The following is a 57,671-nucleotide window of genomic DNA, read 5'->3' as shown; positions in this document are numbered from 1 at the left end:
ATCCCTGTGATACAGGGGCGACGGCTTTTCCTTCAGGAGGCGATCCTTGCCCGCCTGGGCCAACCGGTTTCGCACCCGGGGGTCGTCCAGCGTCAGGCCCTTCTTCTTTTCTTCCTCCGTCAATTCCCTCGGAACGATGTCCAAAAGATAGGTGGGAATGCCCACGTTGGCCAGGTGTCCGGCGATGGCGGCTCCCATCACTCCGGCACCCAGCACGGCGGCCCGTTTGATCTTCGCCACAGTCGATCCTCCTCTCCCTATTTCGCCCTCCCGCGGAAAACGTTTGTGAATGAATGGTCATTCATTTATGGCGGAGAAAAAAACACCTTCCGCGGATAGGCGCTTTCCCTGACATCCCGTGTCATGCTTCCTGCGGGCAAAGGGCCCGAGTCTTCGAAAAAAAGTGCTTTCAAAGACTATTATTTATCCGATGCACCGCCGCCGTCAAGGGGGAACAAAAACTTTGTCGCCGACGGCTCGCATCGGATGAGCCCTGGAAAGGCGCGGGTGCGTTGGTCCGCACCCGCGCCGCCCGCTCACTTGAAGAAGTTGGCGTTGATCTCGATGTATTCCTGCTCCTCTTCGGGAACCATGTCTTCCTGGTAAATCGCTTCCACCGGGCAGACCGGTTCGCAGGCACCGCAATCGATGCAGGTGTTCGGATCGATGTAATACTGGACATCGTCGCCGTGAATCGCATCCACGGGACATACTTCAACGCATTCCGCAGCCTTTTCATCCCTGCAAGCGGAAGTGATCACATAGGCCATTGAAGAAACCCCCTTGTCGTATTTCACTTTGTTTCGGCGATCAATCCCCGATGCCAACCGGCCCCCTGGCGCTCAACCGCTCTAGCCTCCTCTCACGGGGACGATGTCTCCTCCTGCCGCTGCACCTTTCCCGGAGAAGCCAGCAAAAACAGGGATAGAAACAGCAGGAAAGCCCCGACCCACTCCCAGGGGCTGAGACGCTCTCCCAGGAGGAACACCGCCAGGAGGGTTGCCGTCAGCGGTTCCAGCAGGGCCGCGATGGAAGCTTGGGTGGCCGTTGTCCGATTCAGCCCGGCAATGTAAAACATGTAGGCGACGCCCGTGGGAACCATCCCCAAGTAGAGGATCATCCCCCACGCTTCCCAGGAAGGACCGGGAAAGCGGAGAAAAGGAAGCAGAAACACCGCTCCGAGGGTGAAGGCGACGGCGACGATGCGGATCGGCGGCAGCTCGCCGGTCAAACGCTTTCCGACCAGGATGTACCCGCCGTAGCAAAGGGCGGCGGCAAGCGCCAGCGCATTTCCCGTCCACCACCGCGGATTCACCAGGCCGGCCAGGCCGTCGACGCCGATTATCAGGATCGTCCCAAACACTCCAAACGCCAAGGCCCCCGCCACCCGAAAGGTGAGCCGCTCACCGAACGCCCAGCGGGCCACCAACGCGACGAACAGCGGGGCGGTGCAGACGGCGAGAAGAGTCGCGGTGGCCACCATGGTTCGATCCACCGCCGAAAAATAACCCAGTTGGTATCCCGCCACCGCCAGTCCAAACAGCAGAAACCAGCCGGCGTGGGTGCGCAGCGGCGGCGACGGGGTCCCGAGGCGGACTCCCTCCCGCCACGCGGCAAACAGGAGCAGGGGCGAGCTGACCAGAAGCCGCCAGGCGGCGACGGCCAGCGGATCGAGGCCGTGATCGGCCGTCAATCCCTTCCCCACCAGCCCCGCCGTTCCCCACAGCACGGAGGCCAGACAAACCCATTTGATTCCTCCACGCAACGCGATCCCCTCCCGTTGGGTATATCGGGCGGGAATCGACAGCTTCGGCAAACGTCTGTTTGACCGGCCGGGGTCGCTCCCGCCCTATACGGACAGCGGGAGGTTTCCGGGCGGAGGCAGGACCCCTTTCAGGGCCATCGGCTCACCTCCTTTCGGGTCATGATCGCCGGTGACCGAAAAATCCCTTCCCGAAACAGAAGGAAACGAAGGCGGGCGGAAACGATTCTGACCTTCGTAGCGAACCTTATTTTTCAGAAAAAGGTCAAGGGCCACAGGACCTGCCTTCCGCCGCCTTCACGACCATTTTACCATAAATGGCAGCCCATCCCCAGGGGGCGTCGCCGGAGGGATCCCCGGAAAGGGGGCGTCATCTTCCCTTCGAAAAACCCGTCCTCAAGCCTTTGCCCCTGACGCACCGGCCGCCTCCCGGGGACCGGCAATTCCGGGATTACATAAAAAGGAAACCGGCGGGCCGCCTCTTACTTCGGCGGTTCTTCCATCACCCGCCGAAGTCCCTCGGCGTAGGGCGGCCGGATCACCCCCCGTTCCGTGATGATCGCCGTCACATACTCGGCGGGGGTGATGTCGAAGGCCGGGTTATAGACCGCCACCCCTTCGGGAGCCGTCCGCTTTCCGAACCCCTGCGTCACCTCTTCGGCGGGGCGCTCCTCGATGGGAATGTCCGCGCCCGTCGGGGTCTCCATATCGATCGAAGAGGTGGGCGCCGCCACATAAAAGGGGATTCCGTGGGCCCGGGCCAGCACCGCCACGCCGTAGGTGCCGATCTTGTTGGCCACATCTCCGTTGGCCGCCACCCGGTCCGTGCCCACGATCACCGCCTGCACCCATCCCCGCCGCATGACGTCGGCGGCCATGTTGTCGCAGATCAAGGTGACGTCGATCCCCGCCTGCTTCAGCTCATAGGCGGTCAACCGGGCACCCTGCAGGACGGGGCGCGTCTCGTCGGCAAACACCTTGAGTCGCCAACCCCGTTCCTTGGCGAGATAAAGCGGTGCGAGGGCCGTCCCGTAGGCCGCCGTCGCCAATCCGCCCGCGTTGCAATGGGTGAGGACGCCCATGCCGTCCTGGAGGAGGGAAAGGGCGTGTTCCCCGATCCTCCGGCAAACCTCGGCATCCTCCCGCCGGATCGCCTCCGCCTCCCGAAGCAGGGCCTCCTTGATCTCCGAAAGGGGCTTTCCCCTCAGGCTTTCCGCCCGGCGAACCATCCGGCGCAGGGCCCAGTGCAGGTTGACCGCCGTCGGCCGGGACGTGCCGAGCCGATCGCATGTCCGGTTCAACGTTTCCCAGAAATCCTCCTCGTCTTCCCCGGGAACATCCCGGACCCCCAGATACAGGCCGTAGGCGGCGGCGATCCCGATGGCGGGAGCACCCCTGACGGCCAGTTCCCGGATGGCCTCCCGAACCTCCTCAGGCCGGGTCAATTCCAGGTAGACGGTTTCCGTCGGCAGGCGGCGCTGGTCCAGCAGCAACAAACGGTCCTCCTTCCAGTCCACCGCCGGCGGATGGGGCAGATCCATCCCTGTCTTCATCCTCATTCCGCCCCCCCTTCCCGGCGAACCAGCTCCGTGATATCGCCGATGCATCGCATTTCCCCGCGGCGGAGCACCAGCTGCGCCCCGATGCGGAGCGCCTGCCTTTCCGCGACCGCCCGCACCTCCGGCGGCTCGATCGTTTCCAGATCGGCCACGGGAGCAAGACCGATCACCCGGCGCATCATTTTGCATCCGGCGAAACCGGCGGAATCCTGCAGCAGGCGCAAAATATATGCATCCCGATAACCCGGGGCGGACCACATCTCATCCTTTACGTGTTCGTCCCACAGCCGGCAGAAGCGCTCCAGAAACCCGTTCCACACGTCCTCCGCCGTCCGGAGCAGCCATTGGCGGTAAGCTGCCCGCTCTTCGGAGTCGGCGGTTTGCCCCTCATGGGAAGCGTAGGAGAGGAACAGGTTGGCCAGAAAGGCGCCGACATCGAAACCCATCGGTCCGTAGTAGGCAAATTCCGGATCGATCACCTTGGTGTCTTGCTCCGTCACCATGACGGATCCCGTATGCAGATCCCCGTGAATCAGGGCCTGGCCGCAGGTCATGAAGCTTTCCTTCAGCTTGGCGACCTCCCGCCGGAGATCCCCGTCTTTCCAGACCGCCTCCACATCCTCCCGGATGAGGGGGTTGAAGGAGTTGGTGTCGGCGTCGTAATAGGGATGGGAGAAGACCAGATCCTCGGTGATCTTGCACATCTCCGGATTGATGAAACGGCGCACCCGGGCCTTTTTCTCCTCCGGAGACAGGTACAGGTCGGAGGTGAAGAACAGGGTTCGCGCCAAAAATTCAGCCATATGCTCCGCAAGGCGGGGGTACCGCTTGCGGGCGATCAACCCCTTGCGCAGGATGATGTGATCGGAACAATCCTCCATCACCGTCAGCGCCAGATCCTCATCGCTGTGGTAAACCCGGGGCACCAGGCCCGGCGCCAGCTTTCCCTGGACCTTGAGCGCTTCCGATTCGATGCGCGCCCGATCCAGCGTCAGCGGCCACGACTCCCCCACCACACGGGCGTAGGGAAGCGCCTGTTTCAAGATGAGGCTGCGTCCGGTGGACGCGTCCACCACGCGAAACACCAGATTCAGATTGCCGTCGCCGATCTCCCGGCTGAACAGCTGGGCGTCGGAAGGAAAGAAACCGGGAAGTTTGCTGCGGACGTACTGCACCGCTTCCTCTTCCGTCAGCGGATGGTATGCGGAAGGCATGGGACGCCCCCTTTCCTTTTGAATCGTCTGTCTCCTTGGTCCATTTCGACAAAAAAGGATCTTTCCCTCCTTGCAGGGCGGACGCCCGGATGCAAAAAAGCGGCCCCCGCCGGAGGAAATCCCTCCGGGGAGGCCGTCATTCGAAGAAATCAGGGATCAGGCGACGCGCCGGCGGAGAGCCAGAATCCCCGCTCCCGCCAGGAGAAGCAGTCCGCCGATCAGCATGGTTTGGGGATGGGAAGTGGCCGTCTTGGGCAGTTTTCCGCCGCCCTGTCCGCCCTTGTTGTTCGGAATCTCTCCGGATTTGCCTTCCTCTTTGGAGGCATCGCCGTCATCCGGTTTGGTTTGGTCATCCGGCTTGTTTTGATCGTCCGGTTTGTTTTGATCTTGATCACCCGGCTTGTTTCCGCCCGGCTGCTCATCGTCACCGCCATCTTGGGGCGGTTCGGCGGGTTGATCGCCGCCGGGCTTGTCCGGGCAATCCACCTGGATCGCTCCGGTCCACAGGGCCTTATGCTTGCCTTTCTTGGAGAGCTTGAACCAATAGTACCCGGACTTCTCCGGTTCGTGGGTGAATTGGGCCGCCTTTTCGGTGTCCAGCTCCAGCTTCCCGCTCTTCACCAATTGGGCATCCTTCAATTTTCCGGTTTCGGATCAGTATACTTCCACCTGGATTTTCCCTGCTATCTCCTTCCAGATTTTAGGGAGTTTCACCTTGACAAAAATCTCTTCGCAATCGCCGCCGTACCACTTCTTGAACGGCTTTTCAGGCCACTTGTCCGGCTTGCAGAAGAAATCCCACTTGTCGTGATGCTTCCCCGTCGCAAAGGTGGTCTGAGGGAACAGCATTCCCAGGGCCAAAACCGCCGCAAACAACAGGATGCCAAAGCGCTTCAAGAGTACCCCTCGCCTTCCGGAATTTGTTGGGATGGAGATGAATACTGTAAATCTAATGTACTATGGTAGTAACCGATGTTCAATAGGATTTGATTCTTTTTTTAGAGAAAAGTCGTCACAAGCGAAGAGGCGCGGCCTCCCATCCGCGCAAGCAGAAGGAATCCGCGCCTTCCCGGCCAAGACAAAACCCGGCGGATCCGGGTTCGATCATGCACCTTCGACGGCAAACTGAAACGATGTCCACCTGTAATACGTTTCACCCGCGTTTACCAGCACCGACGGAAACCCGGCGTGATGCAAGGACGCGGGAGAAGCCTGCGTTTCAAAACAAACCCCCAGGTATTTCCTCGATTTTCCTTCCGCCAGTTCCAAACCCTCCTCCAGGTTGTTGGAAGTATACATCACCATGCCCGGCTGGTTGGTCCGGATGGTCAAAATCCTGCCGCTCGATTCGTCTTTCACGGTCACTTTCCCTTCTTCGCCGTCAAAGAAGAAATAATGATCGTATCCGTCCCCCACGATCCGATTTTGTCCGGATCCCGCCGCGATTCCATCCCCCAGCTTCCTTCCGCCCGTAAAATCGAACAATGTCCCCCGGGTGTCCAGGATGTTGCCGGTGGGGATCAGTTCATGGTCCAGCTCGGCAAACCGGGAACAATTCGCCTGAACCAGATGATTGTGAACCGTCCCTTTCAGGTTGCCGGTCAGATTGAAATAGGAGTGGTTGGTCAGGGCAAGGGGGGTTTTCCGGTCGGAAACCGCTCTGTATTCAATCATCAGCCGATTGTCGTTGTTCAATTTATACATCACATGCACCCGGACATTTCCGGGATATCCGCATTCTCCATCCCTGCTCAGATAGCGGAGTTCAAGCCCGACTTCCCCGGGGGATTCAAAAGGCTTCGCCTCCCAGAGCACGCGGTGAAATCCCCCCGACCCGCCGTGCAAATGGTGGTCGCCCTCGTTTTTTTCCAGCAGGTACCGTTTGCCGTCCAGTTCAAAGCTGGCCCCTTTGATCCGGCCGGCCACGCGCCCGATCAACGCCCCCAAGAAATGGGGATTTTTTTCATAATCCCGGTGGTCTTTATATCCCAGAACCACATTTTCCCGCTTTCCCTTTCGGTCGGGGACGAGGATTTTCGTGATGACTCCCCCGTAGTTCAGGATCTCCACCGACATGTGCCGGTCGTTGATGAGTCTGAAGAGTTTCCAGTCGTCTCCGACCTTTTCCCACTCGATGTTCATGTGATCAGCCCCACTCATTTGATCCACAGTTTTTCCAGCTCTTCAAGGGTCTTTCCTTTGGTTTCGGGAACCATCTTGAGCACGAAGATGGCGGAAAGAACGCTCATTACCCCGTAGAACCCGTAGGTGAATGCCCCGCTGAATTCGATCATGGACGGGTAAGTCGAGGAAATGAAGAAGTTGGCGGCCCATTGTGCAGCCACCGCAATGGCCATGGCTTGTCCGCGAATTTTGTTGGGAAAGATTTCGGACAGCAATACCCAGGTAATGGGACCCCAGGACATCATGAACGAGGCGGTGTAGAACACGATGAAAAACAATGTCCACAAGCCGAAAATGTTATAGTGGGCGAGTGTCGCCACCCCAAACATTCCAACCGCCATTCCGACCGAACCGGAAATGAGCAGGGGTTTTCTTCCCCATCGGTCCACGGTTTGGATGGCCACAATGGTAAACACGACATTGACAAGCCCCATGACGACGGTTTGGAGCATCGAAGCATTTTTCCCCGCGCCCAGGCTTTCAAAAATGCGCGGAGCATAGTACAAAGCGACATTGATCCCGACAAACTGCTGGAACACGGAAAGCAAAATCCCGACGATCACAACCGTTTTTCCGTAGGAAAACAAATGGCCGGTCGCTTCTTTTTGGCGCAAAGAAAGCTGGATATCCTCCAGAATTTCTTTTGCTTTTTCCCTGGAACCGTTGATTTTCTCCAAGATGTTGAATGCCCGTTGATCATCTTTCCTGGAAACCAGAAAGCGGGGGGTTTCGGGAACCAGGAACAGCAACAGGAAGAACAACAGCGCAGGGATGGCTCCCGAAGCGAGCATGTACCGCCATCCCCGGTCCACAATCCACTCAAAGGACCGGCCGTTGGCAATACTCCAGTTAACGATGTATACCACCAGCTGGCCGAAAATGATGGCAAACTGGTACCAGGACACCAGTCTTCCGCGAATATGCGCGGGAGCGATCTCCCCGATATAGGTTGGAGCGGTCGCAGAGGCCAGCCCGATCCCGATTCCCCCCAGAATCCGGTACAAATTGAGCATAATCAATACGCCAAACGTCGGTTCCCCCACGTTGAAAAAAAGAAATTCCGGATAGGCAGATCCCAGGGCTGACAGGACAAACAAGACGGCAGCCAGCAACAGGGTATTCTTCCTGCCGATCCGGTTGGAAAAGAAACCGGAAATGATCCCGCCGACAATGCAGCCGATCAGGGCGGAAGAGACGGTCAACCCGTGGGCGAAGGAACCCAGCCCCAGGCTGTCGATCAAATAGACTTCAATCGCCTGCTCCGCCCCTGAAATGACTGCGGTGTCATAACCGAAAAGCAACCCTCCCAAAGTGACAACCAACGTGATGGCCGCAACATACAGAACGTGTCTGTATTGGCGCATCGTTTTCAAGAGCAAGATCGAGACAAAATAAGGATCTTGCTCTTTTCCCCCTCTCCACTCCAAAGTTCAAGCGGTTACATTTCTATCTAATAGTAGTCCTTTCTAATTTCTGTATTTCATCAGTTCTTTGTTCAGCGAAGCCGTGGCCGGATAAATCTCTTTGTACAACTGGAACAGGTCTCTGTATTTCTTTACGTTTTCCTCGATGGGATCATAAACCTTGTCCACTTTCAGGAACCGGTCGCTGCATTCCTGGAGGGAGTCAAACCAGCCGCATCCGTAGGCGGCCAGCATGGCGGCCCCCATCCCCGGCCCCTGTTCGCTGGAAAGTTTTACAATCCTGGCGTTAAATATGTCCGCCTGCATTTGCAGCCAGGTTTCATTTTTGGCTCCGCCGCCAATCGAAACGATGGCATCGATCCTCTTGCCATTTTCACGGAAAATCTCCACGGACTCATTTAACGAAAAGGTGATTCCCTCCAGAACCGCCCGGACAAAATGCTTCAACTGATGGGAACTGTCCATGCCGACAAAACTGCCGCGAATGTTCGCATCCGCATGCGGCGTCCTTTCACCGACGATATAGGGGGTGAAAAGCAGCCCGTCGGAACCGATCGGCACCCGGTCCACCCCCGCCAACAATTGGTCAAATCCGGCCTCTTTGGCGAAGACGTCTTTAAACCACGACAGACTGTACCCGGCGGCGAGGGTCACTCCCATGGTGTAATAGGCGTCAGGGGCGCTGTGGTTGAAGTAATGCACTTTTCCGCCGAAGTCCTTGTTCCCGTCGGATTCATAAGACAGGAACACGCCGGAAGTGCCGATGCTGACCATCGATTTTCCGTCCTGCAAAACCCCTGCCCCGATAGCTCCGCAGGCATTGTCAGCCCCCCCGGCGAAAACGCGCGTCGAGGTGGACAGGCCTGTGACTTTGGAAATTTCCGGGGTGATCGTTCCGACCTCTTCATGGGATCCCAAAAGCGGCGGGCAGAGCCCGTCATCGATGTCCAGCAGGCGGCAAATTTCCTTGCTCCACTCTTTCTTGTTGATATCCAGGAGCAAGGTGCCCGCCGCATCGGAATACTCCATGTGCAATTTTCCGGTCAGCCGATAGCGCACATAATCTTTCGGCAGCACAAAGGTTTTCGCCTTGCGGTAAATTTCGGGTTCGTTCTTTTTTACCCAGAGAATCTTGGGCAACGTAAATCCTTCCAGGGCCGGATTCTTGGTGATTTGCAGCAAACGCTCTTTCCCGACCTTCTCATAAATTTCCCGACATTCACGGGTCGTGCGGGTGTCGTTCCAAAGAATGGCATTGCGCAATACCCGGTTGTTTTCATCCAGCAAAACCAGCCCGTGCATTTGTCCGGAAAAGCTGAGCCCTTCAATGTCCTTCGGATCGCAATCGCCGTATTTCAGGAGATCAGACAGTCCAGCGACTGTCTGATCTACCCAGTCTTCGGGATTTTGCTCACTGTAGCCCGCTTTTTCCTGTATCAGGGGATAGGTCTTGGATACTTCCCTGACCACTTGTCCACGCTGATTGACCAGCAAGATTTTGACCGCGCTGGTCCCCAGATCCACCCCGATGACGTATTTCATGACAAACTCCCCATTCGTCCTTTTTTCACACCTCATTTAAGCGCATTCAGCAAATACCGGTTGATGGTCGCCTTGATCTCTTCGGTCCTCCCCGATTCGTTCCTGATTTCCGTCAAGTCGAGCACATACTGTTCCAGTTTGTGGAAATCGGCTTTTCCTTCCACGATCTCCTTGCCAATTCCTTCGGTAAAGCTGCGGTACCGCTTTTCCAAAACCTGATCCAGCACCCCGTCTTTCAGCAGCCGATGCGCCACCTTCAAACCGACGGCAAAGGTATCCATTCCCGCAATGTGCGCGATGAACAAATCTTCCGGTTCAAAGGATCCCCGGCGCACCTTGGCGTCAAAGTTGAGACCGCCTCGTCCCAGACCACCGTTTTTCAGCACTTCCACCATGGCCAACGTTACGGCGTACAAATCCGTCGGAAATTCATCCGTGTCCCAGCCCAACAGCGGATGACCCTGGTTGGCATCAATCGATCCCAGCATGCCGTGGATCCGCGCATAATGCAGTTCGTGCTCAAACGTATGGCCGGCAAGGGTGGCATGGTTCGCCTCGATATTAAATTTGAAATGGTCCACCAGATCGTAATTTTGCAGGAAAGCGTATCCGCTGGCCACGTCAAAATCATACTGATGGGTGGTCGGTTCTTTCGGCTTGGGTTCGATCAAGAACTGACCGTCAAAACCGATTTCTTTCGCATAATCCACCGCCATGTGCAGGAAACGCGCCAGGTTGTCCAGTTCCAACTTCATGTCCGTGTTGAGCAGGGTTTCATATCCTTCCCGTCCGCCCCAGAACACGTAGTTCTCCGCCCCGAGTTCCTTGGCGACTTCCAGCCCTTTTTTCACCTTGGCCGCGGCATAGGCGAACACATCGGCGTTGTTGGAAGTGGCGGCACCGTGGACGAACCGCGGATGGGTGAAATTGTTGACCGTGTTCCACAACAGCTTGACATTGCTGTCTTTCATGTAGTCCTTGATCATGGCGACGATGACGTCCAGATTCTTGTTTGTTTCCCGCAAAGTGCTGCCTTCGGGAGCGATATCGACATCATGGAAACAGAAATATTCCACGCCCAGCTTTTCAAAGAACTCGAAGGCGGCCTCCACCCGGGCCTTTGCCAGATCCATGCCGGTGTATTTGTCCCAGGGGCGAATGGCGGTTCCAACCCCGAACGGATCGGACAATTCATTGGTAAACGTATGCCAGTAGGCAACGCTGAAGCGGAGGATTTCTTTCATCGTCTTGTCGCCGACTTTTTCCTCGGGGTTGTAGTATTTGAAAGCCAACGGGTTGGTCGAATCGGGACCTTCATATTTGACCTTGTCAACGTTTGGGAAATAACTCATGGCGATTTCTCCTTTCCTTTCGATTTCCCTTTGTTTGTTCACCTTCTAAACTAATTTTATGTCGCCCATGGAAGCGGTGTCAATCGAAAGAACCTCACTTCTTTTTAAAAGTCACGCATTGTTCATCATTTGGGAACCGGATCATTTTCACTGCCACCCCCTGCGCCACAACCCCGGAACCGAAGAGAAACCTTCGACGGACCGCCGGTTTTCGGCGGACAATCCCTTATCCCCATATTTGTTTTGTTATTAAACCAATGATATCGTTTGGTGCCGCGCGGCGTCAATGAACTGTCCCCATTTTCCCAATAGTCGGGTTTCAGGAGGCGGAGCCTCATGCGGTTTTTTCATTGCAAAACCCGTCAAGGGCCGGAACTTCCCGCAAAATCAAAGAAGCCTCCGTTCTCCCGGGAACGGAGGCGAAAATTCAGTTCTTCGGATTCAGACGGCGACTTCACTTTTCGGAAATTCAGGTTGGACAACCTCTATGGGACCGTCGCCTCTTCGTAGCACCTTGGGAAATGCTTGTGTCGGTTTCAGTACATCCATCAGGTACTGAATGGCCACCATCGGATCAACGGTATACCCGCAGGTATAACAGTCGAGTGCGGCAAAGCCTTTTTCCGGATAGGTGTGAATCGAAAGATGGCTCTCGGACAGGAGAACCAGCACGGTGGCTCCTTGCGGCTCAAACTTTTTGGACTGCACCGACAGCACCGTCGCTCCGCACTTTTCGGCAGCCGTCACCAGGTGCCGTTCCAGCTGGGTAACGTCGTTGAGCAGATGATAATCGACGCCCCACGCATCCATCGCCACATGTCTTCCGAAAGTGGAATACTCCATCCTTCCGGCCCCCTTCCTAGCAAAAATTTGCGTTGAGCCAATTTAAGCTAGGATCTGCTCATTCACCACGGGGGAAGGTTAGTCCTCGGAGGTCCCAACCCTTTAAGTGAATCTTGGATCCTACTGACTCAGATTGACGCATATAACCGTATCACATTTTATAGGGGAGTTCAAGAGGAATTTCTAACTTACATCCCCATGATATTGTAACCGCCGTCCACATGGATCACTTCGCCGGTGATTCCGCGGGACAGGGGACTGATCAGGAACAGGGCGGTGTCCGCCACTTCGGCGGGATCCGTCGTTTTGCGGAGAGGCGAACGCTCCTCGACGATGTGCAGCATGGAATTGAAGTTCTTCACGCCCTTGGCCGCCAAGGTGCGGATCGGGCCGGCCGAGATGGCGTTCACCCGGATTCCCGACGGCCCCAGGTCGTAAGCCAGATAGCGGACGCTGGCCTCCAGGGCCGCCTTGGCCACACCCATCACGTTGTAGTTGGGGATGACCCGCTCCGATCCCATGTAGGTCATCGTGAGGATGCTGCCGCCTTCGGTCATCAGGGATTTGGCCGCCCGGGCGCAGGCCACCAGGGAGTAGGAGCTGATGTCCTGGGCGAGGGCATAACCGTCCCGGGACGTTTCCACGAAGGGCACTTCCAAATCCTCGGCCTTGGCGAAGGCGATGCAGTGCACCAGCCCGTCGATGCGACCCCAGACTTCGCCGATCCTGTCGAAGGCGGAGCGCACCTGTTCGTCCGAGGTGACGTCGCACTCAAACATGGGGGAGCCGGGCATCTCCGCCTCCACCAATTCCCTCACCCGCCGTTCCAACCGCTCTCCCTGGTAGGTGAAGGCCAGCTCCGCGCCGTGGTTGTGCAGGCTCTGGGCGATGGCCCAGGCGATGCTCCGCTTGTTGGCCACCCCCATGATCACTACGCGCTTGCCCTCCAACAATTTGGTCATTGTTCACGATTCTCCCTTCTCATTGTATGTATTCGCTCGTCTGAAGGATCACGAGATACCGGCGGATTTCCGATTTAGTACCTGCTAATAAATCCATATTCCAGCGTAGCGGAAAAGCCTGGGGATGTCAATTGAGCGCTCCGGAATCGGGTTTGCCATCTTCTTCTTTTCTCTTCACGCCCAGCGAAAACGCGAATTCCCGCCTTTGGGAGATGATCCTGCCTTGGAGGTGCAGAGGATTCCGGTGGTCACCGACAGGCTTTCCGCGCCCTCGACCGGCCGGCACAGGGGAAGACGCAGCTCGATGCCCCGCTCTGTACGGCCCTCAAATTCCAATTTGGAAGCAATGAAGTCCCTTTCGGCCACATCGACCGCTTCGCCGCTAAATAGCTTCAACCGTTCAACCGGCATCCAGCGAAGCTTCTCCTCCCCGCCACCTTCCACTTTATAAAACAGGCGCAGGATGTAAACTTCCTCCCCCGTGCAGGCTCCATTTCTGCAACCTCCGCTGAAAGGCTCAAACCCGTCCACCGAGAAATTCCATCGATTCCTGCTTTGGGCGCATGGGGCCCCCCGGAAACGTTTCCCCCCCCCCCCCCACGTAATCCTTCGGACCCATTGTCGTTTTCCTTTTTCCGTCTCGATCCAATCCCCCTCGCGCATCGGTTCCCGCGCTTTGCCCCCACTCCGCCTTCCAACCTTTTGGGAAGACTTTCCGCCCCCATCTCTTTGGAGAAGGATTGCCCGCTTTCACGGGAGGACAATACCGCACCGATGCCTATGACCAGTATTGCCATCCGCTTTCTCATCCGTACGCTCCCGCCTCCAAAAGAAATGATCTTCATTCCGCCCCCGGTGCCCGGAACTGGGCCCGGACCAGGTTGAAATACGCCCCGCGCCGCGCCATCAGTTCCTCGTGGGTCCCCTGTTCGATCACCTTCCCGCGTTCCAGGACGACGATCTTGTCGGCATCCCGGATCGTGGACAGCCGGTGGGCGATCACGATGGCGGTCCGACCGGAAAGCAGGGTTTTCATCGCCCGCTGGATTCTCAGTTCCGTCTCCGTGTCGATGCCGGCGGTGGCCTCGTCCAGGATCAGGATCCGGGGATCCGCCAACAGGGTGCGGGCAAAGGAGAGCAGCTGCCGCTGGCCGACGGACAGCACGCTGCCCCGCTCTTCCACCTCCGTCTCATACCCCTTGGGCAGATCCCGGATGAAGGCGTCGGCTCCCACCGCCTCGGCCGCCGCCCGCACTTCCTCGTCGGTGGCCTCCGGCCGCCCGAAGCGGATATTCTCCATGATGGTTCCGGAAAAGATGAAGGTATCCTGCAGGACGATGCTGACCCGGCGGCGGAGGCTGTCCAGGCGGAGATCCCGCAGATCGCGGCCGTCGAGGGTGATGCGTCCCCCGTCGGGGTCGTAGAAACGGCAGATCAGATTGACGATCGACGTTTTGCCCGATCCCGTGTGCCCCACCAGGGCGACGGTCTGCCCGGGCAGGATCTCCAGATCGATCCCGTCCAGCGCTTTCCTCTTGCCGTCGTAGGAAAAGACCACCTTCTCCAGCCGGATATGCCCCCGGACCTCCTTAAGGTCGGCGGCATCTTTTTTCTCCGGAACGGAGGGCTCATGGTCCAGGAATTCGAAGATCCGCTCCGTGGAGGCCATCGCCATCAGGAGCTGGTTGTACACCTGCCCCAGCCGGGAAATGGGTTCCCAAAAGTTGCCCAGATAATAGGCGAAGGCGACAAACACGCCGATGGTGATCGCCTCCTGTTGGATGAGATACGCCCCGAAACCGATCAAGATGGCGGTGCCCGCCGCCCCGGTCATCTCCACGAAGGGACGAAAGGTGGCGCTCTTGCGGGTTGCATCCCTCCAGGCTTTGTAGTTGTCCCGGTTCAGCCGGCGGAAATACTCCATGTTTTCCTTTTCCTGGGTGAAGGACTGGGTGACCCGCATCCCCTGAATGCTTTCGTTCAGATGGGAATTGAGCACCGACTGCCGGATGCGCACCCGCTGCCAGGAACGGCGGATCAAGCGCCGCAGCTTGATCGATATCAGGAACATCAGGGGGAGAACCACCAGGACCGCCGCCGTCAGGCCGGGGCTGAGCACCGTCATCACGATCACGATCCCGCACAACAGGGCGACGTCCATGATCACGTTGACGATCCCGTTGGTGAGCAACTCCTGCAGGGAGTTGATGTCGTTGGTGATGCGCACCAGGATCGACCCCGCCGACCGCTCGTCGAAAAACCGGAGGGAAAGGCGCTGGATGTGGTTGAAAAGCTCCCTCCTAAGGTCGAAGATGACCGATTGCCCCAATTGGTTCATCCAGCGGATCCGCAGGGAGTTGGCAATCCAGTTGAGCAGGTACATGCCGGAGATGATCCCCACGAAGGCGGCCAGGAGCGGTCCGTCCCTTTTCATCAGGGCCTGGTCGATGGCCAGACTGATGGTGTAGGGGGCGAAGAGACGGACCGCCGTCGACAGGGCCATCACCAGGAGCGCCAGGGGCAGCAGCGTCCCGGCGTAAGGCTTCACATACGACAGCAGCCGGACCATCAGCGCCCAGTTGAAGGGTTTCTCGATCACCGTTTCCGGAGCGTACCGAAAGCGCTCCCGCACAGGCGTTTCCACGGCCACTTCCCCTCCTCACAGCGGCACGGCGTGCCGGTCCCGGAATTGGATGTCGTAGATGCGGCGGTAGATGCCCCCGCGCTCCAACAGCTCCCGGTGGGTGCCCCGCTCCGCCACCCGCCCCCGGTCCAGCACGAGAATCTCGTCGGCGTGCTGGACGGAGGAGATGCGGTGGGCGATGATGAAGGTCGTCCTTCCCCGCATGGCCTCCTTCAGGGCTTCCTGGAGGCGGGACTCCGTCACCATGTCCACGGCGCTGGTGGCGTCATCCAGAATCAGGATCGAAGGCTCCGTCACCAGCGCCCGGGCGATGGCGATCCGCTGCTTCTGTCCGCCGGACAGGCCGAGTCCCCTCTCGCCCAGCACCGTGTCATAACCGTCCGGAAAGCCGGAGATAAAGTCGTGGGCCTGGGCCCGCTTGGCCGCCCGGATCACCTGCTCCATGGAGACGTCGGGACGACCGTAGGCGATGTTGTCGCGAATCGTGGAGGAAAACAGGAAGGTATCCTGAAACACCACGCCGATGTGGCGCCTCAGAAACTGAAGATCGTATTCCGAGACCGGCCGGCCGTCCACGAGGACCTCCCCCTCCGTGGGATCGTAAAAGCGGGCAATCAGCCGGATGAGCGTCGTCTTTCCCGCTCCCGTCGCCCCGATGAGCCCGATCACCTTCCCCGGCGGCGCGTCGAAGGAAACCTCCCGGAGGGCCCATTCCCCGTCCGGGGAATACCGGTGGGAAACCTTCACAAACCGGACATGGCCCCGGATGCGCTCCGCAACCACCGCCTGCGGAGGGCTTTGGATCTCCTCGGGCGCATCCAGGATTTCCAAAATCCGCTCACCGGCCGCCTTGGACTGGGAATACGTGTTGATGATGAACCCCAAATGCATCAGCGGGCCGATGATATACCAGACCAGGCTGAAAAAGGCGACCAGCTCCCCCAACAGCAGCTCCCCCCGGATCACCAGCCATCCCCCGTAGGCGAGCAGCACCACCACGCTGATGTTTCCGATCAGCTCCATCAGGGGAAAATAGGCGCTCCAGATGCGGGCCGCCTCCAGGTTGGCCTCCATGTACCGGCGGTTTCGATCCTCAAACCTGGAAATCTCCAGGTCCTCCCGGGCCAGGGCCTTCACCGTGTGCATGCCGCTGATGTTTTCCTGCACCTTGGTGGTGAGATGCGCAAAGGACCTGCGCACCCCCAGAAAGGCGGGATGCACTTTCCGGTCGAACCGAAAGACGGTGACGGAAAGAAAGGGCATCGCCAGAAGGGTGACCGCCGCGAGCCGCGGATGGAGGTACACCATCGCCCCCAGACCGAAGCCCAGCAGGAGAAGAAAGTTGAGGAACTGGGCGCAACCGAAGGAAAGGAAGAAGCGAAACGCCTCCACATCGGCCGTCAGCCGGGACATGAGATCGCCGGTCTTGGCGTTGTCGTAAAACCGGAAGGGAAGGGACTCCAGCTTCCGATAGAGGGCGTTCCTGAGCTCGTAAACCGTCCGGATGCCGAACAGGTCCCCGGCATATTGCTGCACAAAGGCGGCCAGGGCCTTGACCAGCATCAACAACACAAAGCCCAGGGCGATCCAGGGAACCCACTCGTAACGCCCCGCGCCGATCACCTCGTCGATGGTGACCTTCAGGGCGAAGGGATAGATCATCGTCAGCCCGGTCACCAAAAGAAGAGCGGAAAGGGAAACGAAAAAATACCCTCTGAAGGGCCAGTAAAACCGTTTCAACCGCTTGAAGGTTTCCAAGGGCATGCATCTCCTTTGGTTCACGGTCGTTTGGGCTGATTCCCCCTCTTTTCGGCCGGCTTCCAAACGATCACATGGATGCCCACTCCTTTGGCCCGCCAATGTTTTCAGGTCCAGAAATATTCGGCAGCCGAAGGAAAAAGACCTTCCGGGGATTCCCTTTTTCTCGAAAAACCGTCAGGGCTGCAAACGGCCAGATCGTGTTGCCCCGCTCAAAAAAAAGCGGAGACGGCCCCTTCGGCCTATGCCCCGGAACCGGACGGCGGGCCTTCGCGCGGCTCCTCCTGCATGAACCCCCGCACTTTTTTCAAGACGCGCCTTCAAAGCCGCCGGACACCCGCGGCCGAAGGGCCGGGAGAAGGTTTGCCCCGCGGAAAGACGGTCGCGATGTGTAACCCGCCCTTTGCGCCAATAATACAAGGAGAAAGGGGCGTCCGGGGAGAATGGAGCACAAGACCTGCACCCAAAAAGGCGGCACCTGCCAGCCCCGGAAAGGAGCCGAGGGTCGCCGGATGAGGAGATGAAGTCATGAAAACCCTTGACGAGTATTTGGCCTGGATCGAGAATCCGTCGCACCGGGAGAGAATGGAAGAGATTTTCAACTGGATAAGGGACAAATATCCGAATCTCCAACCGACAATCAAATGGAATCAACCGATGTTCACGGATCACGGTACCTTTATCATCGGATTCAGCATTTCAAAAAAACATGCGGCGGTCGCCCCCGAACAGGAGGCCATCGCCCATGCGAAGGGCGACATCGAGAAGGCCGGCTACGACTGCACGGAAAACATCATCCGCCTCCCCTGGGATCGGCCCGTCCCCTATGCCCTGCTGGAAAAACTGATCGATTTTAACCTTCGGGACAAGGCGGACTGCACAACCTTTTGGCGGAAATAGGACGCAGGGGTTTTCCCCGGCGGAAACGCACCCCTTTCCGGAAGCCGCCCCTTCGGGGCTTACGGCAAACGCCCATCCTCCTTTTCCCACGGGAAAACGAACCCGGAATCGATCTCTCGGTGCATGCCGCTCCGGGAGGATTGGTGCAATTCGTGCATGATGTCGAGCACATGGAGCGCGAGCTCCCCGCTGGCCCGATGGGGGCGGTTTTCCCGGATCGCCCGGACCATGTCGGCCAGACCGACCCCCCGACTGTTCTCCCGGTACGGACCCTCCTCCGGAATTTCCCGCCAGTTTCGGTCGTTCTTTCTGCGGAGGCGGACGACGCCGTCGAACCGATTGGGATCGGGCACCACCAGGGTTCCCTCCTCCCCGTAAATCTCGATGTGGGGCAGGGTGGAGCTCCACACGTCGAAGCTGGTGATGATCGTGCCCACCGCCCCGCCGGCAAAATCGAGCACCCCCGTCACGTGGGTGGGAACGTGAACGGGAAATCTCCGCGGCTTGTCTCCCGGGCCGACCACCTCCCGCTCGGGAAAGGAGATGGAAGCCGACCCCGTGACCCGGCGGACGGGACCCAGGAAAACCACCAGGGCGGTCAGATAGTACGGCCCCATGTCGAACATCGGACCTCCCCCCGGCTCATAGAAAAAGCCGGGATCGGGATGCCAGCGCTCCGGGCCGCGGCTCATCATGAAGGCCGAGGCCGCCACCGGCCGGCCGATCGCTCCCTCCCGAAGCAGCCTCCGGCACGTGGAAAGCCCCGCCCCGAAAAAGGTGTCCGGGGCACAGCCGACGCGCAGGTTCCTCCGCTTCGCCAGGGAAAGGATGCGGCGCCCGTCCTCCGGATCCACCGCCAATGGCTTTTCCGAATAGACGTGTTTGCCCGCCTCCAGCGCCGCCAGACTGACGGCGGCGTGGGCCCGGGGAGGCGTCAAATTCAGAACCAGATCCACGTCCGGACTGCCGAGCAATTCCTCCACGTCACAGGCGACGGGGATTCCGTAACGGGCGGCCTTTTCCCGGGCCCGCTCCGCCTCCAGATCCGCACAGGCCACCACCTCCACCCCGGCGGTCCGGAGGAGGTTTTCCAGATAGATCCCGCTGATGTTGCCGCATCCCACGATGCCGATCCTCATCCGCGCCGCTCCTTTCCCCTCCGGGAAGCCCACTTCATTCCCCGGACCACCATGGTCTTCACTTCCTCGATGCGAAGAACGTCCGGGGTGTGACCGAGGGAGCAGTAAAAAACCCGGCCCTCCCCGTGGGATTTGACCCAGGCCACAGGCATCGCCGCTCCGTTGTGGGCCGTCGTCTCCGCCAGCACCCGGATGGCCGGATCGACGTGCATGTAGTACAGTTCGGAAACCACGTCGAAATCCGAGAGCCCTTCAGTGATTGGATGGCTGCGGTCCGCGATGCGCACCCGATAGGCGACGGAATCCCCTCCCGGGTGAGCGACGAACTGCCCCCCCACCATATACTGAAATTCGGTCGCCTCCCGGAAGGCATCCCCCATGCCTCCGTGGAGGCCGGCGAGACCGGTCCCCCGTTCCACCGCCTCCGTCAGGTTTTTCAGCGCTTCGTCCCCGATGCGACCCATGGTCCAGTTGGGAATGACGAGATCCGTATCCCGAAGTTTTTCTCGATCCAGCAGGCAGTCCAGGGTGTCCGCCACTTCCACCTCCATGCCCTCGTCGGTGAGCCATCTTTCCAGCATCCGGGCCACTTCCTCCGGTCGGTGCCCCGGCCATCCTCCCTGAAAGATCAGCGCCCTTTCCTTCTCCATCCCCGTTCCTCCCTTCATCGCCGCTGAAGAGGGGACTGCAAGCATCCGAGATGCCCATTTCATCGGTCCCGCGCCCCTCAATTTCCCTGAAATCCTCGGGACCCGGATCGGTCGAATATACAAAAATTTTTAATAATTTTATACGAATTGTATCATTTTTCCTTTGTTCAGTCAATACACAAATCGGGTCCATCCGTTCCAACACCATGAAAAACCCCCGAAAACCGGGGATCGGCAAATCCGTCACAGCCTTTGCCCTGACCGGGCCCTCCTGAAAAAGCATCGCCGGACCCGGGCGCGCGGACCCTGCCGCTTCGGCCGGAGCGTGCGGCCGCCGCCTCCCCCGGCCCCGGTGCGGCGGAAGCGACTGCCTTCATTTGGAAGAGGAGGCCCCCCTCATAAGACGGTGCAATCCGTACTCCGTGATTCCCAGCAAAACTCCGGCCAGCAAGGCCCCGTCCGGAGTCACCTCGGATCCGGGAAACAGATGGGCCGCCCCCCAGAGGGTGAAAACCATGAATCCTCCTCCCAGCAGAACGGCCAGAGGATCCCCCGTCCAAGGGAGCACCCAGCGGTCCGCGAAATGGCCCACGACGGCCAAAAACAGCGCCACCAGCGCCGGAAGCCACCGGGGTTCGTAGTGAAATTCGGCGGAGAGAAAGTCCACGGTGTACAGGATGGCGCTGTAGAGAATAAATTTCAGCAACCCGTTCACGAATTCTCCTACCTTCCCCACAGGATGTTATTTGAAAGTATTTCCAAAAATGGTTTCATCCAGTATTCTTTGCGCCTCTTTCGGGGAAGACTAGAAAAAAATCCGGCCGCCGAGGAGGGGACATCCTTGTTCCTCGATCCCAAAGAGCGTCTGCTGGTGATTCGGGCTCTGCAAAAGGTGATAGAAACCCAGCCCCCCTATGCCCGATTTGACGAATACAAACAGCTCTTGGATCGGCTGAAGGGTGAAGAGCCGGAACAGAACGCGGAAGAATCCCCTTACGATATCGACGAGGTGTAGGCTCAAAACCGAAGACCGAAAAAAACTCCTTTTCCCCATAAAATGGGAAAAAGGAGTTTGGTTTTATGCCCCGCATCGTCGTTTGCCTGTCCCAACGCCGCCTTTGTCTGTTTGAGGAAAACCGCCTGAGCCGCTCCTTTCCCGCCGGCATCGTCGGATCGCCTTCCGGACCCCCGCCGTGCCCTCATCGGCAGGGATTCCTATCCCCGCTCCCTGCCCGGCGGCCCTTGAGCGCCTGCGGGCCCCCGCAGATGGGGCTCAGTCGCTCCGGATACGGGATCCAGGAGGGGCCGGGCAAAAGACGGGTGGAGATCGGGAGGTGCTCATCCGGGCAGGACCCGTGTCCCTTTCGGGCGGGAGGCGACTTCCCGGAAGGCGCGAAACATCCAACCGGTTTCAAAAGGCCCGGGGACTTCCCGGGCCTTTTCCGTCACGGTTCGCGACGCACACAAAAAAGGGCGGCCGCCCTCTCCGTCCGGTTCGATTTTCCCAGTCCGGGCATCCCCCCTGAAACCCGGCCTCCCCTCACCATCCCGCCTCCGGGTGGCGTTTCAGCCTCACTTTTCGAAGGAGGAGCGACGGGCTGTCGTCATCCGCTTCGGCCAGGGGCCGGGACGTGATCAGGATGGAGAAGGGTTCGTAGGCCCGGCCGTCCTGCAGGAGCAGCCCGGCATGATCCTTCGGAAAGGCCACGGCCTGCTCCGTCCCGTCCTCCAGGCGGAAGCAGAAAATGTATGTCCTCTTCTCCCGGTCATACAGCCAAACATATCGATATCCCCTGCAGGAGCGCTTTACCGTCTCCGCCCATTCGGGAATCGACAGCACGAGCACGTTCTCGTTTTCCAACTCCGCCCATGCCCCGTCTTCGGGGATGGCCGCCTCCCGCACGCGGGGAATGTAGCGTTCCGTCATGTTCTCTCCCCTTCCTCGTTCACTCCCTCAGCCATGCGGATCAGGAGAGGAGCGATCGCTGTCAGGTCCCATCCGTCGGATTCGATGGCATCCAGCAGCCGGGAAGGACCGACGATCAATGTGGGAACCGGATTCATCGTGTGGGTTTTTACCCGAAAATCCTCGCTGTTGCCGTGGTCGCTCACCAGAACCACCACGTCTTCCTCCCGCTTCTGACGGATCAGTTCGCCGAGAAAGCGGTCGTAAGTATTCACCACCCAGGTCATCAGTTCGGTATCCAGCCTGTGACCCGCCAGATCGCTGAGAAAAAACTCGTGGACGGCCAAATCGTAATCCCAAGCCGTCGCCAGGGCGTGATGGGCCGCTTCCTCCGGGGAAATCTCCCGGATGTCCGGCCGCCTTTCCGCCAGCGTCCTCCGGGTGAGATCGTGATACACGGCGCGCCCCGCGCGCAAATCCTCCATCATGCGCAGCGGTTCGCGGGCGCTCTGGATGGCTGCGGTCGAAACGGACACCCAGCCCCGGCGCGTCGTCGGAAGGTTGAAATATTCCTCCGAATAGGCGTTGAGAAACGTGGCCCTTCTTCCCCGGCCCTCAAACTGCAGGTACACATTGTCCCGCTGCACCCATTCCCGCAGCCTGCGAAAGGGAAGTCCGCTCAGATGCCTTCCCATCGCCGCGGGCGCGTTCCGGCCGGTGAAGATGGTCGCCTGTCCCGTGGCGCTCTGGGGGAGGCCGGCGACTCCCAGCGTGGCATCCGTCGCAAGCAGCAGGGTCGATTCCGCCGGGCGCCCGACGGCGCGCCGCGTGAGGGATCTTCCCCCCAACAGGCGGTCCAGGTGGGGGGTCGGCAAAGCGAACCAAGGATTGTCAGACGCCTCGTCGCCCAGGCCGACGCCATCGATAAACAACATGATGACCGACATTCCGTTTCCCTCTTCCCCTCGTCGGTTATCTATCTATTTTACCACTGTCTGCGCCGGTGTTGAGGAATATCGCTCAATATACTATCATAACATTCAGCGACATCAACGCGGGGGATTCGCGATGCGCCTTTTCAGCGAAATGAATCGGGAAGAACTCCGGCGGGAGATCGAGCGGCTCGAAGAGGAAATGCGTCGGGCCCGGCGGAACGGTTTCGTAAGCGAACTGGAGATCCTCCGCCAACGGATCAACCTGGCCAAATCGTATCTGACCGATCCCAATCAGATCCGACCCGGCGCAAAATACGAGGTCGAAGGCTCCGACAAGCCCTTTTTCGTGGAATATCTCAGGGGGGTCATGGCCTGGGGGCATTGGGAGGGAGATGCGGAACCCGTCGCCCTTCCGATCGGCATCTTGAAACCCTTGGGGCCGGAGGATTGAGGGGAAAAAAGCGATGACCGCGGACAAGCAGGCGATTCGAATGAGCGTGTGGAAGGCGATGGAAGAGGCCCGGGTCGGCCGTTTTCCTCTTCCTTTGGTCGGCCGGATTCCCAATTTTCAGGGAGCTGAACGGGCGGCCCACCGGGTGGCCGGACTGGAAATCTACCGAAAGGCGAAGACGGTGAAAGTAAATCCGGACGCGTCCCAACTCCCCCTTCGCGCCCAGGTGCTGAAGGACGGAAAAACTCTCCTGGTTCCCACGCCCCGGCTGAAGGCCGGGTTCGTCCAGGTGCGTCCGGAATGGGTCCCTCCCGGCGAGGAGCGACGGGCGGCCAGCCTCTCCCATCTCCGGGAATACGGGCGGGAGCTGCCCCTGTCGGACCTCCCGCCCGTCGACCTGATCGTCGTCGGCTCCGTCGCCGTGCACCGGGACGGTCGGCGGCTGGGAAAGGGAGAAGGATACGCCGACCGGGAATATGCCATTCTCAGGGAATTGGGCAATCCCCCCGTTCCCGTGATCACCACCGTCCATTCCCTCCAGGTGGTGCAGGAGGAAATCCCCTTCGAACCCTTCGATCTCACCGTCGATTGGATTGTGACCGAACGGGACGCGATCGCCACCCGGTCCCCTTATCCCAAACCGACCGGGATCGACTGGGAGCGGGTCACCGACGAAGAGCTGAGGGCGATGCCTGTCCTCGAAGAGATCCGGACCTTGATCCGTTCAGACAGGCCGGACTCCGGCTGAATGAGGTCCCCGGAAACCGCATTGGGGTATATTATAAAGTAGGATGATAGGATCGGAATGCCTGCGGAAATCGGCTGGCGCACCCTGCGCAAGGAAGGAGGATTTCCATGGCAGACTGGAGTCTGTCCGATGCCTATACAGATCAGAAGGCGGATACCATCGGGCTGGAGATTGGGCCGACCCTGTATGAATACCTGATGAAAGAATCCGATTTCGCCGCGACGATCCAAAACCTGCGGAAATCGGTTCTCAAGGAACGGGGCGTCTACCTTCCCGCCGTCCGGATCAAAACCGGTTCTCCCAAAGAACCCAACCGTTACGTCATCCGCATCCGGGGAAGGCGCGTGGCCGACGGCCTTCTGTACCCGCCGCTCCGCTTTTCCGAACGGCACGTTTCCGATCGGCCCGCCATCCATCCGATGAAACGGATTGAAGGATACTGGACCGACAAGGAAGGGGAAACGGCCCGGGATATCATCACCGCCCACCTGCGCCACGTTCTCCACTCCCGGGTGGATGAACTGTTCACCTACGAGTTGGCGGTCCGCTGGCTGAAACAGGCTCGGTCCCACGTCCCCGAACTGGTCGATGAATTGAAGGAACGGGGAATGACGCCGGGCCTTCTCTGGTCGGTGGTCAAAATCCTGCTCCGGGACCGGATTCCCATCCACCCCTTCGAGGAACTTCTGGAAAACATCCTGGACTATTACATTTCCCACCCTCCCCAAGGGTATGCCCCGCCGGGATGGACCCATCCCCACCCCGAGTCCATCGCCAAATTTATCGCCGAAAAACGGAAGCGGCGCATCCCGGCGAAAAAGGATACCGGCAACGTGATCGGTTTCGTCAAATGAACCCTCCCCTGGAAGAGGGTTCTTTTTTTGATGCGCAAGGTCTTTTTTGATTTGTGAAAAGGATTATCTTGTCATTTTTTTGAACATAATAAGCCCTAGGAGGTGCGAGGCAATGTATTATGTGATCCGCGATTCCGACAAATATCCCCCGACCATCCTCCATGAGGACAATTACTTCCAGTGGTACAATCCCATGAAAAAGGATCATCGGGTGGAGTTCCGCGGCACGATGAACCAGTGTTACGACTACCTCATGTCCCGTTATCCGGGCATGCGGATGTGACGACCCGGAACTTCCCCGCAAGGGTGTCCATCCGGACATAAAAGGAACGGGCCGGCCCAGCACTTTCCGGCCCTTTGATCATTCAGCTGCCGGAACGAGAACATAAGGCCGATCTTCCTCCTCTTGCCCGGCGCGACAGGCTCGCACTTCCCTCCACGCTTCCTTTTTTATAAAAGATTCCAAAAAACATTAAAAATATAAATTTTTCCTTCCGCCTGCAGAAAAAACGAGGGCCGCAGCCCTCGCAGGAAGTTTCAAGCTTTTTTCTGCCGGACGGGGGGAAGCAAGCGGCTCCAGTCCACCGTCCGTTTCGCCTCCCAGGTGGAGGGGTCGTTTTCGTCAAACTGCTCCAGATATTGGATCACTTCCCGGGTGATCGGAGTCGGGGTGGAAGCCCCGGCGGTCACGCCCACCCTTTTTTTCCCCTTCAGCCACTCCGGATCGATCTCCGTCACGTCGGCCACCCGGTAGGCATCGACGCCGGCAATCTCCCTGGCCACCTGGGCCAGCCGATTGGAATTGTTGCTGCGGGGATCGCCGACCACGATCACCAGATCCGTTCCCCGGGCCTGATTCGCCACGGCTTCCTGCCGCAGCTGGGTCGCCAGACAGATTTCATTGTAGATCTCCGCCTGGGGATATTTCTCCTTCACCTTTTTCATCAGATGCTCGGTATCCCACTTGCTCATGGTGGTCTGGTTGGTGACCAGAATCTTGTCGGCCTTCAGATCGAGGGCCTCCACATCCTCCTCCTTCTCCACCAGATGGACGCGGCCCGGAGCCACCCCCATGGCGCCCTCCGGCTCGGGATGGCCGCTCTTGCCGATGTAGACCACCTCATACCCCTGGGACACTTTTTCCCGGATCAGATCGTGGGTCCGGGTCACATCGGGACAGGTGGCATCGACCACCGTCAGCCCTTTTTCCCGGGCGCGGCGCCGCACTTCCGGCGACACTCCGTGGGCGGTGAAAATCACCGTCCCCTTGTCCACTTTCTCCAGCAGCTCAAGGCGGTTATCCCCGTCCAGCGTGATGATGCCTTCCCTTTTGAAGGCTTCCACCACGTGGGAATTGTGCACGATCATTCCCAGGATGTAGATGGGCCGCGGCAAATTGGGATCCTTCGCCACCTGTTGCGCGAGCACCATCGCATCGACAACGCCGTAACAATAACCCCGGGGGGTGATTTTGACCACTTCCATTCCCTTTTCCCCTCCCAGCCCCGACCTCTCCCGTTTCGGGGCGGATTCTTCCTTATTATATCACCGGACGGACAAAGGACAATAAGCGCCCTTCATCCCGGAAAAGGGGACCTCCGGCATTTGGAAAAGGATCAGAAAAATGTCGAATTTTGTACGTCGAGAGGGCGACGCAAAAATCATTTTTTATTTGACCGAATGATCGATAACCATTGATAAAATCAGAATAATATTATATGATTCTTTAAAGAGATAAACTCGTCGCATACCGCTGAAAAAGGAAAAAAAAGGAATTTGGGCGGAAGGTACGGAGGGAGTTCTTTGTAAGGAGGGGTCCTTTCGTTGAGAGGGAAAAGTCTTTCAATTTTGACAGCCGTCCTCTCCCTGACGGTTGCAAGTCCATCCGTCTACGCGGGTTCACAGGAGCCACCCATCGGTCCCGCTCCGGGACCTCCGAAGGCGCCGGTCGAAAGGGCAAAGCCGCCCCAATCCGAGCCGCCGGAGAAGCGGGTCCTTGAACCGCCCTTCGATCTCTCGCGGGAAGCCCCGGCCGCCAAGCCTCCGAAACCGTCCGAAGCAAAACCCGGCGAGAAATCCGACGAAAAAGGCCGGAAAGCCTTGAAAAAGCGGCAGGACAAAGCCCGTCCAAGCCCCAAGGCTTCCCCTTCCGAGCCGAACCTGCCTTGGCCGATGGGGAAACCGCTTCAGCCGAAGGACGCCGAACCGAAGCGCGGATCTTCCTCTGAAACGCCGGCGGAAAACTCCGACCTTCGGCAGAAGCGGGAACCGAAGGACCTTCCCGGCTTTCCGGCACTGGAACCCCAAACCGTTCCGCGAATCGCGATGGCAAATCCCTCCAAAGAGGCGACCAATGATTCGAAACAGCCGCCGGCAAATCAGCCGCAGGGAAGGGAACCCTCCGGAAACGCGGAGGCTGACCGGGTGACGGCAAGGGCCGGAAAGGCTTCGCCGGAGCAGTCGCTGTCCGATTCCGGAAGAAAAGCGGCCGATCCCGGAGAAACGGCGAACCCGTCCAAGGAAGTGGCTGCGGTCTCTTCCCAAACCGATCGCCAACTTCCCCGGACGGAAGAAACCCCCATGCCGAAAACCGCCAGCCACGGCCCCCTTTTGATGATCGTCGGCCTGCTTACGGCGGCCTTCGGCTGGGCGGGGCGAAAAGCGGCCTCCGACAAGGGTTGACATCCCGTGAAGCGGCATATCTTCTCCTTCGTGATCCTGACGGGACTGGCGCTGTTCTCCTTGGGACTGTGGGAAGTCTGGCAGCTGTGGAACATGGACCGGGAAATCGCCCCCGCCTCCGCCTCGGCCCCCACTTCCAAGGAGTCGGCGCCGCCTGCGGACGCGGATCCTCCCGAATGGGTGGTATACGGCCGGCGTCCGAAGCGGGGAGAGGTGTTCGGTAAGCTGGTCATCCCCCGGATCGGTGCGGAATTCCCCCTGGTGGAAGGGACGGGGGAATCCCAGCTCCGCAAGGGAATCGGCCACGCGGAAACCAGCGTCCTGCCGGGGGAACCGGACACGTCGGTGATCGGCGGACACCGGGAGACCCGGCTTCGGCAAATCGGTGAACTGGAAAAAGGGGACTCCATTCACGTGGAAACGGAGGAGGGACGGCTCGCCTTCCGGGTGACCCGTTCATGGATTGCCGACAAATCGTACACCGTGCGATCCAACGGGAAAGGGCAGGCCAAACTGTTGCTCGTCACCTGTTATCCCTTTCACTATGTCGGCAATGCCCCCAAGCGATATCTCGTCGAAGCAAAATTGACCAGGATTGATCCCAATCCTTGATGATCCACGGGACAGAGGCCCTCTGTCCTTTTCCGTTATGGAAAAAATCGACGGAGTGCGGAGATCGTCCCCGAACAGCCCTTAAGCCGGGATGTCGGTGGGAGACCGCGACCTTTCGCCGCGGCAAGGCGCTTCGCGGGCCGCCTCCCCCGTCGATTCATCCTTCACGGGACTTCAGCCGAAAGGGGGAAATGGCGTGTACTGGCGAAGGGTGCGGATGATCGTGATCACGGCGATCCTCCTCTTCCTCGCAGCCAAGGGAGCCTACGACATTCTCCGTCCGCCCCCGGCCCCTGCCGCAACGGGCACTGCCACGGACAAAAACGAGCCCGTCAATCCGGAAAGCCGCAAGGGAGCGGAAAACTACGCCGTCTATTTCACCCATTTCTGGTTGACGGGCAACCTGGAAGAGGCGAAGAAATTTGCCGCGGTGGGCTTTGATCCGCCGCCCTTCGGAAAACCCCGAAAGGTGGAAAGCATCATCGCCTGGGATATGAAGCCGCTGGGAAAGGAAAAGGTGGCCGTCACCGTCCGCGCCCTCCTGGATGAGGGACAGATCGTGTACCTGTCGGTTCCGGTCGCCGTCCGCCAGAACCGGTTCGGCGTGGTCGGCCTTCCGACCTTCGTCCCCGAACCGGTGCCGGCGGAGGCTCCGAAGGAAAAATCCCTCCCCCAGGTGACGGATTCGTCCACCACCCGGGAAGCCCGTTCCCTGGTCGAATCTTTCTTCCGGCAATACACCAAGGGAACTCCTCAGGACCTGGCCTTGCTCTACAGCGACAGCCGGCCGCGCCGGGTGCTTTCCCCCTCGCTCAAGGCCGAGTACGGGGGATTGGAAAGGATCGAAGTCAGCCAGCCGAAGAAGGATGAGCTGCACATCGTCGCCCGGGTCCGGCTGACGATCGATGGAGAGGCGGTTCCTCAAAGCTTTGAGTTCCGCGCAGAGAAAAGCGGAAACCGCTGGTTGATCAAAAAGACCATTCCGGAAATCCCGCGGGAGTAAAAGGAGGACAGCAGAATGGATCGGTTGTTTCTCGCGATCGCGCTCTTGCAGGCCCCCCAGGAGAACAAACTGTGGAATTTCGTCAACAACTTTGAGAACTGGATTCGCCCCAACCTGGAGCAAGCCTACTTTCTCATCGTTCCGATCATTTTCTTCACCATGCTGGTGGTCAAGAGCGCGCGTCCCAAATTGCCCGCCTTCATCGCGGGGGCTGCCATCGCCGGAGTCTTCATCCTGAAGGAAAACGCCCTCCGCAACACGATCGAATTTTTCGCCGGGTTTTTCTGAGGCGGTGGAACCGTGCAACGGATGGACGAAGAGTGGGTGCCTTCCTACCACGAGGGGTGGAACCGATCGATCCGCGTCTGGGTGTCGCTGATCTGGATTCCCTTCTTCGGAAAATATCTGAAGGGGTTTTGGCTGGATTTCCAGACGGCCATCCTCTTCTTCCTGTTTGAAGGGATCGCTTACGTTCTGGATCAGTACCTGGACCTCAGCCTCCTGCCCCTGAACCAGTACGTCACAGTGCCCGTCGGACTGGTCTTCCTGATCAACAAATTCATCAAACCCCGGGCCCGATCGCTCGTTCACGGGTTCATCTCCCTCATCGAATTCATCCGGACGGAAAAGAGGGTCTCCGGCAATCTGGAACCCGTCGATGCCGGTCGGGAACGGATCCGCATCCTGAGTCGACGCGTTCCGGTCCGGAACAAGCGAAAGAAAAGCGGCGGTTGAGTCGACCGCCGTTTTTCTCAAGGAGGGTCTGAAGGTGAAACGGAAACGGCTTGAGGTGCCCGCTCTCTTTCGCTCCGGCAATCTGATGGTCACCAAAGACGGACGAGGCCAGGCCTTCTACCGGGTGCCGCAGGTGAACTACGAGTTTCTCTCCTCCGCGGAAAAACGGGGACTTCGCGATCATCTGGCCAACTTCCTCAATGAATTTCCCCACACCCTGACCTGGTGGCAGGTGCCCGTTCCCCATTCCCCCCAGGACATACTGGAAAAGGAACGGCCGCAGGTGCCCGCCGACCGGCTCAAAGCGTGGGAGGAAAACATCCGGGCCACGGCGGAGGCGATCCGGGAAATGGTTCCCTACCGCCATCCCCTCTTTCTCGCCGTCGACCTGGAACCGGTCACCGGAAATTTGGGGGAGGAAATCGCCCGCAACGTCTATGAAATCATCCGGGATCCCATGGCCCTCATCGACGACATCATCGGCGGCGAACCCTATCGCCTTCCCTGGAGCGAGTGGAAGCGCTTCGAACAGGCGGAGGAGGAGATCTTCCAACGCATCCGGCAGGAATTTCACGCCGGCGTCGAGCGCTGCAGCGAAAGCGAAGTGCTGTGGCTGATCGAACGCTGCGGCTGCCGGGGCGTAAGCCCTCCCTTCCAGGAGGAACCGATGGAGCTGGTCGTGCAGGACGGCTACATTTACACCTCCCGGGCCGATCTGGAACGGGGACTCCACGATGTCGTCCTGGACTTCGGAAAACAGCTGGGGATGGTCAAGTGGACCAAGGAGTTCCCCGACGGCCAGAAGAGCGGCTGGTTCTCCCACCTCACCCTTTCCTGGCTGCCCTGGGGACTCCGTTTTCCCGGCGGGGCGGAAATCTTTCAGCACGTGCGGGAGCTGGACTTTCCCGTGGAACTGATGGTGCGGACCGTACCGATCCCGCACGAGCAGGCCCTGTCCCAGCTGCAAAACGTCTTCCAGTACATCACCGGCCAGATCCAACACGTCAAAGAATCCACCCGGGAGGGGGATTCCGATTCAACGGATTTGTCCGATTTCGAACGCGACCTGGAACGGAAAGACATCAACCAGGAGCTCCGGCAAAAGGTGAAGGAGGAGCAGATCCCCCTGTTCCGGGCGCAGATGATTTTCACCGTGTGGGGAGAAAGTCCGAAGATGGTCCGGGAGCGGCGCCGGAAGCTGATTCAGGCGATGAAGGAGATCGATCTCCGGCTGGAGGTGCCGATCGTCAAGCAGAAGACCCTATACTGCCACACCCTTCCGGGATCAACGGAGATCGACTCCTTTTACTTCGTTCGTCCCACCGCCGAATTCATCGCCTCCTTCATGCCCATCGGCTGCAGCGAGGTGGGGGATCCCTCCGGAACCTTCATCGGAATCACCGTTCCTTCGGGCAGCCGGCACGGGGAGCGCGCCGTCGGATGTTCGCCCGCCTATCTGGATGAGTCCCGGGCCCGCAACCAGCTTTCCCTCACCTCCTCCATGCTGATCATGGGAACGCTGGGCCGGGGCAAGTCGATGCTGGCCAACTGGCTCATTTACAACCGCCTGATGCGGGGGGTGAGGCAGTTCGTCTTTGAGCCGAAGGACGAAAAGTGGGCCTGGGGCTTCGAACTTCCGGAACTGCGCCCCCTGATGAACCTGGTCTCCCTGAGCACCTCCGTCCGGGACAAGGGGAAATTGGATCCCCTTCTCGCCCTCGGCAAGGATCCCCGGATGCGGGAGGACGTCAACGAACGGCAATACGTGGCGGATTTCGCCCTCACCCTGCTCCTCTACCTGGCGGGGGAGCCGGACACCAGCCTGGCGGGGCAGGCGATCGGCTACGCCGTCGACGAAACCCTGAAAAACGACGACCTGCCGACCATGATGCGGGTCATTCATTACCTGGAGGCTTTCCTCCGGGGAGAAATCCGCTTCCCCATCAACCGGGAGGCCGCCCGCGGCGAAGTGGACCGGGTGGCATCCTTTCTGAAGCGGCAAGCCACCCGGACCAAGGCCCAACTCCTGTTCGGCAGCGGGGAGGAGGATCCCGTCGACCTTTCCTCCCCCCTGACGATCGTCCAGATGCAGGAGCTGCAATTCCCCGATCCGAGCCGCCCCGACTACCGGCAAAACATGGCCGTCTTCACCTGCATCGCCGACCTGGGACGGCGCTTCGTCAACCGGCCGGGAAGCGCCAAGTCGGTCACCTTCGAGGAAGGGCACAAGCTGCGGGACGAAAAGGTGGGCCAGATGACCTACCGGGAGCTGATCCGCACCTGCCGGAGCAAGGATGCCGATGTGGTGATGATCGTCCACAACGCCCGGGACCTGCGGATCGATCCCTCGGCCAAATTGCGGGAAGGAGAGGACGGCGGGGAGGAAATCCGCTCCAACATGGGCAACCGCTGCATCTTCCGGGTGAGCGACGAGTCGGAAGCGGCGTCGGCCTGTGAGATCCTCGGGATCGAACCGACGGAACGGAACCTGTCCGAAATCATGAACCTGGGGGCGGGAGAATGGATCATGCGGGACGTCGAACAGCGGGTGGCCAAGGTGAAATTTGATCTGCGCCGGGTCAACCCCCGCCTGTTCCGCGCCTTCGACACCCGCCCCGAAGCCATGGCGGAGCGGGAACGAAAATACGGACACCTGCGCAATCTGCCCCTGGAGGAGGCGTACCGGCTGCTGGATGAAGAGACGAAGGGAGCGGCGGGATGATGGTGCGCACCCGCGCCGGAAGGAAAAGACCCCACCGGAATTCTGCATCTTGGTGAAGCGAGGTGAATGGCCGTGCCCGGAAAAGCCCGTCCCTTCGTCCTTGCCCTGCTTCTCTTCCTCCTTTGCTCGCCGCCGGCCCTTGCGGCCGAGGACAGCGCCGTGGAGAACATGTTTCCCAGCCGTTCGCCGGTGGACGGAGAGAACGAACTTTACGAGCAGTTCAACCTGGACAGCTATTACTTCGATGGCAACTACGGCTTCACCGAAGTGTTCCGGGAGGCTTGGAACAGCCTTTGGGGAATGGCCTTCGTGGTGGAGATGGCCTTCCTCAAGATGGTGATCTACATCTCCCAGCTGGTCATGGTGCTGAAAATTTTCGATCCCCTCGCCTCCCTGGTTTCCGATCAGGTCAAAAAACTGGGGGGCTCCTTCTTTGGAACGGTCCTCGACGGCCTGCTCATCATCATGAGCACCTGGATCTTTATCCAGCTGTTCCGGCGGCGCATCGCCCAAACCGCCAAGGAAGTGGCCTGGGCCATCCTGGTCCTGGCGATCGGCACGTCCTTTTTCGCCAATCTGTACACCTACATGACCAATATTCACGGGTTCACCCAGGCGGTGTCGGGCCAACTGCTGCTGCAGGCGATGGAAACCGCCAACGGCCGGGCCATCGTCACCGATGAACCGGAAAAGGCGGGACAAATCCAGGCGGGAAACAAGATTTGGGAAAACTACGCCATCATCCCCTGGCAGCTGGCCACCTTCGGAAAGGCGATGAAACCCGGCTCGGAAATTTCCCCCGATTCCTCGGACCCGATCGCCCGGGACACCTACCTTCTCCTCTCCTCCACCGAGGATGAGAGGGAAAAACTGGTCAAATCCTGGACCGAAGGGGACAATCCCCGTTATCCGTCCATGACCAGTTGGTCCGGCCTGATCGGGCGAACGGCGGTCACCTTTTTGAACGGGCTGGCCATTCTGATCTTCGGGTTTTTTTATCTCGTCCTTTCCCTGTTCGTCTTCGTCACGAAAATGCTCTTTCTGATCACCTCGGCGATGGCCCCCTTTGTCTTCCTTTTCGGCGTGTTGCCCGGAGCCGGGGTTTTCGCGGTCTTCAACTGGATCAAGGAATGGCTGAAAACCGGACTTTACGGCATCGTGGCGGCCTTCCTCGTCAGCATGTACATGCTGCTCTCCACCAAGATGTGGTCCTTCGTGGATGAATACGGCTGGCTCCTGGGCGGTCTGGTTCCCCAGCTCCTGCTGGTGGGGGTTTTGGCCTGGAAACCGGTGAGGGACCGGGTGATTCAATTTTTCAAAGCTCCCTTCGGGGCTCCCGGCCACGTCATCCGGAACATCCCGGCCCAGCCCTTCAAGGTGGTTCAGGAAAAGACGGGCGAATCGGTGCAGCGGGTGGTGGATCGGACCTTCGAATGGAAAAAAAGGCGGCCGGAAGCGGGTTCCGGAATCAAAAGCTCCGGCGGCGCGCAGCGGGGATACCTGCAGCGCATCTTCGGGGGAGCGGCGTCCCAATCCCCGAAAGGCGCCGGGCCGAATGCCTCCCGCCCCCTCCGCGCCCGGGTGCCCAAACCGCCGCAAGCACCGGCCAAGGCCCCTTCCCATGCCTTTTCCGCCTTTGCCTCCCATAAGGCGCCGGCCAGCGGGCGGCTGCGGAACCGCCAGCTGATCTCCCCGGATAGCGATATCCGGGGACGGGTGAATCCTTCGGCCAGGGATCGGATCCGACCGGCGTACCGAAACGGAAAAGTGAACCTCAAAGGATGGAAGGGCCGATGAAGCGAAATGCTTCCTTCCGACGCCCGTCCCGTTCCTATCGGCGCCTGTTCGTGATTTCCTTGGCCATCTGGCTCATCGTGGTCTTCTCCATCGTGGGGGTGAGCCGCTGGATCAAGGAGCGGGCGGCATCCCCCGTCCCCCCCGAAAAGGAACCGGCTTCCGCCGAAAGCGCGGCGTCGGGCGCGATTCCCGGATCCGGCGCCGAAGAAGAGCCCCCGGCCGCAGACGATGACACGCCCCGGCCGATCCCGGAAGAAGAGCGGCGGCAGGCGGAGCGGGTGGCCGAAAAGTTCGTCCGAAGGATTGTCACGATGCCCGAAGGCGATTCACCGGAAGCCGTGGCCAATGCGGTCCGGCCCTACGTGTCCCGGAGTTATTACGAGGCAATCCGGGAATCGATGAAAGTGGACGAACCGAGAAACATCCGGGAGTTGACCCTGTGGCCGGTGGAACCCCCCCTGCTCGAAGGGGGGCTCAGCTTCCAGGCGGTGGTGGTGACCGAAGACGGCGAGGAGCTTCATCTGTGGTTCTCGATGAAAAAGGACGGAAAACGCTGGATCGTGTGGCGAAGGGAGGAGGGCTTCCGGTGAGTGTCGCCGGACGATGGCTTCTGTATTCCCTGTTGTCGTTTCTGCTGATCACCCTTTCCGTCGTCCTCCTGACGGTGCTGCTCGTCATGGGCATCAACCGGGACCCCATCCACCACGTGGCGGGAAAGCCGAACAAACAGGCCTTAAAACAGATTCCCTCCGAATTTCTGGACATCTATCAGGAAGCGGGAGCGAAATACGGGATCCCGTGGAATGTCCTCGCCGCCATCCACAAGCGGGAAACCAATTTCGGCAAGACCACCCGCCCGGGGGATCCGGAGCGGAAAAACATGATCTCGAGCAAGGGTGCGATCGGCCCCTTTCAGTTTCTGCCCTCGACCTGGGAAGCCTATGGCGTCGACGGAAACGGCGACGGGAAAGCCGATCCCTGGGATGTGGAGGATGCCGCCCACGCGGCGGCCCGGTACCTGAGGGATCACGGAGGACAGGAGGATCTGGAAAAGGCCCTGTGGCACTACAATCACGCCTCCTGGTACGTGGAAGACGTCCTCCGGATCGCCGAAGGGTATTTGGACCAAACGGAAAATCCGACCTTCGCCGCCGCCTTCCCCTTTCAGTGGCCGTTGCCGGGAACGGGCCCGGAAAGCATTTCCTCCGGATTCGGTTACCGAATCCATCCGATATTGAAAACCCGCCGCTTCCACGACGGGATCGACATCCCCGCCGCGACGGGCAAACCGGTGATCGCCGCAACGGGGGGCGTCGTCCGCTTCGCCGGAAAGCTGGGCGGGTACGGCAACACGGTGATCCTGGAAACGGTGGACGGGATTGAACTCTTGTACGGACACCTTTCCTCCATCGAAGTCCGCCGGGGGGAACACGTCAAGGGAGGACAAATCATCGGCGCCGTGGGAAGCACCGGCTTCTCCACGGGTCCCCATCTCCATTTCACCGTGCGAAAAAACCGGATGCCGGTCGACCCCTTGAAATTCTTTCAACCGTAGGGACAAATAAAAAACCCCACCCAAAATTCCGCAGGTGAGGCCGATCCATGAACAGATCAGTCAGATTGGTTTTTTCCGCGTTCCCGAATGTATAAGGCCATCAGCACCAAGGATCCCAAAAGCGACATCAGAAGCAATATTCCCGAAGCGTTCTCCACAGCCCGGCTGAACATCGACACAACCCCCCTCATGCTGCTCGTCCTCGCACGGGTTGCCTGCTCTTCGGGAGATCGGTAGCGCCTATACCACATATACTATATATTTTTCTCTTTGTACAGTGAAATTTGACGGTCCGGAGGCCTGCCCGCCCCGAAGCATCGCGAAAAAACTTCAGCCGCCTCGCCACGAACCGGAAAAGACGAAGCGGCGCGGGACGGCCGCAAAAGCGGCAGTCCCTTTTTTCTCGGCCGAGGCGCATTCCCTGCATAAAGACCCATCCCGTTCAAAGCCGGCTGTAGGAAATATGCATGATCGTCAGGGAAGAAGAAGAGCTGGAGTTCTGGGTGCGGACGCCCCCCCTGCAATGGAATCGTATTGCTCCAGGCGACAGGTTTCGCCGTCCACCACCACCGCCAAACAACCGGACATCACCGTCGCAAATTCCGTCATCCCCGGCCGGTGCGCCTCGGAAACAGATTCCCCCGGGGCTTCAGGTATCCTCGGTGCAGCTCGATCATGCGTGGGAGCCGAACAACGGCCGGCGACAAAAACATCGTCGGGACTCATCCCTTTGAGTCCATTCCTCTTCCGTCGCCCTCGGCGTATCAGATAAAGCCTTCGTTTTGGGAAGTGCAAGATTTAGGCGCGGACCGGCCCTCCTCTGCTTCGGAACGGCGGTCGTCTTCTTCGGGCTTTTTCGCCGGAAACCAACGGGATCCCCAACAATGGGGATCGGACCTGGCCCTCCCGGATGAAAGCCGGGATCGGATTTTGTATCGAAATCACCGGGATCCAGGGGAAAAAAGAAACCGGAACGGCGGAAACGGGTCATCGAAGGTCTGAAGCAGGAAAACCGGTATGATTCCGCTCAAATCGTCCGGATGATGGGAGCATCTCACACAGCCCCCGGACGGCAGCGCAGTTTTCGCAGAAAGGGAGGATATCCTTGAAGTGGAAAGGAATGCTTCTGATCGCCCTTGCGGTGATCCTCCTGGGCTTCTTCCTCTATATGATTTTCTCCGATCCTTCTCTGGCCTTGAAACCGTCGGAGGTGGATCCCGATTTTCCGATTCCGGCCCGAAGCGAAAGAGTGGAGAAACCCCATGCGAACAAAGGATGGACCTTTTATGAAATCTGGCCTCCCCTCAGCGGAAAGCAGTTTGGGCAATATCTTCAGGAAATCGAAAAGCGGGGATGGAAGCAGGTGGATCAAATGGGGCGACTGCACGTCTTTGAAAAGGACGGAAAGCGAATGCTGGCGGTCCTTTACGGAGAAGAAATCTCTCTCCTGCTTTCCAAGAAAAGATAAAAGCGGGTCGGCCCGGTTTTCCAGTGAAAGCCGGGCCTTTCATGTCCCAGCAAGAGCCTTGAAGCGCGGCTCTTTCCCTCCCGGCGCTAAAGATGAGGGGCCAGGCGGAAAAACAGGAAAACGGCAACATGGGAGAGCGCCCAACCGGCAGGAAGCATCCATACCGCCCCCCACGCTCCGAAGGTGACGGCTCCCATGACGGCGGACAACGGAAGAAACCCGATCTGCTGAAGAACGAAAACGGCTTTTTGACAAGCGGCGCGGGCCGGAAAACCCGATTGCGACCAGACATCGAACATCCCGTTGGAGAAGCGCCACTCCCTCCAAACGGAACGCCCCCACAGGAAAAACAGAAAGGAAAACAAAATCCAGCATCCCCACCGCAAAAGGGGCGGGGTCACCAGGAGGGCGAAGGCGCAAACCGCGACAAATTGGAAATATGGAATCATCTGCTGACCGCTGCGAAGAAACGATTTGATCGCCGCCTCCGCCACGATGTGGGAAGCGGTCCGCCGGCGAAAGAGGGAATTTGAGCGGGGAAACAGCCAGGGCCGCTTCCTGACCCCCAATCTCCGATGCACCACCCCCGACGTCTGCAAAAGGAGGGCGGCCCACCGCAACCGCTGGGCCCGCTCATAGTCGATTTCCGGGAAAAAAGCCCCTTTCTGCCGGCTTCTAAGCCACGCCAGCAGGCTCCAGCATCCCGCGAGGGACGCCGCTCCCGCGTAAAACCCAAAGGGATGGGCGTGATTTCCGATCCACACAAAAGCGGCCCCGCCAAGGCCAAGGATCAATCCGTTCATCAGCCCCTTGAGCAGCATGCCGCCCATCCCGGCCAAAAATCTCCGGACAATGGCCAAACACGCCTTGGCCTGCCACAGGAAAAGCCAGATTCCCACCAGCGAAGGCAACGAGAAATCGATCTTGTAACGCAGAAAGGGTGCCATCAGAACCAATAACAAAAAGCTTTCCAGGGCTCGCTTTCCCCAGCCGAACCAGAGGCCCGCAAGGATGAATGTTTTCATCCAGTCCGAACGCTGCCACATAAAGAGCTGGTCCGCCGGTTCCAGATACAGGCGGAAAGGTCCGGACCAGGCAAACAGGAAAGCGGCCGTCCAAAGCAAAGGCGACGGTACCTCCGCCGTCCATGCCGCTTCTCCCCTCCACCAGGCGGCGTACCGCTCGACAAGCAGGATCAGCCCGGGAACCACCACATACAAGGCCACCGTCCAATCGACCACGGTGCTGAAGACGCGAAATTGAAATCTCAGATCCGCTTTCCACCTGTTGAAAAACCAGCGGCGCGGCGTCACGATCCATCCTCCTTAAACCGAGGTGAATGCTTCAAAACAGTCCATCAGCGAGGCGCCCTCCCGCCCGATTTGCCGTCGAAGCCGATTCAGGCTCCCCTGGGCGACGCACCGCCCCTGATGGAGCAAGAGGAAGGAATCGCAGATTTTTTCCGCCGTGTCCAGAACGTGCGTGGAGAGCAGGACGGCCGCCCCCCGCCCCCGCTCCTCCTCAAGCAGCTGAAGCAGCGTCTTTGTCGCCCGCGGATCCAGTCCGATAAAGGGCTCGTCCACCACATAGAGGTCGGGTTGCAGCAGGAAGCCCGCCACAATCATCAGCTTCTGCTGCATCCCCTTGGAAAGGGACCGGGGAAGATGATGCCTCGCCTCCTTGAGTTGAAACCGCTCCAAAAGCTCCAGAGCCCTCCCTTCAAAGGCCGCCCGCGGCATGCCCCAGACGGAGGCGGCCAGCTCGAGATGTTCCCACACGGTCAGGTCTTCGTAAAAGACCGGGTGTTCGGGGATGTAACCGTATCGGCATCCCTCCTTAAGGTGCACCCGTCCCTCCACGTGTCCGAGAAAACCCAGAATGGCTTTGATGGCGGTGCTTTTTCCGGCGCCGTTGGGTCCGATCAGCCCCACCATCTCCCCGGAGCGCAGGGAGAACGCCACATCGCGCAATATCTCCCGCCCCCGGGCGTAACCCGCCCGCTCCAGCTTGACCCGCAAGATCTCCATGTTGTTCCGTCCTCTCCACCGGTAAAGGCATCATCTTTAAAAAACCTTCGGCATCAAGGGGAACAACCCTTTTCCGGTACCCGATGAAAAGAATGCTGATCTGCTTCACCGAAGCGCTGTAAAGAGAAACACCGGCCCTTTGTCTCCGGCGGAGGCAGAAGACGGAGCCATCCCACCACCGGAGCAAAACCAAAAAAATCCGGACGGAGCCGTCCGGATGCCTACGACCAATCTCAAAATTTTGGGGGGGCGATTTTCCGTCCCGGCTCCACACGGCAGAGCCCGCCCGAAAACATCGCCTCCCCGCTGCCTCACTCCCCCACTGCCGCATGCCGCCTGTCCCGCTCCCGGATGTGACGGGTCAATTCGGCGGTCATCCGCCAGTGGAAGAAAGGGGTGATCAAATAGATTCCCTGGAAGTATTCCAGAGCCGCGTCCACCAGCTCCCGGGCGATGGCCACCCCTTCCCGGCGGCCCTCCTCCTTGTCCCGGCACCGGCGCAGCCGCTCCATGACTTCCGGGGCGATTTTGATGCCCGGCACCTCGTTGTGCAGAAAAAGGGCGTTCCGAAACCCGGTAAGGGGCATGATCCCGAGGAAGACGGGAATGCCGACATGCCGGGTCGCCTCATGAATCCGCCTGATGGTTTCGGGGTCGTACACCGGCTGGGTCATGACGAAATCGGCCCCGGCCTCCACCTTTTTCTCCAACCGGCGGACGGCGGCCTCCAGATTGTGCACGTGGGGATTGAAGGCGGCCCCGACCACGAAACGGGCCCGCTGTTTGAGGGGTTTTCCGGAAAAGGAGATCCCCTCGTTCAGTTGCTTCACCATCCGGATCAGGTCGAAGGAGGAGACATCGTAGACGGAACTGGCCCCCGGCAGGTCGCCGATCCGCGTCGGATCCCCGGTCACCACCAGCACCTGGTCGATCCCCAGCGCCCACAGCCCCATCAGATGGGACTGTTGCCCGATCAGGTTGCGGTCCCGGCAGGTGATGTGAACCAGGGGCTCGATGCCCCGGGATTTCAATATGGCTCCGAGGGCCATGTTGCTCATCCGGGCCGTCGCCATCGAATTGTCCGCCAGGGTGATCGCGTCGGCTCCGGCCTCCTTCAACCGGGCCGCGCCGTGAAGAAAGCGGTCGATATCCAGATCGCGGGGAGGATCGTATTCGACAATCACCGTCCGGCCGGTCCTTACCTTTTCGGTGATGGCCGGATCTTTCCGGGGCGGCTGAACCGCGAGGGAGACGGACTCCCCTTCGGGGGAAGCATCCTCCGGATTGATCCGAGGCAGGGGGGAAAGCCCTTTCAGGGCTTCGGCCATCGCCCGGATGTGCCGCGGCGTCGTCCCGCAGCAGCCGCCGATCAGGCGAACCCCCTGCTCCCGCAGCCTCAGGGCGCTCTCCCGGAAATACTCCGGCGACGACTTGTAGCGGTACTCGCCGTCGGTGATCCCCAGGCGGCCGGCGTTGGGAAAGGCGGACAAGTAAAGGCCCTCCGGCACCACCGCCTGCTCCAGGGAACGAAGGCACTCCGCAGGCCCCAGCCGGCAATTGAGACCCACTCCGTCGACGCCGGCCTCCTTCAGCCGTCGAAAGGCTTCCGTCAGCGGGTAGCCGTCCCGGGTCCTTCCCACCTCGATCAGGGCCAGTTGGGCGATGAGGGGAGCCTCCGTCAGGGGACGAATCACCTCCACCGCCAGCAGCAGCTCCTCCAGGTCCAGAAAGGTTTCCAGCAGAATGGCGTCCGCTCCGGCATGGAGCAGGGCCGTCGCCTGCTCTTCGTACATGTCCCGGTATTCATCCTCGTCGTAGCGCGGGACCCGCCCCGCCAGGATCGAGCCGATCGCCCCCGCCACGAAGGCTTCCGTCCCCGCCACTTCCCGGGCCAGGGTGACGGCGGCGCGGTTGATCCGGGTCACTTTCCCCTCCAGGCCGTAACGGGCGAGCCGTTCCCGGTTGGCCCCGTAGGTGTTGGTTTCCAGAAACCGGGCTCCCGCCTCGAAGTACGCCCGGTGCACTTCCCGGATCAGGTCCGGCCGGGTCAGGCACAGTTCTTCATAGCAAAGACCGACCGGCACTCCCTGCTGGTACAAATAGGTGGCCATCGCCCCGTCCCCGACAAGCAGATGCTCCTTGAGGTGTTCCTTCAGACATCGCTTCTCCCCCACCGGTCTCCCCCCTCGTTTTTTTAAAGGTGTCCAGGCAGGAGCTGTGCCGCGACCTTTCCTTCACAGGCCAAAGCGTTCACAGCCCCCGGCCGCAGGCAAAGTGCGAATTCCGCATCTTTCGGGCGTCACAAATCACAACACGCTGAAATAACGGGCCTCGGGATGGGAAAAAACCATCGCCGACACCGACGCTTCCGGTTCCATCATGTACCCCTCCGTCAGCCGGACGCCGATCGCCTCCGGCTCCATCAGCCGGAACAGCTTTACCTGATCCTCCAGATCCGGGCAGGCGGGATAGCCGAAGGAAACGCGGATTCCCTGGTACCGGGCGGCGAACCGCTGTTTCATCGTCATTTCCGGCGGATCCGGAAATCCCCACCGTTCCCGCATGATCTGATGGAGCCGTTCGGCGAAGGCCTCCGCCAATTCCAGGGCCGCCGCCTGAAGCAGGTGGGACCGGAAGTAATCGCCGCGCTCCTTCCAACGCTCGGCCCGCTCCCGGATCCCCGCACCCGCCGTCACCACCAGGAAGCCCACCGCATCCATTTCCCCGGACCCGACCGGTCGGAGAAAGTCCGCCAGACAGAGGTACGGCTCCTTTTTCTGCCGGGGGAACGAAAACCGTTCCAGCACCCGCGCCGGCTCCCGGGGATCATAGATGAGGATGTCGTTCCCTTCCCCCTGGGCGGGGAAAAAGCGGTACATCCCCCGGGGCCGGATCCAGCCCTTTTCCTGGGCTTCCGAAAGGAAGGCGTCCACTTCTTCCTTCAGCCGGAGGGCTTTCCGGTCTCCCTTGGCAAGGAGCTTTTCCACGTCGCCCCGGAGGCCCAGGTGCTTGCCCAGAAGCATCTGTTCGTTCAGATAGGGGCGAAGATGATCGATGGAAACCTCCCGCAGGATGTGCCGCTCAAAATCCGGCGGTTCGAACACCGGGACGTCCCGCCGGACGGAAGAGCGTCCCTCCGCCCCGAAAGCGGTCGGGCCGCCGCTTCCTCCGCCGGTGCGCCCCGAGGCGCGCTCCCGCCTCCTCCCGAGCTCGCCCGCCAGCTTTAGCCGCTCCTCGCCGTCCATCAACCGGTTGGCAAGCTCCAAGCCCTCCATCGCGTCCTTGGCGTAGAGGACGATCCCGGAATATTCCGGGGCGATTTTCGTCTCCGTGAACTTGCGGGTGAGGGCGGCCCCGCCAACCAGGATGGGAACCTCGATGCCCGCCGCCTTCAGATCCTGGGCCGTCACCACCATCTGCTGGGCCGACTTGACCAGGAGTCCGGAGAGGCCGATGGCGTCCGGTTTCTCCCGGCGGCAGGCCTCGATCAACTGCTCCGGAGCCACCTTGATCCCGAGATTGACCACCTCGTAACCGTTGTTGGACAAGATGATGTCCACGAGATTTTTTCCGATGTCGTGGACATCCCCCTTCACCGTGGCCAGGAGAATCTTTCCCCTCGAATGGGTGTCCGCCTTTTCCATGTGGGGTTCCAGGAAGGATACGGCCGCCTTCATCACCTCGGCGCTCTGCAGCACCTCGGCGACGATCAATTGGTTGTCGTTGAAGAGGCGGCCCACCTCGTCCATCCCCTTCATCAACGGCCCGTTGATGATCTCCAGGGGATCGTACCGGCCCAGCGCCTCCTTCAGATCATCGAACAGCCCGTCCTTGGAACCCTCCACCACATACCGGGCCAACCGCTCCTCCAGGGGAAGGCGGTGCGCCGGCTCCGCCTTCTCCTCTTTCTTCCGCCGGTAGAATTGGGTGAATTCGCCTAATACCGCCTCGTAGTTTTCCCGGGTTGTCCCGAAAAGGAGCCTCTCGGCGAGCCGCACTTCCTCCGGGGGGATCGACGCGTAGCGCTTCAGCCTCTCCGTATTGACGATGGCATAATCCAACCCCGCCTTCGTGGCGTGGTAGAGAAAGACGGCGTTCAGCACCTCCCGGCCCGCGGGAGGCAAGCCGAAGGAAACGTTGGAAATGCCCAGGATGGTGGCGGAGCGGGGAAAAGCTTCTTTGATCAGCCGGATGGCCTCCACCGTCTCCCGGGCGGAGCCGATGTAGGCTTCGTCACCGGTTCCCACCGGAAACACCAAAGGATCGAAGATGATGTCCTCGGGCGCCACCTTGTATTTCTCCGTCAACAATTCGTAAGAACGGCGGGCCACCGCCAGTTTCCGCTCCCGATCGACGGCCATCCCCCCTTCGTCGATCGTCCCGACGACCACCGCCGCCCCATACCGGCGCAGGAGGGGAACCACCGCGGCGAAGCGCTCTTCCCCCTCTTCCAAATTGATCGAATTGATGATCGCCTTCCCCTGGGAATGGGTGAGGGCCCGTTCCACCACCGCCGGATCCGTGGAATCGATCATCAGGGGGACTTTCACCCTTTTCACCGCATGTTCGAGAAACCGTTCCATGTCTTCCAGCTCGTCCCGGTCCGGATCGGCCAGGCAGACGTCGATGATCTGGGCGCCGCCCTTCACCTGCCGGCGGGCGATCTCCGCCGCCTCCTCATACCGGCCGGCGGCGATCAGCTCCCGAAATTGGCGCGATCCGATCACGTTGGTCCGTTCGCCGACGAGGAGGGGGCGGCTCTTCTCCTCCAGGAAGACCGCCTCCACCCCCGAAACCCCCGGCGGATGGGATGAAACCGGCCGCCTGGGCCTCTTCCCCCGCAGGGCCTCCGCCAGGGCGCGGATGTGCCCCGGCGTCGTCCCGCAGCAGCCCCCGGCGATGTTGAGCCAACCGGCATCGGCGAAAGCGGCCATCTTCGCCGCCAGCGACGAAGGCGTCTCGTGATACCGCCCCTCTTCGTCCGGCAAACCCGCGTTGGGGTAACAACTGACCGCGCACCGGGCCAGCCCGGACAGGGTCCGGAGATGATCCCGCATGAACTCCGGACCGGTGGCGCAATTGAGGCCGACGGCCACCGGCCGCAAGTGCTCCACCGACAGATAAAAGGCTTCGATGTTTTGACCGGCCAGCATCGTTCCCATCGGTTCGATCGTCCCGGAAATGAGGAGGGGCACCTCCTTCCCCAATTCCTCGAAGGCCCGGCGAATCCCGATGCCCCCCGCCTTCACGTTGAGGGTGTCCTGGGCCGTCTCCAAAAGCAGCGCGTCCACGCCTCCCAGAAGCAATCCCCGGGCCTGCTCCCGGTAAGCGTCGACCAGCTGTTCAAAGGTGACGCCGCCGGTCAGGGAAAGGGTCTTGGTCGTCGGCCCCATCGCGCCCAGGACGAAGCGGGGCTGCTCCGGCGTCGACCACCGGCGGGCGGCATCCACCGCCAGCCGGGCCGCCCTCCGGTTGATCTCCTCCGCCCGCTCCCCGAGTCCGTACTCCTCCAGCACAATCCGCGTCGCCCCGAAGGTGTTGGTTTCGATCAGATCCGCCCCGGCCTCCAGGTAAGCCTCGTGAATCCTTCGGATCAGGTCCGGCCGGGTCAAATTGAGCGCCTCGTTGCATCCCTCCAGCGCCTCCCCGCCGAAATCGCCGGCGGAAAGTCCCGCCTGCTGGAGCATCGTGCCCATCGCGCCGTCCAGGATCAGGATTTTCTCCTCCATGCGTCGAACCAAGGGGTGCTTCTCCATCGGCCATCATCCTTTGCAAAAAAATAACCTTCCATCTCTGACGGATGAAAGGTTGGGCGAAGGTCCACACTCTCATCTCCCAGAGATAGACTCTCTGCAGGAATTGGCACCACATCGGAATCCCTTCCGATAGGTTGCCGGGCTTCATCGGGCCAGTCCCTCCGCCTCTCTCGATAAGAGCGCTCTCAAATATGAAGTTGTCCGTTCTCCCGAAGCGGGGCGCTTTCCTTCCCGCAGCTGTTTCTGTTCATGATAATCAATCGGGCCCGGGACTGTCAATACGCTGTCAAAATCGACGGGGCGGTTGTGGCAGGCGCCCTCACCCGGTTCTTATCCGCTCACCTCCTCCTGGAAAAGCATGATGAGGTTGCCGCAGGTGTCATCGATGACGGCTTGGTACCCCCCTTCGGTTTTGACGGGTTCCACGGCGAAGGTGACCCCCCGTTTCTTCAGCCGCTCGCACTCCTTCTGCAGATTCTCCACATAAAACACGGTGCAAGGGATTCCCGCCTCGTAGAGAGTTCTCTGGAACACCGCGGCGGCGGGCCGGCCGTTGATTTGGACGGCGGGATTCCAGTTCGGTTCCAGCAGCAATTCGAGATCGTCGGGCCCTTCGGGTGAAACCACCGTCAGCCACCGGGCCCCTCCCGCCGGAAGGTCCCGTTTCTTCACAAAGCCCAAAACCTCCGTGTAAAACCGAAGGGCCTTCTCCTGGTCGTCCACAAAAACGCTGGTCACTTTGATTCTCATCCATGATCCTCCCTTGCCGGGTTTGGCTCCACAGCCCCTTTCCATTATTCCCCCGTTCCGGCCGGCCGTTTTCACCGAACGTCCTTGGTGGGGGCGACCCACACCTCGCCGGTACCGGAAAAGTGATAAGTGAGGGAATCCTTTTCCTTGCCGGTCACACTGAGCTGGACGGCCCCCCGCCGCAGAAAGGCATAGGCGCCTTCCAGCTGCATTTTTTCCCCGGCCATGGGCAGGCACATGATCTCCTGCGGAGAAACGGGCAACCGGAGCACACAGGCGCCGGTGCCGGACAGTTTCACCTGCAGGAGTTCTTTCTCCTCTTTTTCGTCCGAAGCGGGAAGCTTGATCCGGACGGGGCTGACGCCGACCGTCGTGTCACAGGCGACAAACACGTCTTCGTCGACGACAATCTCCTCCCGCTCCAACCAGAGAAGCTGATAGTGATGATAGGACGGTTTCAGATAGATTTCGCCCTCCCCGCTGTAGACGGGAAGCATGAGGGGCTGCTTCACCAGCGATTCATTCGCCAAGATTCCGGTCATCGCCTTCCGCAGGATTTCGGAGGCGGTCCCTCCTTCCCCCGGTTTGGTCTTCACGGCGAGGTTTCCCTTGAAAAACTGGAGCGCCCCCTCCGCAGACCGGGCCTCCCCTTCATTCAGAACAATCCGAATTTGACGCAAAGGGGTCCCGCTTTTCTTCACTTCCTTGTACTCGAGGATCTCAAATCGGCTTCCCTCGATTCCCTCCATGAGATCGACGACAGCGAACAACCGGTCGTTGGAATACACGCTGTACAACGCTCTCAGTCCCCTTCCCCTGCACTGCTCCCCTCATCCACCTCCATTTTACCGGATGGACGGCGCCAAGACGACAAGCCGCGGCGCTTTTTTGCCGGATTTGAGAGGCGGAGGGCCATCAAACGTTTCCGCGCGGAAAGGATAAAAAAGGCCCCTTTCCGCCGGGCGGGCGCCGGAACCGGCGCTTGCCGAAAAGATGGCCGCCCGCCGCTTGCAAAAGGAGGCACGCCCCTAACGAAGGGGAGACACGCCTTCCGGGGCTCCCATCCAACCGCATCCCGGCGCATTCCCATCGCTCCCCCGCCACCCTGCCAATTACGGGTTGCTCGGTCGGCCGCACCCGGCCCGGCCGGATCGGCTTTGGGATGGCCTTCATCGGAATCTCCGGGATTTTCGCCTTCTCCCGCTTCATCCCGCCGGCCTGTCCCGCACCGGCGCGGAAAAAGCAGGGAAGCAAATCTCCGCCGGTCTGGTCATCCCGTCTCCCTTGCGGCACCGGAGGCCCGGAAGGCCCGACCCTGGCGGGAGATTCCCGACCGATCTTCCGGCCATCCTGTTCGGTTTCATCTTCCGCTTCCCGGACGAACGCCCTCCCGGGATGGGCTGTAAAAAACGGGATGAAACAAACGCGGTGCGCGGGCCGTTCTTCGGGTATGATTGAATGCGAAGGAGGAATCATCCGCGATGGCTTTCCTGCGTGCTTATCGATTTCCCCTCATCCTGCTGGCCGCCATCGCTCTGGGCAGCGTGATCGGCTTCGTCCTGGGGCCCAAATCGGCGGTGCTGAAACCCCTGGGGGATATTTTTCTGAACCTCATGTTCGTGATCGTGGTGCCTCTGGTGTTCGTCACCATCAGCAGTTCGATCGCCAACATGTCCAGCCTGAAGCGGCTGGGCAAAATCGTGGGCTGGATGCTCCTCATTTTTGTTGTCACCGGCGTCGTCTCTTCCCTGTTGATGCTGGGAGCCGTGAAAATGTTCAACCCGGCGGAGGGAGTGAACATCGCGCTGGAGGAGCCGGAAGAGCAGGCGGAGATCACCCTGGGCGAACAGCTGGTCCAGACGGTGACGGCTCCCGACTTCCGGGATCTCTTGTCCAAGGAACGAATGCTGGCGCTGATCCTGATGGCCGCCCTCTTCGGGATCGCAGTCAGTCAGGCGGGAGAAAAGGGGGAGATGGTGGCCCGGGGCTTGTCTGCCCTGTCCGAGGTGTTGATCAAGCTGGTGGGGATCATTCTGTGGTACGCCCCCATCGGCCTGGGCGCCTATTTCGCCGCGCTGGTGGGGGAATTCGGCCCGCAGCTGGTCGGTTCCTACGCCCGGGCGGTCGCCGTCTACTATCCGGTGGCCCTCTTGTATTTCATCGTTTTCTTCACCCTTTACGCCTTCCTGGCCGGAGGAGGAAAGGGCGTCCGCCGCTTCTGGAGCGTAATCCCCTCTCCGGCGGTGACGGCGCTGGCCACCGGCAGCAGCGTGGCCACCATCCCCGCCAACCTGACCGCCGCGGCCAAGCTGGGCATCAAAAAGGATGTAAGGGACGTGGTGATTCCGCTGGGTGCCACCATCCACATGGACGGCTCCTGCATCAGCGCCATCCTGAAAATCTCTTTTCTGTTCGGCCTGTTCAACATCCCCTTTGAGGGGATCGACACCTATTTAACCGCCATCCTGATCGCCGTCCTCAGCGGGGTCGTGATGTCCGGGGTGACCGGCGGCGGCTTCATCGGCGAAATGCTGATCGTCACCATGTACGGGTTCCCGGTCGAGGCCCTGCCCATCCTGGCCGTCATCGGAACCCTGGTCGATCCGCCGGCCACCATGGTCAACGCCTCCGGCGACACCGTGGCCAGCATGCTCATCTCCCGCTTCACCGAAGGAAAGGAATGGATGAAAAACGCCCTGAAGGAAAATGCGTAAAACCCCGCTTGAGAAAAAAGGCTTCGGAAAGGACGATTCCGAAGCCTTTGCTTTTTCCCGTCACGGCTTCATCCGACCGGCCAGCATCTTCCCCCCCTCCGCATCCCAGCGAAAGGTGACCACCGCCAGTACCAAAAACAGGACGGCGAACGCCAACAGAATCAGGATCGGCAGGACGATTCCCGACGCATCGCCTTCCAGCGAGTGGCGGAAAGCGTCCACAAAATGGGAAAAGGGCAAAAACCGACTCAGCTCCTGCAACCAGCGGGGCGATCCGTCCAGCGAATAAAAGGCTTCGCTGACAAAGAGCATCGGCAGGGAAAAGAGGTTGCAAATCATGCTCACCTGGGCTTCGTTTCCCGCCAGATTGGCCACCAAAAAGCCGAGGCCGGTAAAGCAGAAGGTTCCGGCGAGCAGCACCGGAAGCATCAGCAAGCTTTCTCCCCATCCGACGTCCACGCCGAAGGCGATCGCTCCGGTCGCGACCACAACGGCGCCGCTCAACAGGGCAACCAGGGCCCGGGCGATCGTCAGGCTTAAAACAAAGGCGACCGTCGGAAAAGGAGTCGCCCGGAGTAACTTGTAAACTCCCCGGTTCCGATGGGACAAGTTTTCAAAGGCGATGCCGAACAGCGCCCAGAAAAACACCCCCATCGCCGCCGTCCCGGCCAGCAGCCGGCCGCGATATTCCGGCGAGTCGAAGACAACCCCGAGCCCGATCAACAGGCCCACCGGAAAAACCACCGACCAAAACAGGGAAATCCGGTCGCGCAAGGCGCTCTTCAAAAGAATCCGCAATGCCGTGTTCATCCCTTTCACCCTCCGAACGCAGGCTAAACAGTCAATTCGAGGTACAGCTCCTCCAAATTCCCGACCCCGTACTGTCGCGGCAGGGATTCCGGCGATCCCTCCGCCCGAATCTCTCCCCGGTGGATCAGAATCACCCGGTCGGCCAGCTTTTCCACCTCCTCCATGTCATGGGAAGTGAAAACAATCGTCGTGCCGGATCGGGACAAGCGGCGGATCAGGTCGCGAATCTCCTTTCGCGCGCGGGGATCCAGCGCCGCCGTCGGTTCGTCCAGGAAAAGGACCTGCGGCCGGTGAACGAGGGCGATGGCGATGGCAAGCCGCTTCTGTTGTCCGCCGGACAGACGGGACGCTTCGGTGCGCTCCGCCTCCGCAAGCCCGCACCGCTGCAGTATGTCCCTCATTTCTCCGGGCTGAAGCCGCATCCCGTAAAAGGCCGCAATCAGCTGCAGATTCTCCGCGGCCGTCAATGCCGGAAAGAAGGGCGTGGCCTGCAGCTGGACCCCCAGGTGTTTCCGGGGATCTTCACACCAATAGGCAACGCTTCCCCCGTCGGGAGGGCGCAGTCCCAGGATCATCTCCAAGGTCGTGGTCTTCCCCGCTCCGTTGGGACCGATGAGCGCCACCACCTCATTGGGGTGAATGTCGAGATCGATCCCCTTCACCACCGTCCGTCCGCCGTACCGTTTCACCAATCCGCGGGCCCGGATCAAGGGGTCCATATTCTCTCCCCCTCCATTTGTTTGGTCAATCTTATTTAATCAATATTTAATACTCAATGTTGAGTATATCATAACACAGCATCCTTTGCATCGTCAATCCTTTTTCGCGAACCCATCCCGTCGGGAGGCAAGGCCCTTCCAGGCGCTGCCTCCTCCGCTCACTTCCTCAAGTTTCTAATCCCGCCCGATCTCATCCAAGGGAAAATCCACAAGCGGCTTCGGCTCCGTATCCAAAAGCCTCCGCAGGGTGCGGAGAAAACGCAAATGGACCTCGAAATGCTCCCGGGCGCTCGCAAAGGCGGCCTGGATCACCTCCGGCAACGGCCATGCCTCTTCTTTGGCCGCTTTCCCCGTCAACCACAGATTCCGCTCCGCTTCCACCCTGGCGATCTGCTCATCCAGAGCGGCCTTCACCTCCTCCCGGGGCAGATCGTCCAGATAACTCAGGGCAATGTAAAAGGCGATGGGCAAAGCCACCGACGGGGTGCGCAGCGTCTCCTTCAGCCGACGCCGATATTCCTCTTTCCCGGCCGGGGTGATGCCGTAAATGGCCTTTGAACGGTGGCCGGTATGCTTCACCGCCTGCACTTCGACCAGCTCTTCCTTCTCCATTTTCTTCAGCGCGTGATAAATCGATCCCGGCAAAATGTTCGCCCACTTTTCGGTATGGGAAAGCTGCAAAAACTGCTGGATTTCGTACCCGGACATGGGCTTTCTGGACAGCAGTCCCAACACCAACAGCCGAACCACTCTCCGTCACCTCCGTCAACCATTTTAATAAACAAATTTGGATATTATAAGGGATGCAAGGATGGGATGACGGTCCCGCCGCGGAAAGGCTGATTCCCCGCCCCCTATCGCCGGCGTCCATCCTCCCTTTTCCCTTGCTTCGGACTCGCACGGGCAAAGGAGCAGCCGGATGTGAATCCGGATTTCCCCCGCTCTCTGCTCCGCGCAAGTCACTCCGCCGCGGAGTTCACCACGCTTTCGGCGCCGGCGAGTCCCGGGCCGGAACCTCCTTCGCGGCGGGCGGCATCCCCCGTCACGAAGGGGTCGAAGAAGCGTCAAGGGGCGAAGGTTCCTATTCCTCCGCCGGATTGGCCAGGGCGATGCGGCCCGGTCCGCCGACCGCACCGCAACGGCCCGGAGCCGATCGCCCTCCCGCATCCCGGCAGAAATGTCCCAAAGGTTTCAAACAGGCGGGTGGCAGCACCGAAGCCCATCCTCCCGGGAAGCCCCTCCCGCTTCGCCTTCCGACTCCGATCCCCCCCCCTCTTCCGTCAGGACGATTCCCCCAACAACCGCTCCAAAAGAAAACCCCGGCGCGACCGCATCCCTGGGATGCTCGGCTTGGCCTCCGCGGAGCATCCTCCTTTTTTCCGTTTGTTTTTCCCGCCTCCCATAAAGCCGCCCGACATCCTCCGGATCACTTGTCAGAAAGCCGACCCCTCCACAAAAAAGGCCCGCCGACGGCGGGCCCCGCTGCCGATGCGCCGCGGACCGGTCTCCCCTTTAAGCAGATCGGGGAAGAGACTCCGAAAAACGGCGCGCCTCACCCTTCCACGGCGCCGCGGACAAATCCGCCCGCGGCCTCCAGGCGGGCGCGGGCCTCCTCCGCCGTGGCGCCGGTCCGGATCATCACCAGCGCCACCTTCACCTGATGGTCCGCCGCCTTCAGCGCGCGCTCCGCCTCCTCGTAGGAAACCCCCGTCGCCTTCATCAAGATCCGGCGAGCGCGATCCATCAGTTTCTCATTGGTGGGCTTCACATCCACCATCAAATTTTTGTAGGTTTTTCCCAAGCGGACCATGGCGGCGGTGCTCAGCATGTTGAGCACCATCTTCTGGGCGGTCCCCGCCTTCAGCCGCGTCGAACCGGTCAACACCTCCGGCCCCGTCACCACTTCGATGGCCACATCGGCGACGGAGCTCATGCGCGACCCCCGGTTGCAGGAAAGGGAGATCGCCTTCGCGCCGATTTCCTTCGCGTACCGGAGCGCCCCGACCACATAAGGGGTTCTGCCGCTGGCGCTGATCCCCACGACCGCATCCCGGGCCTCCAGGCGAATCCCCTGCAGGTCCCGCCTCCCCGCTTCCGCGTCATCTTCAGCCCCCTCCTTGGCCTGGAACACCGCTTCCCTTCCCCCCGCCATCAAGGCAATCGCCCGGGAAGGATCCAGTCCGAAGGTGGGAGGAAGTTCGGAGGCATCCAAGACGCCCAACCGGCCGCTGGTGCCGGCCCCCACATAGATCAACCGGCCTCCCGCCCTGAAGGATGCCGCGATCGCCTCCACCGCCTCGGCAATGGCCGGAAGGACCTGTCTCACCGCTTCGGCCACGGTCCGGTCTTCCTCATTCATCAGGGTGACGATCTCCAGCGGGCTCATCTCATCCAACCCGACGGATTTCTCATTTTCCCTCTCCGTCGTCAAATGTTCCAGCTGCTCCATCCCACATCCCCCTCACGGTTTGTTTCCAAGGTCTCCCCCACGGCAAGCTTCTTCATCGGCGCGATGTTTCCCTTCCGCCGACAACTCCCGGTTTCATTTTTTTAAGTGTAGATTAAACTCTCATCGGGAAATGGATAATGAGAGAAAATAACCAGAATTCTGTTGAAAACCTCTTTATATTTTTATCGAAATATACTAACATGAGACGGTGGGAGTTGCGATTTCTTCAAATGGAGGGATGGATGTGACCAACGGCGTCATCGGAGATCTGCTTCGACATCGTGTGCGGTTGTCACCGGATCTGGAAGCGGTGGTGACGCGGACCAAGCGGTTGACGTTCCGCGAATACAACGAGACGGTCAACCGGGTGGCCCATTTTCTTCTTCAGAACAATATCCAAAAAGGAGACCGGGTCGCCATTCTCTGCAAAAATCTGCACCCGTTTCCGGTCATCTATCTCGCCGCGGCCAAGATCGGCGCCGTCGCCGTGCCCATCAACTGGCGTCAAAAGACGGATGAAATCCGGTACATACTGGAAAATTGCACGCCGAAGATCCTGTTCTACGACGGCGACTTCCAACAGGTGACTCCGCTTCTGGGGAATCTCCCCTTCATCCAGCAGGAGATCCGGGTCGCCAACGGGGAAGACACCACCGGCTTCGATCATCTGATCCAGGGGTATCCGGCGGATGAACCCGAGGCGAGCGTGGAGGCAAGCGATCCCGCCCTGATCATCTACACCTCGGGCACCACCGGGCGCCCGAAGGGGGTTGTCTGCACCCACTCCAACCTCGACAGCGGAAGCAACTCCATTGTGCGGACCCTCGACCTGCGGTATCGGGACCGCTTCTTGTTCGTCACCCCGCTCTTCCACATCAGCGGGATGGTTTTCACCATCACGGCACTCGCCCGCGGAATCACCCTGGTGCTCAACACCCAATTTCATCCCCTGCAGATCTGGGATCTGATCGAATCCGAGCAGATCACGGGCATGTTTTCGGTTCCCTCCATGCTCAGCTACATGTATGAGATCGTGAAAACCCAGGACATCGTGGCGCCGACGCTCCGCATGATCGTTTGCGGCGGATCCCGGGTTCCGGAACACCTGATCTCCGGGATGCACGAGTGGGGCTTCCATGTGGTGCAGGTATACGGAGCCACCGAATTTACCGGAGCCGCCACTTTCTGGCTGCCGGAGATGGGGATGGAAACCTGCGGCTCCGCGGGTAAACCGGTTTTCTCGACCGAGATGAAAATCGTCGACCCCGTCACGGGCGAAGCCCTGCCGCCGGGTGAAATCGGCGAAGTGGTTTGCCGGGGTCCCCTCGTCTTCGCCGGATACTGGAACAACCCGGAGGCCACGGAAGAGGTGATCCGGAACGGTTGGTACCACACCCGCGACGTGGGCTACATGGATGAAGACGGCTTCCTCTATATCGTGGACCGCCTGCGGGACATGATCATCACCAGCGGGGAAAAGGTGTTCCCGGCCCAGGTGGAATCGGTGATCGAACAGCTGGAAGAAGTGGAGGAATCGGCCGTCGTCGGCGTCAAGCACCCGGTGTGGGGAGAGCTGGCCCGGGCCTATGTGGTCCTGAAGGAAGGCGCCCAAATCGCGGAAGAAGAGATCATCGCCCACGTGCGGAAGCATATGGCGGACTATAGCCTGCACGAAGTGGAGTTCGTCAAGGAACTGCCGAAAAACAGCATGGGCAAAGTGATGAAATATGTCCTTCGCAGGCACGCCAACCAACCGGGCGCCTGATAGCCCGCCGCGGGCCTGAAGTAGCACAATCCTTATCTGCCCCGGGGAACCATCCCGGGGAAAAAGGAAAAACAGGCTTGCTGCGACGCTTGTTGCCGCGGCAAGCCTCTCTTTCTCTCACCGGAGGAAACGGTTTTATCAGAGAAATGGTGCGCCGGAAAACCCACATATAAGCGGGACGGATATGAGAAGAATGCGCAAAATCATTGTGACGGAATCCATAAATGGATGGTATGATGGATAGGAGTGGATTTTTTGCAGCTTGCTGTTGTCCCCACCTTTTTTCAACCCATGTTCGGGTAAATCCGGGAAGGCAAACTCGTACCCATATCCCGATCCCGATAAGTAGCATTAGGGGGCTCAATCCGGACCGGCAATATTGATTTAACTGATTTTGAAGCGCCTTGTGCTTCTTTTGGGCACGCTTGGCAGAATATATGGCAAAAATCAGGGGTGAGCTGAAGAAAAAACGGGGAATGTATTGGTCACGTTTTAAAAAAGTGTTTTCATGTGGGAGGAATACTCATGTACTTCTTGGCCATCGTATGCCCGCCGCTTGCGATTTTACTGACGGGAAAACCATTTCAGGCACTACTGAATATCATTCTTTGCATATTAGGGTGGATTCCGGGAGCCATCCATGCAATCTTGATCGTCAAAGATCACAAAGAAGAAAAACGCCTTAAACGCTTAGCGAAGTTACAAATGCAAATCCAATTGCAAAATCAAAAGCACGAATAGAACCGGCCGCGTGCCGGATTTTTTATTTTGGTCCATCGTTCTGAGAACAGCAATTTTATAATCTTCACACACAGCCCGTCTGTATCAAAGGATCGGGTTTGCAGTGAGTCCGTTCAAGATAGCGGCAGAAACGCCGTTCCTTTTGTCATTTGACAGATACGGCCGGTACTTTTCGGTTGAATCGCCCAAGGGGTTTTGATCCTATCTGTCGTGGGTGCATCATCTGCCAAAATTCTCTTGACCGGTTCAGTCGATCGGCTGAAATGCCTGGTCTCATCGCCAGCCGGCAATCGACCCTTCTGAAGTCAGATCCGGTGGATCGTCGTACTGCTTGGGATCGGATAGTGTCCTTTCGGCCAGCATGGCATAACCTTTCGCTTTTCTTCTGTAGCCCAATTTTTTGCCGCCGGTGCATTCTTTACCGATTCGCCTGGACAAATTTTCTTATCGCCCTTCCAATCCCCTCCGGAATTTATTGGATTTTGGTGCCTTGTTCTCGCTTCCGTCGACCAAAGCGCCTTCGCATCCTCTTCCGTTTTGATCATGACAAAATCCATGAAAACCGGGCAGCCCCTCATGACTGGATGAGAAGCCACCGCCACCCGGTTCTCCGCCCCTCAATGCCGTCCAAACAACGTCGGGAACATGCGCCCTTTGTTCCCAGCATATCACTTCCCGGTGAGTCGGAAAGCTCTCTTCTGGCCGATTGATTGATGGCATCCGGCCGTCACCCGCATGAAAGAACCCTCGCAAGAATCGGCCTCAAATCCGGAAGCCCCCGTGCCTTTCTTCGCCTTCCCCGGCGAGATCCCACCTTGCACGGATCGGCCGGCTCCCTCCCCTTCCCGCACAGACGGCGCTTGCCGCTGCAGGCCGCCATCCGGTGAAACCGCAAAAAGAAACGATGAATGCATCCTCACCCCGTCGATTTTTCGAAGGGGCCTTCGAGGACCCGTTCGGCAATATAGGATCCGATCCTGAGGGAAGCGGTGGCCGCCGGCGACGGGGCGTTGCAGACGTGCACTCCCCGCTTGGACCGGAGGATCACAAAATCGTCCAGCAGCCGGCCGTCCCTGGACAGCGCCTGGGCGCGAACCCCCGCCGGGGCGGGGATCAGGTCGCCGCCGTTTATTTCCGGAAGGTACCGCCGGACCAACCGGACCATCGCCCCTTTGCTGAAGGAGCGGACCAATTCCCCGATTCCCTCGGGCATGTGCCGGAAAGCGATCTTCCAGAAGGCGGGATAGGCGAAGACTTCCAGCGCGTCCCGCAGGCAAATATCCCGCTTGCGGTACCCCTCCCGCTTCAGGGCCAACACCGCGTTCGGCCCCACGTGCACCGTCCCGTCGATCATGCGCGTGAAATGCACCCCGAGGAACGGAAAGGAAGGATTGGGAACGGGGTAGATCAGGTTTTTCACCAGATGGCGCTTTTCCGGGCGAAGCTCGTAATACTCCCCGCGGAAGGGCACGATTTTCAGATCAAGCGAAACCCGGGCCCTCCGGGCGATCCGGTCGCTGAACAGCCCGGCGCAGTTGATCAAAAACCGCGTCCGCACCGTTTCGCCGCTTGTGTGCACCTCCGTCCATTCCCGGTGTTCCTCGATCTCCTCCACTCCGGCGGAGGTCCGGATCTCGACCCCCTTCTCCTCCGCCATCGCCGCCAGCACCCTTAATACCCGCCTGAAATCCACGATCCCCGTGTCCGGAACGTAAAGGGCCTCCAGCCCCCGGACGTGGGGCTCTTTCTCCCTGAGCTCCTCCGGCGTCAGTTTTTTCAGCCGCAGGCCATTCTGGATTCCCCGGCGATACAGGGCTTCCAGCTGCGGCCGTTCCTCTTCCCTGACCGCCACGATCACCTTTCCGCACCGCTCGTGGGGAATGTCGTGCCGCCTGCAAAAGGCGTACATCGCCCGGCTCCCCTCGACGGCGAAACGCGCCTTCAAACTCCCCGGCCGATAGTAGATGCCGGAATGAATCACCCCGCTGTTGCGGCCGGTCTGGTGCAGGCCGAGGGAGGGCTCCTTTTCCAACACCAGGACCTTCGCCCCCGGAGCGGAGGAGACCAGGTGATACGCCGTGGAGATCCCCACAATCCCCCCGCCGATGATCACAAAGTCGTACATCCGTTTTCTCCTCTCCTGCTCCCTTTTTATCGCCAGTTTACCACACCCCCGCCCAGGTTCCGGAAACAAAAACCCCCGGCGCCCACGTGGTCAAGCCCCAAAAATGTAGACACGTAAAAACACCCGGCTTATGCGGCGTGCTGACGCCTGTATTCTACAGGCGTCAGCTTGTTTAATTTCAGTTGAAGCCGCTCCTCGTTGTAAAAACGAATATACCTTTGAATTAGGATTTGAGCCTGCTCAGTATCTTGGATATGATGGTGTTGGAGAGCTTCTGTCTTTAAGTGGGAGAAGAAGCTCTCGATTGGGGCATTGTCCAAGCAATTGCCTCTTCTTGACATGCTGGATCTGAGGCCAAACTGAGCTAGCATGTGATGGTAGTCATGGGACGTGTACTGGAAACCACGGTCACTG

At 59.7% G+C, this 57,671-nt stretch carries 53 protein-coding genes and 1 riboswitch (1 of these 54 running past the window's edge); of the genes, 19 read left to right on the top strand and 34 right to left on the bottom strand.

Annotated features, from left to right (window positions below; genetic code table 11):
• The 16 genes from BM063_RS11200 to BM063_RS11120 form a co-directional block, all read right to left on the bottom strand.
• Window positions 1–240, bottom strand: the start of a protein-coding gene (locus BM063_RS11200) for a 3-hydroxyacyl-CoA dehydrogenase/enoyl-CoA hydratase family protein (protein ID WP_092039009.1). It extends 2,160 nt beyond the left edge of the window; the window shows 240 of its 2,400 coding nt (coding positions 1–240); the start codon lies at window positions 238–240; its stop codon lies beyond the left edge, outside the window.
• A gap of 296 nt (window positions 241–536) precedes the next feature.
• Complete coding sequence (locus BM063_RS11195) at window positions 537–770, bottom strand: ferredoxin family protein (protein ID WP_092039030.1); 234 nt, start codon at window positions 768–770, stop codon at window positions 537–539.
• Window positions 771–862: 92 nt separating this feature from the next.
• A complete protein-coding gene (locus BM063_RS11190; protein WP_177199118.1) occupies window positions 863–1,765 on the bottom strand; it encodes a DMT family transporter in 903 nt (300 codons plus the stop codon).
• 479 nt (window positions 1,766–2,244) lie between these two features.
• On the bottom strand, window positions 2,245–3,315 hold the full coding sequence (gene mtnA / locus BM063_RS11180; protein ID WP_425439156.1) for an S-methyl-5-thioribose-1-phosphate isomerase: 1,071 nt from the start codon (window positions 3,313–3,315) through the stop codon (window positions 2,245–2,247).
• A gap of 2 nt (window positions 3,316–3,317) precedes the next feature.
• Window positions 3,318–4,535, bottom strand: coding sequence for an S-methyl-5-thioribose kinase (gene mtnK, locus BM063_RS11175; protein ID WP_092039002.1), 1,218 nt, complete (start codon window positions 4,533–4,535; stop codon window positions 3,318–3,320).
• Between the two features lie 156 nt (window positions 4,536–4,691).
• Window positions 4,692–5,156, bottom strand: a complete 465-nt coding sequence (locus tag BM063_RS11170; RefSeq protein ID WP_143085328.1) for an LPXTG cell wall anchor domain-containing protein — start codon at window positions 5,154–5,156, stop codon at window positions 4,692–4,694.
• A 33-nt stretch (window positions 5,157–5,189) separates the two neighbouring features.
• Complete coding sequence (locus BM063_RS11165; protein WP_092038998.1) at window positions 5,190–5,432, bottom strand: hypothetical protein; 243 nt, start codon at window positions 5,430–5,432, stop codon at window positions 5,190–5,192.
• 207 nt (window positions 5,433–5,639) lie between these two features.
• The gene (locus tag BM063_RS11160; RefSeq protein WP_092038996.1) at window positions 5,640–6,677 is read right to left on the bottom strand and encodes an aldose epimerase family protein; all 1,038 of its coding nucleotides are present in this window, start codon (window positions 6,675–6,677) and stop codon (window positions 5,640–5,642) included.
• A gap of 14 nt (window positions 6,678–6,691) precedes the next feature.
• Complete coding sequence (gene xylE / locus BM063_RS11155) at window positions 6,692–8,083, bottom strand: D-xylose transporter XylE (protein ID WP_092039026.1); 1,392 nt, start codon at window positions 8,081–8,083, stop codon at window positions 6,692–6,694.
• A 102-nt stretch (window positions 8,084–8,185) separates the two neighbouring features.
• On the bottom strand, window positions 8,186–9,685 hold the full coding sequence (gene xylB, locus BM063_RS11150) for a xylulokinase (protein WP_092039023.1): 1,500 nt from the start codon (window positions 9,683–9,685) through the stop codon (window positions 8,186–8,188).
• Between the two features lie 32 nt (window positions 9,686–9,717).
• Window positions 9,718–11,037, bottom strand: coding sequence for a xylose isomerase (xylA, locus tag BM063_RS11145; RefSeq protein WP_092039021.1), 1,320 nt, complete (start codon window positions 11,035–11,037; stop codon window positions 9,718–9,720).
• A 441-nt stretch (window positions 11,038–11,478) separates the two neighbouring features.
• The gene (gene speD, locus BM063_RS11140; protein ID WP_092038994.1) at window positions 11,479–11,880 is read right to left on the bottom strand and encodes an adenosylmethionine decarboxylase; all 402 of its coding nucleotides are present in this window, start codon (window positions 11,878–11,880) and stop codon (window positions 11,479–11,481) included.
• A gap of 188 nt (window positions 11,881–12,068) precedes the next feature.
• A complete protein-coding gene (gene fabI, locus BM063_RS11135) occupies window positions 12,069–12,842 on the bottom strand; it encodes an enoyl-ACP reductase FabI (protein WP_092038992.1) in 774 nt (257 codons plus the stop codon).
• A gap of 174 nt (window positions 12,843–13,016) precedes the next feature.
• Window positions 13,017–13,373: a hypothetical protein gene (locus BM063_RS11130; protein ID WP_143085327.1), complete on the bottom strand. Its 357-nt coding sequence runs from the start codon at window positions 13,371–13,373 to the stop codon at window positions 13,017–13,019.
• 310 nt (window positions 13,374–13,683) lie between these two features.
• Window positions 13,684–15,492: an ABC transporter ATP-binding protein gene (locus BM063_RS11125; protein ID WP_425439155.1), complete on the bottom strand. Its 1,809-nt coding sequence runs from the start codon at window positions 15,490–15,492 to the stop codon at window positions 13,684–13,686.
• Between the two features lie 9 nt (window positions 15,493–15,501).
• Window positions 15,502–17,244 (bottom strand): ABC transporter ATP-binding protein, encoded by a 1,743-nt coding sequence (locus BM063_RS11120; RefSeq protein WP_092039017.1) that lies wholly within the window; start codon window positions 17,242–17,244, stop codon window positions 15,502–15,504.
• 528 nt (window positions 17,245–17,772) lie between these two features.
• Here BM063_RS11120 and BM063_RS11115 point away from each other — a divergent pair.
• Window positions 17,773–18,144 carry an iron chaperone gene (locus tag BM063_RS11115; RefSeq protein WP_092038987.1) on the top strand — a complete coding sequence of 124 codons (372 nt, stop codon included), beginning with the start codon at window positions 17,773–17,775 and terminating at the stop codon, window positions 18,142–18,144.
• Window positions 18,145–18,203: 59 nt separating this feature from the next.
• Here BM063_RS11115 and BM063_RS11110 read toward each other — a convergent pair whose 3' ends face one another.
• From BM063_RS11110 to BM063_RS11100, 3 genes are all read right to left on the bottom strand, one after another.
• Window positions 18,204–19,283, bottom strand: coding sequence for a Gfo/Idh/MocA family protein (locus BM063_RS11110; RefSeq protein ID WP_092038985.1), 1,080 nt, complete (start codon window positions 19,281–19,283; stop codon window positions 18,204–18,206).
• Window positions 19,280–19,933 carry a ThuA domain-containing protein gene (locus BM063_RS11105; RefSeq protein ID WP_092038983.1) on the bottom strand — a complete coding sequence of 218 codons (654 nt, stop codon included), beginning with the start codon at window positions 19,931–19,933 and terminating at the stop codon, window positions 19,280–19,282. The genes BM063_RS11110 and BM063_RS11105 overlap by 4 nt, the downstream gene beginning before the upstream one ends.
• A 373-nt stretch (window positions 19,934–20,306) precedes the next feature.
• Complete coding sequence (locus BM063_RS11100) at window positions 20,307–20,648, bottom strand: DUF2512 family protein (protein ID WP_177199117.1); 342 nt, start codon at window positions 20,646–20,648, stop codon at window positions 20,307–20,309.
• A gap of 126 nt (window positions 20,649–20,774) precedes the next feature.
• Here BM063_RS11100 and BM063_RS17665 point away from each other — a divergent pair, with 126 nt between their 5' ends.
• The gene (locus BM063_RS17665) at window positions 20,775–20,948 is read left to right on the top strand and encodes a hypothetical protein (RefSeq protein WP_177199116.1); all 174 of its coding nucleotides are present in this window, start codon (window positions 20,775–20,777) and stop codon (window positions 20,946–20,948) included.
• 525 nt (window positions 20,949–21,473) lie between these two features.
• Here the strand turns inward: BM063_RS17665 and BM063_RS11090 are convergent.
• Together BM063_RS11090 and BM063_RS11085 are read right to left on the bottom strand one after the other, a co-directional pair.
• A complete protein-coding gene (locus tag BM063_RS11090; RefSeq protein WP_092038977.1) occupies window positions 21,474–21,860 on the bottom strand; it encodes a hypothetical protein in 387 nt (128 codons plus the stop codon).
• Window positions 21,857–22,786, bottom strand: a complete 930-nt coding sequence (locus tag BM063_RS11085; protein WP_092038975.1) for a hypothetical protein — start codon at window positions 22,784–22,786, stop codon at window positions 21,857–21,859. Before BM063_RS11085 ends, BM063_RS11090 begins: the two co-directional genes overlap by 4 nt.
• A gap of 121 nt (window positions 22,787–22,907) precedes the next feature.
• On the opposite strand from BM063_RS11085, the gene BM063_RS11080 reads away from it, so the two are divergent.
• The 4 genes from BM063_RS11080 (at window position 22,908) to BM063_RS17660 (ending at window position 25,110) form a co-directional block, all read left to right on the top strand.
• Window positions 22,908–23,225, top strand: a complete 318-nt coding sequence (locus tag BM063_RS11080; protein WP_177199115.1) for a DUF1811 family protein — start codon at window positions 22,908–22,910, stop codon at window positions 23,223–23,225.
• A 13-nt stretch (window positions 23,226–23,238) separates the two neighbouring features.
• Window positions 23,239–23,973 (top strand): 5-formyltetrahydrofolate cyclo-ligase, encoded by a 735-nt coding sequence (locus BM063_RS11075; protein WP_092038972.1) that lies wholly within the window; start codon window positions 23,239–23,241, stop codon window positions 23,971–23,973.
• A gap of 107 nt (window positions 23,974–24,080) precedes the next feature.
• Window positions 24,081–24,827: an FHIPEP family type III secretion protein gene (locus BM063_RS11070; RefSeq protein WP_092038969.1), complete on the top strand. Its 747-nt coding sequence runs from the start codon at window positions 24,081–24,083 to the stop codon at window positions 24,825–24,827.
• 112 nt (window positions 24,828–24,939) lie between these two features.
• A complete protein-coding gene (locus tag BM063_RS17660; RefSeq protein ID WP_177199114.1) occupies window positions 24,940–25,110 on the top strand; it encodes a hypothetical protein in 171 nt (56 codons plus the stop codon).
• A gap of 254 nt (window positions 25,111–25,364) precedes the next feature.
• Here BM063_RS17660 and BM063_RS11065 read toward each other — a convergent pair whose 3' ends face one another.
• Complete coding sequence (locus tag BM063_RS11065; RefSeq protein ID WP_092038966.1) at window positions 25,365–26,312, bottom strand: 4-hydroxy-3-methylbut-2-enyl diphosphate reductase; 948 nt, start codon at window positions 26,310–26,312, stop codon at window positions 25,365–25,367.
• 615 nt (window positions 26,313–26,927) lie between these two features.
• On the opposite strand from BM063_RS11065, the gene BM063_RS11060 reads away from it, so the two are divergent.
• The 10 genes from BM063_RS11060 to BM063_RS11005 all read left to right on the top strand — a co-directional run bounded on the left by BM063_RS11060 (window position 26,928) and on the right by BM063_RS11005 (window position 37,401).
• Complete coding sequence (locus BM063_RS11060; RefSeq protein WP_143085326.1) at window positions 26,928–27,509, top strand: hypothetical protein; 582 nt, start codon at window positions 26,928–26,930, stop codon at window positions 27,507–27,509.
• 6 nt (window positions 27,510–27,515) lie between these two features.
• Complete coding sequence (locus tag BM063_RS11055; protein ID WP_092038962.1) at window positions 27,516–28,121, top strand: class D sortase; 606 nt, start codon at window positions 27,516–27,518, stop codon at window positions 28,119–28,121.
• A gap of 196 nt (window positions 28,122–28,317) precedes the next feature.
• Complete coding sequence (locus BM063_RS11050; protein WP_177199113.1) at window positions 28,318–29,124, top strand: conjugal transfer protein; 807 nt, start codon at window positions 28,318–28,320, stop codon at window positions 29,122–29,124.
• A 15-nt stretch (window positions 29,125–29,139) separates the two neighbouring features.
• Window positions 29,140–29,412: a hypothetical protein gene (locus tag BM063_RS11045; RefSeq protein WP_092038958.1), complete on the top strand. Its 273-nt coding sequence runs from the start codon at window positions 29,140–29,142 to the stop codon at window positions 29,410–29,412.
• Between the two features lie 12 nt (window positions 29,413–29,424).
• Window positions 29,425–29,859, top strand: coding sequence for a hypothetical protein (locus BM063_RS11040; protein WP_092038956.1), 435 nt, complete (start codon window positions 29,425–29,427; stop codon window positions 29,857–29,859).
• Between the two features lie 34 nt (window positions 29,860–29,893).
• Window positions 29,894–32,581 (top strand): ATP-binding protein, encoded by a 2,688-nt coding sequence (locus BM063_RS11035; protein ID WP_092038954.1) that lies wholly within the window; start codon window positions 29,894–29,896, stop codon window positions 32,579–32,581.
• Between the two features lie 72 nt (window positions 32,582–32,653).
• Window positions 32,654–34,378, top strand: a complete 1,725-nt coding sequence (locus BM063_RS11030) for a hypothetical protein (RefSeq protein ID WP_143085325.1) — start codon at window positions 32,654–32,656, stop codon at window positions 34,376–34,378.
• A complete protein-coding gene (locus tag BM063_RS11025) occupies window positions 34,375–34,968 on the top strand; it encodes a hypothetical protein (protein WP_092038949.1) in 594 nt (197 codons plus the stop codon). The genes BM063_RS11030 and BM063_RS11025 overlap by 4 nt, the downstream gene beginning before the upstream one ends.
• Entirely contained in the window at window positions 34,965–35,933 is a 969-nt protein-coding gene (locus BM063_RS11020) for a peptidoglycan DD-metalloendopeptidase family protein (protein WP_092038946.1), read from the top strand. Before BM063_RS11025 ends, BM063_RS11020 begins: the two co-directional genes overlap by 4 nt.
• Window positions 35,934–37,038: 1,105 nt before the next feature.
• A complete protein-coding gene (locus tag BM063_RS11005; RefSeq protein WP_092038942.1) occupies window positions 37,039–37,401 on the top strand; it encodes a hypothetical protein in 363 nt (120 codons plus the stop codon).
• A gap of 86 nt (window positions 37,402–37,487) precedes the next feature.
• Here the strand turns inward: BM063_RS11005 and BM063_RS11000 are convergent, their stop codons facing one another.
• From BM063_RS11000 to BM063_RS10975, 6 genes are all read right to left on the bottom strand, one after another.
• Window positions 37,488–38,714 carry an ABC transporter permease gene (locus tag BM063_RS11000; RefSeq protein ID WP_177199112.1) on the bottom strand — a complete coding sequence of 409 codons (1,227 nt, stop codon included), beginning with the start codon at window positions 38,712–38,714 and terminating at the stop codon, window positions 37,488–37,490.
• Between the two features lie 12 nt (window positions 38,715–38,726).
• Entirely contained in the window at window positions 38,727–39,428 is a 702-nt protein-coding gene (locus BM063_RS10995) for an ABC transporter ATP-binding protein (protein WP_092038938.1), read from the bottom strand.
• A gap of 311 nt (window positions 39,429–39,739) precedes the next feature.
• Window positions 39,740–41,602: a bifunctional homocysteine S-methyltransferase/methylenetetrahydrofolate reductase gene (locus BM063_RS10990; RefSeq protein ID WP_092038936.1), complete on the bottom strand. Its 1,863-nt coding sequence runs from the start codon at window positions 41,600–41,602 to the stop codon at window positions 39,740–39,742.
• A gap of 132 nt (window positions 41,603–41,734) precedes the next feature.
• Window positions 41,735–45,184, bottom strand: a complete 3,450-nt coding sequence (gene metH / locus BM063_RS10985; RefSeq protein ID WP_092038933.1) for a methionine synthase — start codon at window positions 45,182–45,184, stop codon at window positions 41,735–41,737.
• Between the two features lie 69 nt (window positions 45,185–45,253).
• Window positions 45,254–45,364: riboswitch (SAM riboswitch) on the bottom strand.
• A 150-nt stretch (window positions 45,365–45,514) separates the two neighbouring features.
• Window positions 45,515–45,934: a VOC family protein gene (locus tag BM063_RS10980; protein ID WP_092038931.1), complete on the bottom strand. Its 420-nt coding sequence runs from the start codon at window positions 45,932–45,934 to the stop codon at window positions 45,515–45,517.
• A gap of 71 nt (window positions 45,935–46,005) precedes the next feature.
• Window positions 46,006–46,722, bottom strand: coding sequence for an AIM24 family protein (locus BM063_RS10975; protein ID WP_245752237.1), 717 nt, complete (start codon window positions 46,720–46,722; stop codon window positions 46,006–46,008).
• A 693-nt stretch (window positions 46,723–47,415) separates the two neighbouring features.
• Here BM063_RS10975 and BM063_RS10965 point away from each other — a divergent pair.
• Window positions 47,416–48,648 carry a dicarboxylate/amino acid:cation symporter gene (locus BM063_RS10965; protein ID WP_092038925.1) on the top strand — a complete coding sequence of 411 codons (1,233 nt, stop codon included), beginning with the start codon at window positions 47,416–47,418 and terminating at the stop codon, window positions 48,646–48,648.
• Window positions 48,649–48,708: 60 nt separating this feature from the next.
• On the opposite strand, the gene BM063_RS10960 is transcribed toward BM063_RS10965, so the two are convergent.
• The 4 genes from BM063_RS10960 to murQ form a co-directional block, all read right to left on the bottom strand.
• On the bottom strand, window positions 48,709–49,458 hold the full coding sequence (locus BM063_RS10960; protein WP_092038923.1) for an ABC transporter permease: 750 nt from the start codon (window positions 49,456–49,458) through the stop codon (window positions 48,709–48,711).
• A 23-nt stretch (window positions 49,459–49,481) separates the two neighbouring features.
• Window positions 49,482–50,177, bottom strand: a complete 696-nt coding sequence (locus BM063_RS10955; protein WP_092038921.1) for an ABC transporter ATP-binding protein — start codon at window positions 50,175–50,177, stop codon at window positions 49,482–49,484.
• 174 nt (window positions 50,178–50,351) lie between these two features.
• Window positions 50,352–50,927, bottom strand: coding sequence for a PadR family transcriptional regulator (locus tag BM063_RS10950; protein WP_092038919.1), 576 nt, complete (start codon window positions 50,925–50,927; stop codon window positions 50,352–50,354).
• Window positions 50,928–51,729: 802 nt separating this feature from the next.
• Window positions 51,730–52,626: an N-acetylmuramic acid 6-phosphate etherase gene (gene murQ / locus BM063_RS10945; protein WP_092038917.1), complete on the bottom strand. Its 897-nt coding sequence runs from the start codon at window positions 52,624–52,626 to the stop codon at window positions 51,730–51,732.
• A 238-nt stretch (window positions 52,627–52,864) separates the two neighbouring features.
• On the opposite strand from murQ, the gene BM063_RS10940 reads away from it, so the two are divergent.
• Entirely contained in the window at window positions 52,865–54,391 is a 1,527-nt protein-coding gene (locus BM063_RS10940; RefSeq protein WP_092038915.1) for a class I adenylate-forming enzyme family protein, read from the top strand.
• 525 nt (window positions 54,392–54,916) lie between these two features.
• Entirely contained in the window at window positions 54,917–55,132 is a 216-nt protein-coding gene (locus BM063_RS10935; RefSeq protein ID WP_092038913.1) for a YqaE/Pmp3 family membrane protein, read from the top strand.
• Window positions 55,133–56,048: 916 nt separating this feature from the next.
• Here the strand turns inward: BM063_RS10935 and lhgO are convergent.
• Window positions 56,049–57,257: an L-2-hydroxyglutarate oxidase gene (lhgO, locus tag BM063_RS10930; RefSeq protein WP_092038911.1), complete on the bottom strand. Its 1,209-nt coding sequence runs from the start codon at window positions 57,255–57,257 to the stop codon at window positions 56,049–56,051.
• A gap of 128 nt (window positions 57,258–57,385) precedes the next feature.
• The gene (locus tag BM063_RS10925; RefSeq protein ID WP_092040967.1) at window positions 57,386–57,628 is read right to left on the bottom strand and encodes an IS3 family transposase; all 243 of its coding nucleotides are present in this window, start codon (window positions 57,626–57,628) and stop codon (window positions 57,386–57,388) included.
• Between the last annotated feature and the right edge of the window lie 43 nt (window positions 57,629–57,671).

The sequence above is a fragment of the Planifilum fulgidum genome (genome assembly GCF_900113175.1).
Lineage (GTDB): Bacteria > Bacillota > Bacilli > Thermoactinomycetales > DSM-44946 > Planifilum > Planifilum fulgidum.
This window is presented reverse-complemented; position numbering and strand designations above follow the sequence as displayed.

What these genes read in the sequence shown, in the direction of transcription:
- BM063_RS11070 (WP_092038969.1), top strand. Translation starts at nt 24,081, where the DNA reads ATGGCAGACTGGAGTCTGTCCGATGCCTATACAGATCAGAAGGCGGAT.
- BM063_RS11110 (WP_092038985.1), bottom strand. Translation starts at nt 19,283, where the DNA reads ATGAGGATCGGCATCGTGGGATGCGGCAACATCAGCGGGATCTATCTG.
- BM063_RS10935 (WP_092038913.1), top strand. Translation starts at nt 54,917, where the DNA reads ATGTACTTCTTGGCCATCGTATGCCCGCCGCTTGCGATTTTACTGACG.
- BM063_RS11075 (WP_092038972.1), top strand. Translation starts at nt 23,239, where the DNA reads ATGACCGCGGACAAGCAGGCGATTCGAATGAGCGTGTGGAAGGCGATG.
- murQ (WP_092038917.1), bottom strand. Translation starts at nt 52,626, where the DNA reads ATGGAGCAGCTGGAACATTTGACGACGGAGAGGGAAAATGAGAAATCC.
- BM063_RS11090 (WP_092038977.1), bottom strand. Translation starts at nt 21,860, where the DNA reads ATGACGGAACGCTACATTCCCCGCGTGCGGGAGGCGGCCATCCCCGAA.
- BM063_RS11080 (WP_177199115.1), top strand. Translation starts at nt 22,908, where the DNA reads ATGCGCCTTTTCAGCGAAATGAATCGGGAAGAACTCCGGCGGGAGATC.
- mtnK (WP_092039002.1), bottom strand. Translation starts at nt 4,535, where the DNA reads ATGCCTTCCGCATACCATCCGCTGACGGAAGAGGAAGCGGTGCAGTAC.
- BM063_RS11115 (WP_092038987.1), top strand. Translation starts at nt 17,773, where the DNA reads ATGAAAACCCTTGACGAGTATTTGGCCTGGATCGAGAATCCGTCGCAC.
- metH (WP_092038933.1), bottom strand. Translation starts at nt 45,184, where the DNA reads ATGGAGAAGCACCCCTTGGTTCGACGCATGGAGGAGAAAATCCTGATC.
- BM063_RS11105 (WP_092038983.1), bottom strand. Translation starts at nt 19,933, where the DNA reads ATGGAGAAGGAAAGGGCGCTGATCTTTCAGGGAGGATGGCCGGGGCAC.
- BM063_RS10965 (WP_092038925.1), top strand. Translation starts at nt 47,416, where the DNA reads ATGGCTTTCCTGCGTGCTTATCGATTTCCCCTCATCCTGCTGGCCGCC.
- BM063_RS11065 (WP_092038966.1), bottom strand. Translation starts at nt 26,312, where the DNA reads ATGGAAGTGGTCAAAATCACCCCCCGGGGTTATTGTTACGGCGTTGTC.
- BM063_RS10980 (WP_092038931.1), bottom strand. Translation starts at nt 45,934, where the DNA reads ATGAGAATCAAAGTGACCAGCGTTTTTGTGGACGACCAGGAGAAGGCC.
- BM063_RS11025 (WP_092038949.1), top strand. Translation starts at nt 34,375, where the DNA reads ATGAAGCGAAATGCTTCCTTCCGACGCCCGTCCCGTTCCTATCGGCGC.
- BM063_RS17660 (WP_177199114.1), top strand. Translation starts at nt 24,940, where the DNA reads ATGTATTATGTGATCCGCGATTCCGACAAATATCCCCCGACCATCCTC.
- BM063_RS10940 (WP_092038915.1), top strand. Translation starts at nt 52,865, where the DNA reads ATGGATGTGACCAACGGCGTCATCGGAGATCTGCTTCGACATCGTGTG.
- BM063_RS11045 (WP_092038958.1), top strand. Translation starts at nt 29,140, where the DNA reads ATGGATCGGTTGTTTCTCGCGATCGCGCTCTTGCAGGCCCCCCAGGAG.
- xylE (WP_092039026.1), bottom strand. Translation starts at nt 8,083, where the DNA reads ATGCGCCAATACAGACACGTTCTGTATGTTGCGGCCATCACGTTGGTT.
- BM063_RS10960 (WP_092038923.1), bottom strand. Translation starts at nt 49,458, where the DNA reads ATGAACACGGCATTGCGGATTCTTTTGAAGAGCGCCTTGCGCGACCGG.
- xylB (WP_092039023.1), bottom strand. Translation starts at nt 9,685, where the DNA reads ATGAAATACGTCATCGGGGTGGATCTGGGGACCAGCGCGGTCAAAATC.
- BM063_RS11085 (WP_092038975.1), bottom strand. Translation starts at nt 22,786, where the DNA reads ATGTCGGTCATCATGTTGTTTATCGATGGCGTCGGCCTGGGCGACGAG.
- lhgO (WP_092038911.1), bottom strand. Translation starts at nt 57,257, where the DNA reads ATGTACGACTTTGTGATCATCGGCGGGGGGATTGTGGGGATCTCCACG.
- xylA (WP_092039021.1), bottom strand. Translation starts at nt 11,037, where the DNA reads ATGAGTTATTTCCCAAACGTTGACAAGGTCAAATATGAAGGTCCCGAT.
- BM063_RS11160 (WP_092038996.1), bottom strand. Translation starts at nt 6,677, where the DNA reads ATGAACATCGAGTGGGAAAAGGTCGGAGACGACTGGAAACTCTTCAGA.
- BM063_RS11195 (WP_092039030.1), bottom strand. Translation starts at nt 770, where the DNA reads ATGGCCTATGTGATCACTTCCGCTTGCAGGGATGAAAAGGCTGCGGAA.
- BM063_RS10955 (WP_092038921.1), bottom strand. Translation starts at nt 50,177, where the DNA reads ATGGACCCCTTGATCCGGGCCCGCGGATTGGTGAAACGGTACGGCGGA.
- mtnA (WP_425439156.1), bottom strand. Translation starts at nt 3,315, where the DNA reads ATGAAGACAGGGATGGATCTGCCCCATCCGCCGGCGGTGGACTGGAAG.
- BM063_RS10925 (WP_092040967.1), bottom strand. Translation starts at nt 57,628, where the DNA reads ATGCTAGCTCAGTTTGGCCTCAGATCCAGCATGTCAAGAAGAGGCAAT.
- speD (WP_092038994.1), bottom strand. Translation starts at nt 11,880, where the DNA reads ATGGAGTATTCCACTTTCGGAAGACATGTGGCGATGGATGCGTGGGGC.
- fabI (WP_092038992.1), bottom strand. Translation starts at nt 12,842, where the DNA reads ATGACCAAATTGTTGGAGGGCAAGCGCGTAGTGATCATGGGGGTGGCC.
- BM063_RS10995 (WP_092038938.1), bottom strand. Translation starts at nt 39,428, where the DNA reads ATGGAGATCTTGCGGGTCAAGCTGGAGCGGGCGGGTTACGCCCGGGGG.